Genomic DNA, 57,671 nt, shown 5'->3' with positions numbered 1-57,671 from the left:
TCGAGCAGCAGGTCGTCGCGGTGCGGACCGAACCCGGCGCTCGGCCGGTGGGCGTCTCGGCGCCGCTGCTCGCGCAGCGCCTCTCGCGCCTGCTCGGCATCCCCGGAGCCGCCCGGCGCGTACCGCGCGGCCAGCCTCAGGTCTGGCGCCGCGATGCGGGCGAAGGCGTGCGTGAGCTCCGGCGCGAGCGCCTGGACGGCGGCCTCGCGGGCGCGGGTGAGCGCCGCCCCGTGCAGGGCGCAGAGCTCCTCGAACGCGTCGAGCTCCGAGCTCGCCTGCGCCGCCGCGCCCGCGCCACGGTGGAGCAGCTCGTGCCGCGCGCGGAGCGCCTGCGCGTAGCGGGCCCGGTGATCGCCGCTCTGCGGGTCCATGAACAGCGCCAGCCGATCGAGCAGCGTGCGCCGCGCGCTCGCGGGCCCGGTCGACAGCGCGAGCTCCTCCGCGTGGAAGGCGACGACCGGCGATCGCGTCGCGAAGCTCGCGAGGCTCGGCGGCCGGTTCCCGTCGATCTTCACGACGCACCGCTTGTTCTCCACGGCGGCGGTCTGCTCGCGCGCGAGCGGCGTCAGCGCGCCCCGGCGCTCGAGGAACCGCGCCCGCGCGCTCGCGACCGAGGCGCCGTGGCGCACGAGCTCCGCGGCCCTGTGCGTGCGAAAGCTCCTGGACGTCGCGGCGAAGTAGATCGCCTCGAGCAGGCTCGTCTTGCCCTGCCCGTTGTTGCCGGCGATCACGTTGAGGCGCGGCGCCGGCTCGACGTCCACGCGTCCGAGGTTGCGGAACTCGCGGATCTGGAGCCGCTCGAGGAGCAGGCTCGGGGTACGTCCCAGGAGCTCGTCGGGCGCGCTCAAATCCGCATCGGCATGACGACGGCGACGTAGCTCTGCTGGTTCGACTCGCTGCCGGGCCGGAGCACGGCCGGATCGAGCTCGCCGGAGATGCCGAGGATGATCTCCTCGTCGTCGATGGCCGCGAGCACGTCGAGGAAGTACTTGGCGTTGAAGCCGATCGTGACCTCGGGCCCGCTGTAGTCGACCGACAGCTCGTCGAAGCCCGCGCCGGTGTCCGGGCTCTCGCTGGTGATGCGGAGCGTCCCCGGCGCGATCGACAGCTTCACGCCGCCGGTGCGGTCGTTCGCGGCGAGCGCGATGGCCTTGAGCGCCTCGGCGAACTGGACGCGGGGCGCGCGGACGGAGCGCTCGGTGACGGACGGGATGACCTGCTGGTAGGGCGGGAACTGCGCGTCGACGAGCTTCACCGAGAACTGCATCCCGGCGATGCTGAAGAACGCGTTCGGCCCGCTCTGGGTGATGGCGACCATCGGCGTCTCCTTCTCGGCGCGCGCCTCCTCGGCGAGCCGGCGGAGCTCCGTGATCGCCTTGAGCGGGATGAGCATCGTCGCGGTGGCGGAGCTGCCGGAGACGGTCGCCTCCATCTTGGACAGGCGGTGGCCGTCGGTGGTCACCATCCGGACGCGATCGCCGGCCCACTCGAACAGGGCGCTGTTGACGTGGGCGCGCGTCTCGTCGGTGGAGATCGAGAAGTGGGTCCGGGTGATCAGGAGCGCGAGCTGCTCGACGGGCAGCTCCAGCGAGGGCGCGTCGTGGGCCGGGGCGGGGAGCTGCGGGAACTCTGAGCCGGGGAGCCCGGGGAGCGTGTAGCGCCGGGGCGATCCGACCGCCTTGAGCGACGTGTGCGCGCCCTCGGTGGTGGTGATCTGGACCGGGCCGTCGGGCATCGCTTTCACGCGCTCGAGCAGGTCCCTGGCCGGGACGGCGACCGAGCCGCCGGTCTTGATGTCCGCCTGCGTCTGGCCAGTGACCCCGAGGTACAGGTCGGTCGCGGCGACGCGGACGGCGTTGCCGTCGGCGGCGAGCAGGACGTTGGCGAGCGCCGGCATGGCGCTCTTCTTGTCCGCCACGCCTTGGCAGCGCGCGACGAGGCGAAGCAGATCTTTCTTGGGGATCACAAGGTCCATGGCCGACTCCGGAGCGCACCCTTTAGCAGGGTTATCGCCCGGGTGTGGGCCGGAAATGACCGCTCCGATGACCTTGCGCGGCGCCTCTTCTTTCCATGAAATAGATAGATAAAGACAACGTCTTCGTCGTAGGCGCTGTGGAGGGCGGGGATAACTCGGAATGATCAACGATTCCCATGGGTTAGAAGCGGACGCCCTGGGGTAAATGGACCGTCCTCAGGGGTAGGAGGAAAGGGGACAGCCGGAGGGAGGCTCGTCTCCCCCGCTTTGTCCCCAGGGTTCTCGAAGGGGTTATCCCCAAGATCCCCCTCGAGGAATGCGGGAATGTAGAGCGAGCACAGCGATCGCGCCCTGGCCCCTCGTGCGCTGTGCGGTTCCGAGCGGCACCCGGATGGAGTATTGCAGAATGTACGGACTTGAGTTCGGTGCGGTGCATCCACTGCGGTAACCACCACGACGTGGCGGCGGTCGTGTGTCCGGCGACCGGGCTCGTCATCGAGCCGAGCGGAGCTCCATCGTGGCGTGGAGGAACGCGGGCTGGCGCCGCGGTTGTGGATTCCGTGCCCCGACCGGCCGTGCCGCTGCCCAGGTCGGCGTCCCCCTCCCGCAGGGACGTTCCCGCCGCGGCCCCCCGCCTGGCGACCCGCGGCGGCGCGCGCCCTGAGCTCGGGGTGTCGCGATCGCCGTCGCCCTCCGGCGCGGACTTGCGGATGGCCGCGTGGTCGAGGGGTGACGGCGCGGGCGCGACCTCGCTCGGCCGCTCGCTGCTCGGCCACGTGATCGGCGACAAGTACGGGGTCACCGCGATCATCGGGGAGGGCGGCATGGGCGCCGTCTACGAGGCCGAGCACCTCCAGATCGGGCGGCTGGTCGCTGTCAAGGTGATGCATGCGCGCGAGACGCAGCAGGGCGAGGCCATCTCGAGGCTGGAGCACGAGGCGCGCGTGGCGGGGCGCATCGGTCACCCGAACATCTGTGAGGTGTACGACATTGGGCGACTCCCTGACGGCAGCCCCTACCTCGTGATGGAGCGTCTGCACGGCGAGACGCTGGCGCAGCGGATCGAGCGCTGCGGCGTGGTGCCGCCGGGAGAGCTCATCGACATCATGCTTCAGGTCCTCTCGGCGCTGGTGACCGCGCACGAGCGGGGGATCGTTCACCGCGACCTGAAGCCGGAGAACATCTTCCTCTCGGAGCGCGCCGGGATGCTGCCCGTCGCCAAGCTGCTGGATTTCGGCATCTCCCAGGCCGCTGGCGTGGACGGGGCGGTGATGGATCTGACCCGCACCGGCATGGTGATGGGCACGCCGTACTACATGGCGCCCGAGCAGGCCCGGGGCGACGTGGAGCTTGACCACCGGCTCGACCTGTGGGCTGTCGGCGTGATCCTTTACGAGGCGCTGACCGGTCAACGTCCATTCGTCGCGCGCAACTACAATGCGCTGCTCGTCCAGATCCTCACCCTCTGGCACCGTCCGGTGGTGGAGCTCGACCCGTCGATCTCGCCTGCGTTGTCGAGTCTCGTGGATCGTGCCCTGGCGAAGGCGCGTGAAGAGCGGTTCCAGAGTGCCCGTGAGTTCCAGGAGGCGCTGCGGCGGTTCAGGAGCCAGGCGCCGGCGCCGCAGCGACGCCGGCCGGAGCGCCTCCCGGTGCAGAACATGGTCGAGGATCGGAACGACGACGCGACCATGATGTTTGCTCGGGTCGCGGGCGACAGGGGAGGGGGCGATCCTGGACCGATTCTCGTCGCGAGCGGTCGCGTGCCGCCGGAGCCGGCGAGGCACGGGCCTCGGACGTCGGAGCCAGCGAGGCAGGGATCTCGGACGTCGGCGGGCAAGGGGATCCAGCTACGCCACAGCGTGTGGTCGTCGCGGGCTCTCGAGGCGGCGACCGGCGGGGTCCCTGGGCGCCGGCGGAGCGAGCCGGCGCCGGAGCTGGTGGGCGGCCAGGCCCGAGACGATGAGACGGAGGACCGGCCGACGATCCCGTCGCTGCCTCCGCTCGCGCGGGGTGACGATCTGTCCGACGACACGGAGGCGACCCTCGTGGATCCGACGCCGTTCCCGGAGGACATGACCACGCTCATCCGGGGTGAAGGTTGGGCGCGAGACGGGGACCAGAGCTGAACCGGACGTGGAGCAGAGGAGCGAGGTGAGCGCTGTGGGGACGGTCGAGCGCGTTGTGGCGCGGGGCATCGTGAAGACGTACGGGACGACGGCGGCGCTGCGCGGGGTGAACGCGACGATCGAGGCGGGGCAGTTGACGCTCATCGAGGGCGCGAACGGGTCCGGCAAGTCGACCTTGCTCGGGATCCTCGGCACGGTGGTCCGTCCCACCTCGGGCACGATCGTCTACGAGCCGTTCGGCGAGGACGCCGGGCTGGCCCGCGGCAGCATCGGCTGGCTCTCGCACGAGTCGCTGGCGTATCCGGATCTCTCCGGTCGGCAGAATGTGGAGCTGGCGGCCCGTTTCCACGGTCTCGATGCTCACGAGGCGTGGCGCTACGCGGAGGAGCGCTTCGAGCTGGGGAGCTTCGCGACGAGGCCGCTCCGCACGTGCTCGCGCGGCCAGCGACAGCGCATCGCGCTGGCCCGAGCGCTGGTGCACGATCCGTCGCTGGTGCTGCTGGACGAGCCCACCACCGGCCTGGATCGCTCCGGGGTGGCGCGGCTCCTCACCGTGGTCGAGGCGGAGGTGGCACGCGGCGCGGCCGTGGTTGTCGTCTCGCATGAGCCGGAGGTATTCCGGGGTCGAGCCGCTGCCCGTCTGACGCTTGAGCGGGGGCGCGTCGTCCCGGCGGCTTCCTGAGCTCCGACCCGACCCGGGAGGCGCGGGCAGCTTCGGGGTGGATGAGGAGAGCAGGCTCTTCCTGCCGGTCGTCGCGTTCTCTCCTCGCACCGAGCTGCTGCCCGTCGGATGAATCGAGCGGGGCGCATCGTCCTCGAGGCGCACCGGAGCGAGCTGCGCCGCGGCGGCCGGACCGGTGTTCTGGGAGCGGCGCGTGGCACCACGGCGTCGTTCGGCGACCGATGGTGCTAGAGCGCCGATCAGCTTGAACCCCCAGGAATGAAGAGATTTGAACCACAGAGGCACAGAGGGCACAGAGGAACAACAAACGAAACTCTGCGCCCTCTGTGGTTCGTTTTCTCGAGGCTTCAACCCGTTCGGTGTCCTGGAAGGACAGACGGGTTGAAACCGCTCGAAAGAGCAGAAATTCGAACCGCCAAGGCGCCAAGGACGCCACGATCTGGTTCTCTTCTTGGCGCTCTCGGCGTCCTTGGCGGTTGATTTCGGGGCTGCCTCATCGTCGGTGTTTCAGTGCATTCGAAAGGCCGTTGAACGGGCCCGTGTACATCGTGCCGATCGTCGCTCCGCCGGGTGAGCTGCGGAGCCTGAGCGACTCGGCCCAGGCGGCGTTCACGACGCCGTTCGTCACCGCCTGCTCGGCGACATCGGTCGGCTGACGCGCGAGAAGTGCGGCCGCGGCGCCGCGGTAACGCCCTCTAAGGGAGGACCACCGGGAGGCCGAGGCGAAACGGGCGCCAGACCCGGGGGGCCACCGGGGGTCCGAGGCGAAAAGGGCACCAGATGGGGGGGGCACCGGGGGTCCGAGGCGAGAAGAGCAACCGTGAAGCGGTTTGGGGCAGCCGTGAGGCGGTTTGGGGCAGCCGTGAAGCGGTTCACCGCGACCGTGGAGCGGTTCACCGCGACCGTGGAGCGGTTCACCGCGACCGTGGAGCGGATCGGGGCATCACGGCCGGCTTGGCCCTCAGCGTAGCTTCGCGCACGCGGGGCACGCGATGCGGCCCTGCGCGCCCTGCGCGCCCGGCTCGCAGAGCAGGCGCATGGGCCGTCGCAGGCCGCCGGCTTCGCCATCGCCACGTCGCGCACGTCGGACGTGAGCCGGTCCAGGCTCGACGTGTCGCGGGGCCGTGGGCGCGTGGGCCATGGAACCGGGCGATTTCGCGCGGTTTCAGCCCGTTCGGTGCTCTAGCCTGGCGAGCAACATCAGGCGCGGGCAGGCCGGGACCAAGGAGTGGGCGGATGCGCAGCAGGCAATCTCGGGGAAGACGCCGCGCTGGGCGAGTCCAGCCATCACGAGGGCATCCAGGGCGAGGGCGCTGCGAGGTCTGCGCTCGTCAGTGGAGGTCAACGCCGGGGTCGCGCCCAGAGCGAGCCGCTGCTGCTGGTGCCGGTGCGGTCGCATTCTCGTCGACTCCTCGTTGAGTCCAGCGGGGAGGCCCGGATAGTTTCACGTGAAACAGGGAGCATCGGTTTCGAGCGCCTTCGGGTTGTCCTTCCGCTGCTTCGTGCTCGAACCCGCGCCAGCCGCTTGCGCGAGCGCACCCCGGACCAACCAATCGCGCATCCGCCGCGACGTCCCCGTGACTGCCGACAGCTCTTCGGTCGCACGCCGGGCGGGTGTCGTCCCGACGACGGACGGCATCGAGGAACGCGCCAGGTACCGCGCTTCGCCCCTCGCGAGACCTCCGAGCCAGACTCTCAGAGTGCGAGGCGCGCCAGGGCGAACTGCGCCGAGGCGAGCGACGCCGGCGCCGTCGGAGCGGCGCGCGGCATCACGACGGTGTTCGACGTGATGCCGAGCGATTCGAGCTCTTCAGCATTGGTGCCGGTCGATGCATCGGAGGCCGCGGGCGGATTCAGCAGCACCAGCGCGGGTGGCAGGCCGGGGGCGAGCGCGCGCAGCGCCAGAAGACAGGAGGCGACCTCGTGAAGGATGCCGAGCCGGTCGAGACCGACAAGCACGAGAGCATCCGGAGCGAGCGCGCGCACGAGACCGGCGTTCGCGAGGCCAGGTCCGAGCGGGGAGAGGAGCGCCCCGGCGCTCTCGACGATCACCACGGGAGCCGGTTGCCTGGCGACCCACGCGGTCGCGACGTCCAGCGAGATGGCGACCCCACACCGGCGCGCGGCCAGGTGAGGGGAGACGGGCTCGGCGAAGCGGTAGGGCGCAGCTTCCGGTTGAATCGAGCTGACGAGCGCGAGCTGGTCAGCGTCCGTCGTCGATGCGCCGTCCACGCCCGACTCGATGGGCTTCAGGCCGCAGACCCGGACGCCGCGCGCTGCCAGAGCCGCGACCAAGGCGACCGAGACGTGCGTCTTGCCCACGCCGGTTCCCGTGCCCACCACCGCGACCCGGAACTGCCCTGTTTCACGTGAAACAGCACGGCCCCTCACCGCATCGCCTCATGGAACCCTGCGAGGGCGCGCTCGACGTCCGTTTCGGAGAGGGACGCGCTCGACGTGATGCGGAGGCGCGATGTGCCCGCCGGAACGGTCGGCGGGCGGATCGCCTGGACCAGGATGCCCTGCCGCGCGAGCCGCTGCGACATCTCGACCGCAACGCCGGGCGACTCCAGGACCCAGGGGAGGATCGGACCCGAGGACCCTGGCAGCAGCCGGGCTCCCAGCTCTCGAAGACCAGAACGGAGCCGGTCGGTGACCATCGCCAGGCGCGCCCGACCTGCGTCGTCCGCAGCGGCGCGGCGCACGCGATCGACGGTGGCGAGCGCCACCATGGGGCTGATGCCGGTGGAGAACACGAAGCTCCTGGCGCGATTCCACAGGTAGGTCCGCAGCGTCGAGGACCCCGCCACGAACGCGCCGTGAAGACCAAGAGACTTCCCGAGGGTGCCCACGAGGACGTCCGGGCGAACACCCGCCTCGGCGCACAGGCCAGCGCCGCTCGGACCGCAGACGCCAAGGGCGTGCGCCTCGTCCACGATGAGGGCGGCGTCGTGACGGTCGCAGAGCGCCCGAAGGCCGCGGAGATCCGGCGTGTCCCCATCCATGCTGAAGAGCGACTCGGTCACGACCCACCGGCGGCGAGCGCCCCCGGCGCGGGCGAGGGCGGCCTCGACCGACGACAGATCGCCGTGGCGTACCACCTCGACCGCCGCCCTCGACAGACGGCAACCGTCGATGATCGACGCATGGTTCAGCGCGTCCGAAACGATGACATCCCCGGGCCTGGCCAGCGCGGCCAGGGTACCCACGTTGGCCGCGTACCCCGACGAGAACAGGAGCGCCGCCTCCGTCCCGAGCCAGGCAGCCAGCTCGCGCTCGGCGACCAGGTGGGCCTCATGCGTCCCGCTCACCAGCCGCGACGCCCCGGCGCCGCTCGCTGCGTCGTCCGCCGATGACCACGGGAGACCGGCATACCCGAGGTAATCGTTGGAGCACAGCACCAGCATTCCGGCGGGCGCCGCGGCGACGGGCGGGGTGCGCAGCAGCCCAGCGCGGTCCAGCTCGGAGAGCTCGTCCTGGAGGTGGCGAAGGGCGCTCATGCCCTCGGGGCCTGGGCTGGGGATACGAACAACGTCGTCCACGGGGGCAGGCATGACATCTCCAGTCGGCAGCGAGGCGGGTCACGGGGGCGTCGCCCGGCAGTGGCGACTCCAGCTCAGGGGCGGCGGCGACTCCAGCTCAGGGCGTGCTGTCGTTCGCTTCGCCGGAAGACGACGTCTCGGCGCCGGCGCCGAGCACCGCGTCCACCCGCTGGAGGATACGTCCAAACGCGTCCCGCGCCCGTCCGGCCATCGCAGACGCCCGGGTTCGCTCCTGCTCCAGATCGTGCGCGAGCGCGATGGCCGCCAGCAACATCGCTTGCGGCGTGACAGAGCGGCCGGCGGGCACGACGGTGGCGAGCTTCTGGTCGACGACAGCAGCGAGCCGCTGGAGTTCCTCATCGCTCGCGGAGGTCACCACGCGGTAGGTCTGACCACCTACCCGTAGCTGTACTGTGCGGCGCGCCATGGCCCCCGGACGCTACCATGAACCCCACCCGACGCGCAGGGCGGGCTGCACCGCACGAACGGAGCGACTCGCCGTGGCACCTCGACCGCAGGCCCGGAGAGCTCGTCTCCAGCGCATCAACGGCGGTTTGAAGCGCGCTCTCCAGCAGCGCCCTGTAGCATCGCACCACCATGGCCACGGCGGTTCGCCCAGCACTCTCGGTTGCCGCGCTCCTGGGGATCGTCCTTACGCACGGCACAGCCCGCGCCGAACCCCAGGCGAGCGTCGGTGTCACCCTGGGCGCCGCCGGCGCCGGCCTGGATCGGCACCTCTGGGACACCACCCTCTTCCACGCCGGCATGAGGGGAGACGTCCTGTTCGGCCGCGCCGCCAACGACGAGTTCGGCGTGGGGCCCTACGCCGAGGTGCTCACCCACGCCTTCGACGAGATCCAGCTCGGCGCCGGTATCTCCGCGCTCGCCCCGGTCCTCGAGCTGTTTCCGCTGGTCGTCTCGACAGGGCTGTACGGCCGATGGAGCGAGGATGCCGATGGCGCGGAGCCGGGCGTCGCCGCGGCGCTCTTCTGGGGCGGACGCAGCTACAACTTCCACTCCAGCTACTCGGTGAGCGCAGGGCTGCTCGCCCAGATGCGGATCGGGCTCGGCGCCTCGAAGGAGACCTCGGTCGTCCTCGCGGCCCAGCTCGACGTCGCGCTGCTGGGCCTCCCGTTCGTCTATGCGATCAACGCCATCAAGGGGCCGTCACCCGAAGCGGCCCCGGTGCGCCGAGCTGAACCGGCGCCGTGACCGGCGCCTCTGAATCGGCGCCGTGAAGGCGCCTCTGAACCGGCGCCGTGACGGCGCCTCGATCCGGCGTACTGCGAGGATCCCTCAGAGCCCGAAGCCCGCGATGTGCTCGGCGCAGGTCTGGCCCAGGTTGCGGCAGTCCTGGAGGCCACGGGTGCCACCGCAGGATTGCTCGAGCTCCTCGAGGTCCTCGCACTCCTCGATGGCGGCGCCGCTGCAGCAGACCGGAGGGATGGTGTCGACGCACCGGCTGCAGTTGAAGCAGACCCTGACCGGGTAGGACCACTCGGCGGTCTCGACCTCCTGGCCGCCCAGCGTCCTGCCCCGGATGACGACCGTCGCCAGCACCTCGACGTCGCGCCGGAGCTCCGCCGCCTGGACGCGCAGGTCGTCCATCGTGGCGCCGTCGATGAGAAGGACGTCGGTGCAGTTGTAGCCGGCATTGCTGGAGGTGCCGGGGTCGACCACGCCGTTGATCGGGACCACGTACCCCTCATTCACGGGGTTGCCCTCCATGTCGGAGATGCGGACCTCGGCCTCGTAGAGCTGGACGCGCGAGGTCTCCGTGCGGAGCACATCCGAGTCGCCCCGCTGCACGACCTGGTTGCCGACGAGGAGCTTCACGATGTGGCTGCCCGCATAGGCGGAGTCGATCGCATCCCCGTGCGAGGACGGCTCGCTTGGGCTGCAGCTCACGAGGCATTCCCCTGTCGCCGGCACGGCCAAGCGCTGGCGGATGAACAGGCTGCTCTCGTTGTCGGCGCAGGCGGACGCGAACAGGCCACCCGACGCCGCGAGCAGCGCGAGCGCACACAACCTCGTCAAGAGGCCGGGCGATGCGTTCACGGACCCTTCTCCTTCATCAGTCATGGCAAACGCCTCCACCGCGGAAATGAGCATCAGCGGCGAACATTGGAAACCGCTGGCGCGAGTCGCCCAGCCCGTCGTGGCCGCGCGAGCCGCCCACGACCCGGTGAAAAGAGTAGCGGGTCCGCCCGCCGGGCGGCAAATTCGCGGTGTCCGACCGGCGAGCGGCGCCACAGCGCCTCGCGGGAATCACGCGTGAGCTCCCAGATACGCTACGATGCCGGCGGCGAGATGAGCAAACCCGAGGAGAGCGGCGCCGCCCACGACTGGAGTCGCCTCGCGATCACCATCACCGCGCGCGACGAGGGCGTCCGCATCTCGGTCCAGGTGCGCCCGAGGTCGTCGCGCTCGGCCATCGTCGGGGTGCGCGAGGGCGCGCTCGACGTGGCGCTGGCCGCGCCGCCCGTCGACGGCGCCGCCAACGCGGAGCTCGTCAAGCTGCTCGCGCGCGCGCTCGACGTGCGCCAGAGCGATGTCCAGATCGCCCTCGGCGCGAGCGGCAGGAGCAAGGTCGTCGCCGTCCGCGGGCTCAAGGAGACCGAGGCGCGAGAGCGGCTCGCCGGGGCGAAGCGATGAAGGAAAACGTCGTCCGTTTCGAGAAGTGGGAAGGCCTTGGCAACGACTTCATCCTCGTCGAGGCGGTCCCGATGACCGCCGAGGCGGCGCGGCGCCTCTGCGATCGCCGGTTCGGCGTCGGCGCCGACGGCGTGCTGGTCATCGATCGCGAGCGGCCGCGCATGCAGGTCTGGAACGCCGACGGGAGCCGCCCCGAGATGTGCGGCAACGGCATTCGCTGCGTCGCGGCCTACCTCGTCTCCCGGGGGACCCCCCAGAAGGCGCTCTCCATCGCGACCGACGCCGGCGACAAGCGCTGCGAGGTCACGCGGGTCGGCGACCGCTTCGATGTGCTCGTCGGCATGGGACGCGCCCGCATGGGCGAGCCGCTCGTGGTCGCAGCGCTCGGCGCGGAGCACCGGTTCGCGACCGTGGACGTCGGCAACCCGCACGCGGTGACGTTCGATCCCGCCACGGAGGACACGATCGACGAGCTCGGGCCGATCGTCGCGACGACGCCTGCAGGGGGCATCAACGTCGAGTTCTGCCGCGTTCGACCGGCCGAGCAGGGCGAGGCGGCGTGCATCGATGTCACCGTCTGGGAGCGCGGGGTCGGCCGCACGCTGGCGTGCGGCACGGGCGCCTGCGCCGTGGCCGCGGCGGCCTGCGCGCAGGGTCGAGCGCCTTACGGAGCGCCCCTCCGCGTGGTGCTGCCGGGCGGCGCGCTGCGCATCACCGTCGCCGCCGGGTCGCTGGAGCTGCTCATGCAGGGCCCGGCGCGCCGGGCGTTCTCGGGCGAGGTGGTGATCGCGTGACCGCCTCGCTCGAGGGGGTCTGGAGTCCAAGCCGGGCGCCGGTGAACGATATCTCGCTCAAGGTGCTCGCCGTCATCGCCGACGGGCCGACGCACACGCTGTTCTCGCGGGTCATCACGTCGGACGAGCTGATGCTCGCCAGCGACCTCGCGGAGGGGATCGCGTTGGCCGAGGCCGCCGCGCCGGACGTCGCGTTCATCGACGTCGGGCTCGGGGACGGGGCCGGGCTCGCCATGGTCCACCACCTGAAGGCGCTCGCGCCCGACGCGACGGTGTTCGCTCTGGCGACGAAGGCCGAGCTCGAGGCGGGCGCGCACGCCGTCGCGCTCGGCGGCGCCGGGCTCTTCCTGCTGCCGCTCGGCGGCGACGAGGTGCTGAACGCGGTCGGCTCGGTGCGGCTGCGCTTCGCCGAGCGGGCGCTCCGGATCCAGCTCGAGCAGGAGTCGGCGCGGAGCGCCCGGGCGGCCGGGTGGATCGCCCGCGTCGCGGAGCTCGCCGACGCGCGCGACCGCAACGCCGCGGCTCAGCAGGTCGCCGAGGTGTTCGTCGAGGCGACCGGCGCGGCGGCGGCGGCCGTGTACCTGACCGTGGGGGAGCGATCCAGCGAGCTGACCCGCGCGGCCATGAACGGGCCGCTCGACCGCGCGCCCGCCTACGGGACGGAGGCCGACATCCTCGACTTCGCCCGGCGCGAGCAGCTCGTGGTCGTCCCGCTCGCCCTCCGCAAGATGACCGCAGGGCACCTCCTGCTGCAGAAGGAGCCTGGCCGCAGCTCCGCGTTCCCGTCGGTCAGGCGCCCCGACAGCAGCGCCTCGGCGTCGCGGCGCGCCCCGCTCCTCGATGGCCTCGTCAAGCTGCTCGCCACGCAGGCGACGACGGCGCTCGCCCTGCTCGGCGAGCGCGAGCGCTCCACCGGCGGCGCCGCGATGAAGGACCCGGCGACGAGCGCCTACTCGTTCGCCTACTACGTCGACGTCGCCGGCCGCGAGATCGACAAGGCGCGGCGGTACGGCCGCCGGTTCACCATCGCGACGATCGTGATCGAGCCCGACGCGGCCGCCGCCCCGGAGCGCCCCGGCGATCTCGCGTTCTGGAGGACCACGCCGCCGCCCCCGCCGACCACGCTCAACCCCGGTCAGGTCGCCGAGCACCTGCTCCGCGCCGTGCGCGACACCGACATCCTGGCCCGCGTCGACGAGAACGAGTTCCACCTGCTCATGCCCGAGACGGCCGGCCTGGAGGCTCACGCCTGCCACCGCCGGATGCTCTCCCGCGTGGCCGGCAGCGAGAAGCGCGCGGGGTACCTGCCGAAGGGGCTGCTCGTCGGCCTCGCCACCTTCCCGCACGACGGCCAGAGCCTCGCGCAGCTCCTCCGCATCGCCCGCCAGCGCGCCGACGCCACCAGGTCGTCGGTCGTCCACCGCATCTCCCAGGATCGGCGGAGCATCGGCGAGATCTTCAGCTTGCTCGTGCGCGAGGCCCCGTCCGCCGAGGGGCCGTTCGCGATCTCGGCGCCCCGCGCGCTCGACCTGTCGGTGTCCGACGCGGCGCTGCTCGCGACGTCGGTGGTCAGGAACGCGCTCCGCGGCGGCGCCGTGTTCATCCTTGTCGCGCACCACGACGGGCTCAGCCTGGGGGCGCAGGTGCGGACGCTCCTCGGCGCGCCGCGCGAGGACGTGGTGGTGCACGCCCTCGATCTCCGGTCGTCGCCGGGCTGCGACGACATGGAGGCGCTCTGCGTCCTGGCAGAGCACGGCGCGTATGCCCTGGTCGGTCGAAACCAGGGCGGGTTCGTGAAGGGTATTCACGCGGCTGATCCGCTGCTAGCGGACTTTCTCGCCGAGCGGCTCGGTCGCGCCGTCGGGCTGCGGGTCTTCGGCTGATCGGAGGCGTGGGTCCAGTGTCTCGCAGGGTGCTGCTGGTTGATTCGGACGTGGACGCGCTCGGCGCGCTCGCGTCGGCGCTGCGGGCGCGCGGCCTCACCGTGGCGAACGCGAACGGCGCCTTCGAGGCCGTGGAGCAGGCGTTCAAGCGGCGACCGGACGTCGTGCTCGCCGCCAGGGCGATCGACGAGGACAGCGCGCTCGCGGACGCGTTCGCCGCCGTCCCCGACCTCGCCGACACGCCGATCCTGTTCCTCGTCGACGGCGCGGAGGGCGATCTCGGCCCCGACGACGTGCTGCGCGGGGACGTCGATCACATCGTCTCGCGCATCACCGAGGCCTCGCCGCGGGGCTCCAAGCCGACGGTGCTCCAGGAGACCCGCGGCGACCTCGAGCAGGTGCCGCTCGTCGACCTGCTGCAGCTCCTCGCGATGAACCGGCGGAGCGGCGTCCTCGGGATCACCACGCCGGCCGGCGCAGGCGAGCTGCGGCTCTCGGCTGGGGAGGTGATCGACGCGGTCTACCGTCGCCTCGAAGGGGAGAAGGCGCTGTACCGGCTGCTCGGCGAGCGCGACGGGCAGTTCGCGTTCTCGCCCGGCGAGCCGACGAGCGTGCGCCGCATCATCGCGCCGACGTCGCGCCTCCTGATGGAGGCGCTCCGCCAGGTCGACGAGGTCCAGCGCCGGCGGAGCGAGCTCGCGCCGGCCGGCGAGGCCTTCCTGGTGACCGAGCCGTCCAGCGACGAGCTCGACCTGTCCCCGCTCCAGGGCCACGAGGCCTTCGGCCCGGCGGCCGGCGACGTCGCCGCGGCGGACGACGCCAGCGCCCCGACGTCGGTGCCCGACGTGACCGCCGCGCTGCTGCCCACCGGCGCGGCCAGGGGATCGATGCCGCCGCCGCCGACGCTCCGGGCGGCGGAGCCAGCCGCGAGCATGCTCGCGGTGACGCGCTACCCGACGACGCCGCCCCCGGCGTCCGTCGGGGAGCCGGCGGAGCGCGCGCTCGTGGCCGAGAAGATCACGGCGCTGCTCCAGATGCCGCACAGCCTCGATGAGCTGCTCGACGAGATCGGCGCGCCGGATCTCCTGATCCTGGAGGTCGTGATCGAGCTCACGGCGGCCGGGAAGGTCCGCCGCATCTCGCTCGCCGACCTGACGACGCCGTTCGCGCCGCCGGAGCACTTCCCGGTGCTCCGGTCGCTGGTGACGCGCCTGGCCCGGCCGGGCTTCACGCCGCCGCCGCACGTCGTGGTCGCCGGCAGCGCGCGCCGCATGACGACGCTCTCCCACGCGGTCCGCCGCATCGCGGACGCCGTCGTCCCGGCCGAGCCCCCGCCGCGCGCGCCGCTGCCGAGGCCGCTCGGGGTGATCCGGCTCGGCGACGGCGTCGAGCTCGCCCTTGTCGGCCTCCCCACGGACGAGGGCTTCGCCCCCACCTGGCCGCTCGCCCTGCACGGCGCGGCCGCTGTCGTCCGGCTCGGCGACGCCGGGAAGGAAGCGCTGGCGGCCCACTGCGAGGCGCTGGAGCTCCTGCTGATCGACGCGGAGGCGATGATGGGTCCGCTCGATCTCGCGTCGCCCGGACAGATCACGCTGCTGGTGCGCGCGGCGCTCGAGGCCGCCGCGGGCGTGTGACCCGCCGTCGCGGGCGCCAGGTTGGAGCGAATTTTCCGGGTTTCTCGCCCGAAAACCGGCGTTCTCGACCGCCGGTTGCAGCGTTGCAGCGGCAGCTTTCTGCTATCGTCGCCACGCCTCGCCTCGAGCAGTCCGGCGAGGAGAGGAGCGCGCGTCGTGCTGATCGGAGTCCCCAAGGAGATCAAGACACGTGAGTACCGCGTCGGCATGACGCCGGCGGGCGTCCGGGCCCTGGTCGGGCACGGGCACAAGGTCCTCGTGGAGTCCGGCGCCGGCGAAGGCAGCGGGATCTCCGACGAGGCCTACGGGCGCGCGGGCGCGCTCATCGTGCGGTCGGCCGCGGAAGCGTGGAGCGCCGACATGGTCGTGAAGGTGAAGGAGCCGCTCCCCTCCGAGTACGGCCACTTCCGCCAGGGGCTGCTCCTCTATACCTACCTGCACCTGGCCGCCGAGCCCGATCTCACCAAGGAGCTCGCCAGGCGCGGCGTGACCGGCATCGCGTACGAGACGATCCAGCACGAGGACGGCTCGCTGCCGCTGCTCCGGCCGATGAGCGAGGTGGCCGGCAGGATGGCGGTGCAGGTCGGGGCGTCGTGCCTCGAGAAGGAGCGCGGCGGCAAGGGCGTGCTCCTCGGTGGCGTGCCCGGGACGCGGCGCGGCCGCGTCGCGATCCTCGGCGGCGGCGTGGTCGGGCGGAACGCGGCGACCATCGCGGTCGGGATGGGCGCGCAGGTCACCGTGCTCGACGTCCGCGCCGAGACGATGAGCTACCTCGAGGACGTGTTCGGGGGCGCGATCGAGACGCTCTACTCCAACGCGGAGAACATCGAGACGATGTGCGAGCGCGCGGATCTCGTGATCGGCGCGGTGCTCGTGCCGGGCGCCAAGGCGCCGCTGCTCGTGACCGAGGAGCTGATCCGCCGCATGGAGAAGGGGACGGTCGTGGTCGACGTCGCCGTGGACCAGGGGGGCTGCATCGCGACGTGCCGGCCGACGACCCATGACCACCCGACCTACGAGGTGCACGGGGTCGTGCACTACTGCGTCGCCAACATGCCCGGCGCGGTCTCGCACACGAGCACGTGGGCGCTCACGAACACGACGATCGGCTACGCGGTGGCGATCGCCAACCAGGGCATCATCGCCGCGGCGAAGGCCGACCGGGCGGTGGCCCTCGGCATCAACACCCACGGCGGGAACGTGACCTACGGCCCCGTCGCGGCGGCCCACCGGCTGGAGTACGTGCCGGTAGAACGCGCGCTCGGCTGAGCCCGGAGCGCGACGACGTGGCAGCCGGAAAAAGGAAGAAGATCGCGATCATCGGCGGCGACGGGATCGGTCCGTCCGTCACCGCGGAGGCGAAGCTCCTGCTCGAGCTCTACCAGGCTCGAGCGGGGCTGCCGATCGATCTCTGGGAGCTCGACCTCGGCGCGGACCGGTACCTGCGCGACGGGACGACGTTCCCGAACCAGATCCAGGTGGCGATCCAGCGCGAGTGCTCGGCGGTGCTGCTCGGCGCGCTGGGCGATCCGCGGGTGCCGAACCTCGAGCACGCGCGCGACATCCTGTTCGGGATGCGCTTCGGCTACGACCTCTACGCGAACGTGAGGCCGGTCCGGGCGCTGTCGGACCGGCTCGTCCCGCTCAAGGGCCGGACGGCGAAGGACATCGACTTCGTGGTCTTCCGCGAGAACACCGAGGGCATCTACGTCGGGGTCGGCGGGCAGTTCAAGCGGGGCACGGCCGACGAGGTCGCGATCAACGAGGACATCAACACGAGGAAGGGCGTCGAGCGGATCATCCGGGCGGCGTTCGACTACGCGCGCGCGAACGGGCGGACGCGGGTCACGATGGCCGACAAGTCGAACGCGATGCGGCACGCGCACGAGCTGTGGCTGCGCGTCTTCCACGAGGTGCGGGCGCAGTACCCGGAGATCCAGTCGAACCACGTCTACGTGGACGCGCTGTGCCTGTACCTGATCCAGGATCCGTCGCAGTTCCAGGTGATCGTGACGAACAACCTGTTCGGCGACATCGTGACCGACCTCGGGGCGGCGCTGCAGGGCGGGCTCGGCATGGCCGCGAGCGCGAACGTGCACGCGTCGGAGCCGGGGCGGGTCGCGCTGTTCGAGCCGGTGCACGGGTCGGCGCCGCCGCTCACCGGCAAGGACGTGGCGAACCCGTTCGCGGCGATGCTCACGGCGGGGCTGCTGCTCGCCCACCTCGGGTGGCCCGAGGAAGAGCGGCGCATCGAGCGCTGGGTCTCGCAGGCGCTCGATCAGGGGATGTGCACGGTCGACGTCGGCGGCACGCTCGGGACGCGGGCCGCGGGGGCATGGGTCCGGGAGCAGATCGCCGCGGAGCTGGGGCCGGGGTCGGGGTGACCGACCGAGGTCGAGGCCGACCCGGGTTGGGGCGACCGACCGAGGTTGAGGTGACCGACCGAGGTTGAGGTGACCGACCGAGGTTGAGGTGACCCGGGGTGGGCGCCGTGGGCGAGGGACCGATCGCCGAGAAGTTCGGGTGTCCGATCCTCCTGTGATACGGGACCGCCAATGGGCGTAGGATCGAGGGCGGTGGAGCACGCGGGACCGCGTAGCAATGCAGCGGGCGAAGCTCGGCACGAGCGGCTGGGCGGGGCGCGGGCCGAGTTCGTGGCGAACCTGGGTCGCCACGTGGCCGAGCTCCGCGCGATGGTCCGGCGGATCGAGGCAGACGACGATGCGCCGCGGCTCGTCGCGGAGCTGAAGCGGCGCCTGCACTCCCTCGGCGCCGGGGCGCGCCTCCTGCGCTTCGTGCGGGTGTCCGAGCGGCTCGCCGAAGGGGAGTCGCAGCTCGTCGCCGCCAACGGGGCGCGGCTGACCAGCGAGGCAGCAGCGGCGCTGCGGAAGGTGCTCGAGGAGCTGCCCGCCCTCGCCTGGGGGCAGTCGGCGGTCGGCGAGCAGGCGCCGGCGCCGCGCGAGCAGGCGTCCGCGAGCCAGCCGAACGCCCGAAGCGCCGGAGCCCGGCAGGGCGCCGCGGAGGCAGGCGGCGCGAAGACCCAGGGCACGACCTGGATCGCAGGCGTGAGCAACGGGCGCGGGCTCGCGCCCGAGCCGCTCACGATCGACGAGGACGAGGAGGCGAGCCCGCGCTCGTCCGGCCTGCGCAGCGCCGAGCCGGCGGCGCCCGCCGAGGCGCCGGCGACCGCGGCGCTCGAGGCGCCGATCACGGCGCTCGTCGTGGGCGGCGCGCCGCTCGCCGAGGCGCTCGAGCCGGGCGACGCCGACGCGGGGCCGTCGTTCGAGGTGGAGCGGACCGACGAGGTGGACACGGCCATCGACCTCGCTCGCGCGTTCGCGCCGGACGTGGTCCTGCTCGACGCGGACCTGCCCGGAGCGCGCGCGCTCGCCGAGGCGCTCGCCGGCGATCCGCTGACGGAGCTGGTCCCGCTGGTCGCCGTCGGCCGCTTCGCGCGGCCGGAGGACGCGGCCCCCTACGTGGCGCTCGGCGCCGCGCGCGCGCTCGCGAAGCCTGTGTCGCCCGACGCGCTCCGCCGCGCCGCCGCAGAGGCCGCCGCGACCTGCGTGCGCTCGGGCGACACGCGCGCGGCGCGCGGGCCGCTCGGGCCGGTGAGCCTCGACGAGCTCGGGGCGCGCCTCGCAGAGGAGCTGCGCCGGGGCCTCTGCGACGCCGCAGAGCCGAGGAGCCGCGGGGCGCACGTGGATCTCGGCGATGGGGCCGAGGTGCTCGCGGCGCTCTGGGGCGCGGTCGCGCGGATCCGCGACCTCGTGACGATCCGTTCGCAGGGCGGCGTGCGGTTCTCGCCGAACGGGCCGGAGGGCGCGCTGCCGCTCGCGCCGTGGATGAGCGCGCCGAGCGCCGCCGAGGGCGAGCGCCCGCGGCAGCACAGCGAGGTCCGCGCGAAGGCGCCGGCGCGCGGCGCCGGGGCGTCCGCCGCGGCGCCCGGCGTCACGGCGCTCGGCGCGATGGACATCGTGGTCGCGGACGACGATCCGGCGGTGACGTGGTTCCTCGCCGGCGTGCTCCGGGCCGCGGGGGCGACCGTGCACGAGGCGCACGACGGCGCGCGGGCGCTCGACCTCGCGTACCAGACGACCCCCGACCTGGTCGTGAGCGACGTGCTCATGCCGCGCCTCGACGGCTTCGCGCTCTGCCGCGCGCTCAAGCGCGACGTGGCGCTGCGCGACGTGCCGGTCATCCTGCTGTCCTGGAAGGAGGACCTGCTCCAGCGGCTCCGCGACCTCGGCGCCCAGGCCGACGGCTACCTCCGCAAGGAGGCGAGCGCCGCGGCGTTCGTGCAGCGGGTGCACGAGGTCCTGCGGGGCCGGAGGCGCGTGGCCGAGCGCATCGCGACGGGCGGCGAGGTGCGCGGGCGCCTCGACGGCATGACCACGCGGACGCTGCTGTCGCTCTCCTGCGCGCACCGGCCCGACGCGCTCGTGTCGGTGCGCGACGCCGCGTTCCTGTACGAGGTGCTGATCAAGGACGGCCGCCCGGCGGGGGCGACGCGGACGGCGCAGGACGGGACGTTCCACCGCGGCCCCGCGGTGCTCGCGGCGCTGCTCGGCGTCGGCTCCGGCCGCTTCGCCGTGGCGCCGGCGCCGGAGAGCGAGCTCGCGGCGCCGCCGCGACCCGGGTTCGAGGGGACGCTCGCCGAGCAGCTCGTGCCCTCGATCGCCGCCGCCCGGGCTGCCCAGCGGCTGCTCCACGGGCCGCCGTTGATGCAGGTCGAGCGCGTCATCCTGGATCTGGAGGGGATGGGCGCCACCGCGGACGCGACGCCCGAGCCGGCGCGGTCGCTCCTGCGGGCGCTCGCGCGGGGGGTCTCGCCGCGGTCGGTCATCACCTCGGGCGAGTTCGCCGCGAGCCTGGTCGAGGACGTGCTGAACGACGTCGCGGCGCGCGGCGGCGTGCGGCGCGTGATCGGCCGCGACGGGGACGACCTGCTCGCGCCCGCCGTGACGTGCGAGGAGGAGACGCTCCGCGGCGTGCGGCGCGCACCGGAGCGGGCTGCTCCGGTGATCGCGCTGCCGCCGGAGCTCGGCGGGGATGCGGCGGTCGCGTCGTCGCGCGCGCCCTTCGAGCTCGCCGACGACCAGGTCACGGTGGTGCCCGGGTCGGTGGCGCCGATCTCGGCGATGCCGGCGCCCGGCTCGGCGGCGCCCGGTTCTGCGGCGCCCGGTTCTGCGGCGCCGATCTCCGTGATGTCCGCGCCCGGCTCTGCGGCGCCGATCTCCGCGATGTCCGCGCCCGGGTCGGCGGCGCCGATCTCCGCGATGTCCGCGCCCGGGTCGGCGGCGTCCATTCCCGTGGTGTCGGTCGACGGGGAGGACGAGACGCTCGCGCTCGCCAGCGCGCGCAAGACCGAGGCGAAGACGGTGGCCAGCGCCCGCGTCCCGCGGGAGTTCGCGGAGCTCCAGGGCGATGTGCTGAGCGCGCGGGCGACGTGGACCACGCCGGCCGAGGCCGCGGCCCTGGCGAGCGTGACGCCGGCGGTGCCAGGCGTCGCGCCGGCGCCGCGCCGGCCGGGAGCCACGCTGCCGGCGCTCGAGTACCCGAAGCCTGAGCGGCTGGTGACGCTGGGCTCGCTCCAGCCGCCGCCCGTCGTCGAGGCGCCGCCCGCGGCGCTCAAGGCGCCCGCTCCGCCCGCTGCGCGGGCCGCAGCGCCCGCGCCGGCGCCCGCCATCGACGAGTCGCCGACGCCACGCCGGGTGCGCCGTCCGTCCGCCTATGTGCCCACCCAGCTCCCGCCGGCCCGCGACAACCGCATGACCATGTGGGTCCTCTTCGCGGTGGCGGCGTTCGTCTTCGCGGTGGGCGCGCGGCTGTCGCGCGATCACGAGCTGCAGGGCGCCCAGCCCGTCGCCGCCCCGCCAGGCCCGCCCGCCGCCGAGCCCGCTGCAGCCGGCGCGCCCGGCGCCGCTGTCACGCCGGCCGTCGCCGTCGCGCCGGGCGCCGCCGCCGTACCGGCCGTCGACGCCGCGCCGACCGGGGTTGCCGCCGGGCCGGTCGGCGAGACCACGGCCAACCCCGTGGTCCCCGAGGACCTGCCGCTCACCGCCGAGCACAAGGTGCCCGAGGGGCACGGCATGCTCGAGGTGACCGCCGGATCGGGCGACACGCTCTTCGTGGACGGGCGGAAGGTGGGCACCGGCAGCGTCAAGCTGCCGCTCGCCCCGAAGGCCGGCGTCTACGAGATCCGGGCGAAGCTCCGCGACGAGGAGCGCGTGCGCTTCGCGCTCGTCAAGGCCGGCCGCCTCACCCGGCTCCGCATCGCGCCGCCGTGGCGCCGCTGACCCTCGCCCGACGCGCCGCGCAGACGGCCGGACTGCCCGCGCTCCCCTGCGCGCCCAGCCACGGGCAGGGAACGCCGCTCGTGATAGAGCACGCCCCGTGCGCGCCCGCGTGACCCGAACTCCCCACCCCTCTCCCGCGCTCGCGCTCCTCTCCGCCGCGGCCGCGCTCCTGTCCGGCTGCACCGGGTGCGAGTCGTCCACCCGCGACCTCCCGGCCGGCGCCGTCGTGGCGTCGGCGACCCCCGCGGCGGCGCCGCTGCCCCCGGCGCGCGACCTCGTGCACCTCGTCGACGAGCTGCCGATCTGCGACCTCGAGCACCGAGGCCTCCTGTTCGATACAGGCGCGGGCGCGCTCCTGGGCCGCTTCGCCTGGCAGGGGAGCGCGCCCACCGGCATCCACGCCGTCGAGCACGCCGGCTCCACCTGGGCGCGCATCTCGGAGCGGCAGATCAAGCTCACGTTCGTCCTGCCGTCCGCGAGCCCCATCTTCGTGTCCGCCCGCGCGGTCGGGCTCGCCTCCCGGTACGCCACCGTCTCCCTGGACGACCAGCTCCTCGGGACGCTCCGCTTCCAGCGCGACCAGATCCGCATCGCCTCGACCTCGATCACCTCGCTCCCCGCCGACCCCGGCCTGCACACGCTCACCGTGCGGTTCTCCGGACGGCTGCGCGAGGGGGAGTCGTTCGCCGACGTCGACTGGGTCCGCGTCGGCATCCCCGACGAGGACCCGTCCACCTACGGCCCCCCGACCCTGCGCGACGTCGTCGCGCCCGCCGCCGCGCTGTCGGGCGTCCCGCACCGGTCGATCGCGCTGCGCGCCCCCGGCGCCGTCCGCTGCGCCTTCCGTCCCTCCAGGGCGAGCCGCCTCCGCACCGCCGTCGGCGTGCTGGGCTCCGGCGAAGGGGACGCCGAGATCCGCGTCCTGCGCGACGGCCAGGAGCCCATGGTGCTCCACCGCGTCCACGTCGAGGGCGGCGACAAGGCAACCTGGACCGACGTCGAGCTGCCGCTCGCGCCGTTCGCGGGCTCGCTCATCTCCCTCGAGCTCCGGGCCGCCGCCGCGACCCGCGGCGCGCGCGTCCTCTTCGGCGACCCCGTCCTCGCCGGATCGCCGGAGCCGCCGCCGTCCGTGCCCCCGGCGCGCGCCGTGGTGATCGTCGCCCTGAACGGGGTCGAGCGGCCCGATCTGCCCCCGTGGAGCGCTCGCCCGGAGCCGGGCCTCGCGACGCTCTCCGACCTCGCCGCGTCCGCCACGACGTTCGACCACCACCGGGCGCCGAGCACGGTCGTGTCCTCCGTGATCGCGTCGCTGCTCACCGGCCTGCCGCCGTCGGCGCACACCGTCACCGACACCGGGGCCCGCCTCCCCGCCCGCACGACGACCATCGGCGCCATCGCGAGCGACAGCAGCGTCCGGACCGGGTTCTTCACCGGCGTCCCCACCACCTTCCGGGCGTTCGGCTTCGGGCCCGGCTGGTCCCGTGTCCTCGAGCACCCGCCGACGAGCGGCGAGCCCTCCACCACCCCGCTCGACGCCGCCGCCGCCTGGATCAGCGAGACCGTCCGCCAGGACTCCGCGAACCGCCTGCTCGCGTTCGTCCACGCGCGCGGCGGCCATCCGCCCTGGGAGGTCAGCCCGAAGGAGCTGAACGCCCTCAAGCCCGCCGACTACGCCGGCCCGATCGAGCCGCGCCGCGCCGGCCAGGTGCTGGCCAGGCTGCGGAACCGGCGCCGCGATGTCCTCAGCCCCGACGACCGGGACCGCATCCGCGACCTCTTCACCATCGCGCTCGCCAGCCAGGACCGCGCCCTCGGCAACCTCATCGGAACCCTCAAGGCCGCCGGCCTGTGGGACGAGACCCTCTTCATCGTGACCGGCGACCTCGCCAGCGGCCGCTCCGACGGCGCGCTCTACGCCGAGGGCCTGGACCTCCAGGAGCCGGTCCTGGCGCTCCCGCTTTATGTCCACTTTCCCGGTGACCTTTACGCCGGCCAGCGCGTCTCTACCCCGACCGAGATCATCGACATCGCGCGCACCGCGATCGCCTCCCTCGGCCTCTCGTTCGCCCGCAAACCGCTCGGGAAGGATCTGGCGGCCGTCGCCTCGGGCCTCGAGGGCGTCGAGCGCGAGCCCCAGATCGCCGCGCTCGGCGATCGTTACTCCACGCGTTGGGGCAACCTCGTGCTTTCAGGGCGGCTCGGCGTTCCCCCCTTTCTCTGCGACCTCGACGTGGACCCGACCTGCGCCTTCAACCGCCGCGACGTGATGCCGCTCGCCACCATGGCCCTCTTCCGGCGCACCGTCACGTTCGACCTGTCCGTGCGCGCGCCCGTGGCGCAGCGGGAGCCCGCCACGATCGACGCGGAGACGGCGGCCGTGCTCAACGTCTGGGGCGCGCAATGAGGGGTCGGGACGCGCAATGAGGCCCGCGCGACGCGCGCCCGCGGCCGACGCCCAGCGCTCGCGGAGCAGAGCCCGCTGACGGCGCCCGGCGGCGCGCCGGCGCGAGCGAGGGCGTCCGCGACATCGCGCAGGCCGCGCGAGAGCGCGATCCCGCGACGTCATGATGCCCCGCTGCGAGGCATCGTGCCCCGCTCCGCGCGCGTCGAGCGACGTACGCCCGCGCGCCGAGCGACGTAAGCCCCGCGTCGAGCGACGTACGCCCGCGCCCGCGCGTGCGCGTGACGCGCTCGCCCCGCGCGCGCCGGCGTGCGCGTGATGCGCGCGCTCCGCGCGCGCCGGGCGGCTGGCATGCTTCGCGCAAACGCCGAGACCCGCACAGGGCAGAGCGCCTCGACGGCGCTTCATCTTTCCGTGAGAGGAGTCCCCGCATGAAGGCGACCGACCTATTGAAGGAGCAGCACCAGGAAGTCGACGAGCTCTTCGAGCGCATGTCGCAGGCCAGCGGCAACGAGATCAACGCGCTGCGCGACGAGCTGGTGGCGAACCTCGTGGGCCACGCGGCCATCGAGGAGGAGATCTTCTACCCCGAGTCCCGGGCGGCGCTCGGCGCCTCCCCCCTGATCCCGACCTCGTACGAGGAGCACTCCCTCGTCCACATCATGTTGCAGAAATTGCTCAGCACCGACCCGGGTGACGAAAGCTTTCACGCCAGGCTGAAGGTGCTCAAGGAGCTGGTGCAGCACCACGTCCAGGAGGAGGAGCAGGAGCTCTTCCCCCAGCTCGAGAGCGCCATGGGCGCCGAGCGCCTCGAGGCGCTCGGCGACCGCCTGGAGTCGCGCTTCGTCCAGGTGCGCGAGAGCAACGTCGAGGCGCTCCTGAGCCAGAGCGTCGCGAAGAGCATGCCCGCCACCACCAGCCGCCGCGGCCGGGCGGCGAAGCCGGCGGCCCGCAAGGCCGCGGCGGCCAAGCGTCCGCCCGCGAAGCGCGCGTCGACGCAGCGCGCCGAGCCGGCGCGGGGCGCCCAGAAGGGCCGCCGCGGCGCCGCGGCCGCGTCCACGACCGGGCGGAAGAAGGCAGCCGAGACGGCGCCGGCGAAGACCGGGCGGGCCGCGCCCACGCGCAAGCCGAGCCGGCCGGCGAAGACGACCCGCACGGGCCGCAAGGGCGGTCGCTCGAGCAGCGCCTCCGCGCGTTGACGCCGGCGCCCGTCAGCGCACGTCAGCGGCGCGAGGTCCGTCCGGAGGGGACGGCGGGCCCCGCGCCATCCAGATCGAACAGCGGAAGCGTGCCGCCGGCCTTCGGGGCGGCGGCCTTCGGGGCAGGGGCCCTGGGGGCGGCGGCCTCCGCCGCGGCCTCCTCCAGCAGGGCAGGGTCGTCGTGGCCGACCGAGTTGACCCGCGGCGAGACGGGGCGCGCGGCGAGCGTGCCGGGACGCGCCGGCCGGAGCAGCGCCTCGGCCCGGTCCGCGTCCGCGCCGTCGGCGAAGCCGAGCCAGAGGTCCACGTCCCCGGGGTCCAGGAGGACCGGCATGCGGTCGTGGACCGGCGCGACGTCGGCGCTCGCCTCGGTGGTCAGGATCGTGAAGCGGAGGTCGACGTCTCCCGTGTCGGGGTCCTTCGCCGGCTGACACAGCCCCGCCATGCGGAGCAGGCCGCCGCCCGCGGGGTGGAACCACGTCGGACGCCGCGCGCCCTTCGGCCCGGTCCACTCGTAGAAGCCGTCCGCCGGCACGACGCAGCGGCGCGCCGCGAACGCCTCCCGGAACGTCGGCTTCGTCCGCGCGCCGTCGGCCCGCGCGTTCGCGAGGAGCGTCTGCCCCGCGCTCCCCCTGGCGAAGCGCCCCACGAAGCCCCAGGTCGCGGGCACGAGCGCGCGGCGGCCGTCCTGCGCGCGCAGCACGGGGTGGACGGTCGAAGGGGCGATGTTGTAGCGGGGCCGGTAGCGGGCGGCCGCATTCGGGTCGGCGTCGATCGCGCGGGCGGGGCCGGCGCCCGCGCCGCCCGCGCCGAGGGACGCCTCGAGCATCGCCACGAGGGCGGCAAAGTCCGGAACGGCGAGGGTAAAGCGCGCGCACATAACACTAGATTAGCGCCTTCGGCGCGCCTACAAGGGCGCTCCGGACGTTGGAGGAGGCCGCATGGTGGACAGCTTTGGCACGAAGAGCACGCTGACGATTCAAGCCGATACATACACCTACTACAAGCTCACCTCGCTGGCGCAGGGCGGCGCTTCGCTCGACAAGCTCCCGTTCTCGCTCCGCATCCTCCTGGAGAACCTCCTCCGCCACGAGGACGGCCGCGTCGTGCGCAAGGACCACGTGGAAGCCGTCCTCAACTGGGACCCGAAGGCTCGCCCGTCGCAGGAGATCGCCTTCCACCCCGCGCGCGTGCTGCTCCAGGACTTCACGGGCGTCCCGGCCGTCGTCGACCTCGCGGCCATGCGCGAGGCGCTCGCGAAGCTCGGCGGCGACTCGCTCAAGATCAACCCGCTCCAGCCCGTCGACCTCGTGATCGACCATTCGGTCCAGGTCGATCGGTTCGCGTCCTCGACGGCCTTGAAGGTGAACGCGGCGCTCGAGTTCGAGCGGAACGAGGAGCGCTACGCCTTCCTCCGCTGGGGAGCGCAGGCGTTCACGAACTTCCGCGTGGTGCCGCCCGACCAGGGCATCTGCCACCAGATCAACCTGGAGTACCTCGCGGGCGCCGTCATGCGGCAGGGCACGCTGGTCTACCCGGACACGCTCGTCGGGACCGACTCGCACACCACGATGATCAACGGGCTCGGGGTCGTCGGCTGGGGCGTCGGCGGCATCGAGGCCGAGGCGGCGATGCTCGGCCAGCCGCTCTCGATGCTCATCCCCGAGGTCGTGGGCTTCAAGCTCCACGGCACCCTGCCCGAGGGCGCCACCGCGACCGATCTCGTCCTCACGGTCACCCAGATGCTGCGGCAGAAGAAGGTGGTCGGGAAGTTCGTGGAGTTCTACGGCCCCGGCCTGAGCGCGCTCTCGCTCCCGGACCGCGCCACGATCGCCAACATGGCGCCCGAGTACGGCGCCACCATCGGCTTCTTCCCTGTCGACGACGAGACGATCGCCTACCTGCGCTTCACCGGCCGGCCCGCCCCGCTCGTCGCGCTCGTCGAGGCCTACTACAAGGAGCAGGGGCTGTTCCGCACGGACAACACCCCCGATCCCGTCTTCAGCGACACGCTCTCGCTCGACCTCGGCAACGTCGAGCCGTCGATCGCCGGGCCGAAGCGGCCGCAGGACCGCGTCCCCCTGCGCGACGCGAAGCGCGCCTTCCGCACGTCGCTCCAGGGCATGCTCGAGAAGGAGTTCACCGCCGCCGACCCGGCCGCGGTGAAGGCGTTCCTCGACGAGGAGACCGGCACCGCCGCGGCGCGCGTCCCCGCGCTCGAGAAGGTCATGCGCCCGGCGGACGTCGCCGAGGGCGACACGCGGTACACCCTGCGTCACGGCTCGGTCGTGATCGCCGCGATCACGTCCTGCACGAACACGTCGAACCCGGCGGTCATGCTCGGCGCGGGCCTCCTCGCGAAGAAGGCGGTCGAGCGCGGGCTCACGGTGAAGCCGTGGGTGAAGACGTCGCTCGCCCCCGGGTCCAAGGTCGTCTCCGACTACCTGCGCCAGGCCGGGCTCCTGCCGTACCTCGAGGCGCTCGGCTTCCACCTGGTCGGCTACGGATGCACGACGTGCATCGGCAACTCCGGGCCGCTGCCGGACGTGATCGGCGACACGGTCCGCCACAACGATCTCGTCGTGGCGAGCGTCCTGTCGGGCAACCGCAACTTCGAGGGCCGCATCAACCAGCACGTGCGGATGAACTTCCTCGCCTCGCCGCCGCTCGTCGTCGCCTACGCGCTGCGCGGGGACGTCGACGCCGACCTCTTCAAGGAGCCGATCGGCGCGGATCGCAACGGCGAGCCGGTGTACCTCAAGGACATCTGGCCCAGCTCGGCCGAGGTCAACGAGGCCATCCGGACGGCGGTGCGGCCCGAGCAGTTCCAGGTGCAGTACGAGAACGTCTTCGCCGGCGACGAGGAGTGGCAGAGCCTGTCGGTCCCCGGCGGCCAGACGTTCGTGTGGGACGAGGCCTCGACGTACGTGCGCAGGCCGCCGTTCTTCGAGGGGCTGTCGAAGGACCCGGCGCCGCTCAGCGACATCCGGAGCGCGCGCGTGCTCGCGCTGCTCGGGGACTCGGTGACGACCGACCACATCTCCCCGGCCGGCAACATCGCCAAGAACAGCCCCGCCGCGAAGTACCTGGTCGAGCACGGCGTCGCGCCCGCCGACTTCAACTCGTACGGCGCCCGCCGCGGCAACCACGAGGTGATGATGCGCGGGACGTTCGCGAACATCCGCCTGAAGAACCTCCTGCGCCCGGGCGAGGAGGGCGGCATCACGGTGCACCTGCCCGACGGCGAGAAGACGACGATCTACGACGCGGCCATGCGGTACAAGTCGGAGAGCGTGCCGCTGCTCGTGATCGCGGGCGCCGAGTACGGCACCGGGTCGTCGCGCGACTGGGCGGCCAAGGGGACGAAGCTGCTCGGCGTGCGCGCGGTCATCGCGAAGAGCTTCGAGCGCATCCACCGGTCGAACCTGGTCGGCATGGGCGTGCTCCCGCTCGAGTTCGCGCCGGGCGAGGACGCGTCCACGCTCGGGCTCACCGGCCGCGAGGTGTTCGAGATCGGCGGCATCTCGGACAACCTCACGCCGGGCAAGAAGCTGAACGTGGTCGCGACCGGCGAGGGCGGGAAGACGACGACGTTCACCGTCACCGCGCGCATCGATACGCCGAACGAGGTCGACTACTACCAGCACGGCGGCATCCTCCAGTTCGTGCTGCGCAGCCTGGGCGCCTCGGCCTAGCCCCGCTCGACACGCCGCTCCCCGCGCGCTGGAGTGCAGCCGGGCGGGGAGCGGACCCCGCCGTAATCAGGGCGCGCCGCGTCGCGGCTGCTGACGCCCGTGCGCGCTTCGGCTAAACCCTGGCGCATGCTCGATCCCCGCCACGTCGCAGATCACCTCGATGAGGTGCGCGCGGCGCTTGCTCGTCGCTCGCCCGCCGCCGCCGCTGCCCTCGGAGACGACTTCGCCTCCACGGTCAGCGCGCGGAGGTCGCGGATCCAGGAGCTCGAGGGGTGGCAGGCGCAGCGCAACGCGGCGAACGACGCGATGGCGCGCCTCGACAAGAAGTCGCCCGAGTTCGCGCAGAAGCGCGACGAGCTGAAGGCCCTGTCCGCGAGGATCAAGGAGGCCGAGCAGGTCGTCTCCGAGCTGGAGAAGCGCATGACCGAGCTGCTCTCCGGCATCCCGAACCTGCCGGATCCCTCGGCGCCCGACGGCGCGGGCGACCAGGACAACGTGGTCCTCAGGACGTGGGGCGACAAGCCGAGCTTCTCGTTCACCCCGAAGAACCACTGGGACATCGGCACCGCCCTCGGCATCCTCGACTTCGAGCGCGCGGCGAAGCTCTCGGGCGCGCGGTTCACCGTCCTGATGGGCGCCGCCGCCCGCCTCGAGCGGGCGCTCATCTCGTTCATGCTCGACCTGCACACGCGCGAGCAGGGCTACCTCGAGGTGCTGCCGCCGTTCCTCGTGAAGGACTCGGCGCTGTTCGGCACGGGCCAGCTCCCCAAGTTCGCCGAGGACCTGTTCAAGACGCAGAAGAGCGACCCCGACAGGGCCTACGACCTCTACCTCATCCCGACGGCCGAGGTCCCGGTGACGAACCTCCACGCCGACGAGATCCTCGACGGCGCGTCGCTGCCGATCGCGTACACGGCGTACACGCCGTGCTTCCGCAGCGAGGCGGGCAGCCACGGGCGCGACGTGCGGGGGCTCATCCGGCAGCACCAGTTCGACAAGGTCGAGCTCGTGCGGTTCTCGACGCCCGAGGACTCGCCGCGCCAGCACGAGCTGCTCACCGCGCACGCGGAGGAGGTCCTGAAGCGCCTCGGCCTGCACTACCGCGTCTCCGCGCTCTGCACCGGCGATCTCGGCTTCGGCGCGCAGAAGACCTACGACCTCGAGGTGTGGCTGCCGGGCCAGGGGGTCTACCGCGAGATCTCGAGCTGCTCGAACTTCGGCGACTTCCAGGCGCGGCGCGCGCAGATCCGCTACCGGCCGGAGCCGAAGGCGAAGCCGCGGCTGGTCCACACGATGAACGGGTCGGCGCTCGCGGTCGGGCGGACGGTCATCGCGATCCTCGAGCAGTACCAGCAGGCGGACGGGACGGTGGTCGTCCCCGAGCCGCTCCGGGCGTTCATGGGCTGCGAGGTCCTCCGCGGCAGGTAGCATCATGGCAGCGGACGAGGAGGCCAGGCGCGAGCTTCCGGAGGCGAGGGGCGCGCGCGACGCGGGAGGGGAGGGCGAGCGCCGGTCGCAGCTCCCCGAGCCGAGGAGCTCGCGCGAAGGAGGGGAGGGCGAGCGCCGGTCGCAGCTCCCCGAGCCGAGGAGCTCGCGCGAGGGAGGGCACGGTGAACGCCGGTCGCAGCTCCCAGGGCCGAGGAGCTCGCGCGAAGGAGGGGACGGCGAGCGCCGCTCGCACGCGCCGCCGGTCCACGCGCCGAGCCACGCGGAGACGTCGATGGCGCTCGCGCGCCGGCGGCTGCTCGAGCTCTGCAAGCGGCACAAGGACGAGCTGATCGACGACTGGATCGAGAACGTGCTGGCGCTGCCGCCGGAGCGGGGCCGGTACACCGATCGGCCCGTGGGCGAGGTGACGGAGAACGTCCGCTCCTGGCTCGCCGCGTTCACCAGGATCCTCGAGGACGGCAGCGCCGAGCTGCTCGACCAGTTCATCACGCACCTCGTCGAGCAGCGCTACGCGACCGGCTACTCGATCAGCGGCCCGCTGATCGCCGCCTCCGAGTTCCGCACCGCGGTCGCGGGCGTGCTCGACACGACGCACGACGAGGGCGTCACGGACGGCTCGTCGTCGATCGACGTGCTCCGCGCCGTCGACGCGCTGCTGCTCCAGTTCGAGCACCGCTTCGCCGAGGCGTACGCCCAGCGCTCGCTGTTCGCCTCCGAGGAGCGCTACCGCGAGATCGTCGAGCTCTCGTCGGACGTCCTCGCGACGATCGATCAGGAGGGCATGCTGACGCGGCTGAACGTGCGGTTCGAGGTGCTCTTCGGGCACTCGCGGCAGGCCTGGATCGGCCGGCCGATCACCGCCCTGGCCGTCGCGGCGGACGTGCCTGTCCTGCGCGCGCTCGTGATGAGCGCGTCCCGCGCCGAGGCGCCGCGGGAGGCCACCGTCCGCTGCGCGACGCGCGCCGGCCTGACCAAGGTCATGACGGTCCGGATCACGCGGCTCTACGGCGAGGACGCCTCGCTCGCGCTGATGCGCGACGTCACCGAGGAGGTCGCGCGCCGCGCGCAGATCCTCCACAGCGAGAAGCTCGCCTCGATCGGCCAGGTCGCCGCGAGCGTCGCGCACGAGCTCAACAACCCCATGGCGTGGGTGATGGCGAACCTCGAGCAGATCCGGAGCGGGGCGCACAAGCTCGTCTCCGCGGCGCGCCCCGTCGCCTCGGGCTCCTACGAGGACCTGCTCCGCGCCATCGACCTCATCGACCGGTCCTGCCACGAGGCGCTCGCGGGCGTCGAGCGGATGCGGGACATCGTGACGGACCTCAACCTCTTCTCGAGCAGCAGCGAGCGCAAGCCCGAGCGGGTCGACCTCGTCGACGTGATCGAGCTCGCGCTGCGCATGACGGGCCCGCAGCTCAGCCAGCTCTGCCGCATCGAGCGCCGGTACGGCGAGATGCCCCCGCTCGTCGGCTACCCGGGCAAGCTCTCGCAGGTGTTCGTGAACCTGTTCATCAACGCGGCGCAGGCGATGCCGAACCGCCCGCGCGACGAGAACATGGTGCGCGTGACGACGCGCTTCGACGACGGGGTGCACCACGTCGAGGTGGAGGACAACGCGCGCGGCATGACCCCCGAGGTCGTCGAGCGGATCTTCGACCCGTTCTTCACGACGAAGGAAGAGAGCGCCCGCCCGGGGATCGGGCTCTGGGTGTCGCGCAACATCGTCGAGGAGCAGCACGGCACGATGACGGTGTCGAGCCAGCCCGGCGTCGGCACCGTCTTCACGATCCGCCTGACGGGGCTCAACCCCGCGGATCTGCCCGCGCTGCGGCCGCCGCCCGAGCCGCCGCGCCCCTCGTCGCGCGGGACGATCCTCTTCGTCGACGACGAGCCGATGCTCCTCAACGCGTTCGCGCGCGCGTTCGAGGAGCGGCACGAGGTGCTCGTGGCGAAGAGCGGCCACGAGGCGCTCGACCTCCTGCGGGACCGCGGCGGCCAGATCGACGCGATCGTCTGCGACCTGCTGATGCCGCAGATGAGCGGGATGGCCCTGTACGACGAGATCGGCGAGCGGTTCCCGCAGCTCCAGCCGAAGATGGCCTTCATGTCCGGCGGCGCCTTCACGCCGACCGCGCGCGAGTTCGTCGAGCGGGTGGACAACCCGAAGATCGCCAAGCCGATCTCGCTCGACGACCTGGAGCGGGTCATCGCCGACCTCCTCAGCGGCGGGCAGAAGCGGGGCGCCAGGTGACGGACGCGGGGGCGGTCCGCGAGCGGGCGAACCACGCGCGCTACCGGCCGGGGCAGCGCGAGGGCTTCTACGAGAGCTTCTTCCAGCGCGCGAACCACCCGACGCGCCCGCTCGCCTTCTGGATCCGGTACACGCTCTTCAGCCCGGCCAGCCGGCCCGAGGCCGCCGAGGGCGAGCTCTGGGCCGTCTACTTCAACGGCGAGTCGGGGCGCCACGCGGTCGCCAGGCGCGAGGTCCCGTTCGCCGGGCGTTGCTCGTTCGCCCGCGACGCCTTCTCGGTCGACGTCGACGCCGCCCGCCTTCGCCCCGGCAAGCTCGCCGGCGCGGTCGGCGAGGGGGAGGACGCCATCGCCTGGGACCTCGCGTACGAGGGCGGCGGGGAGCCGCTCCTGCTGCTGCCGGGGGCGCTCTACGACGCCCCGCTGCCGAAGGCGAAGGCGCTGGTCGGCGCGCCGCTCTGCGCCTACAGTGGCGTCCTCCGCGTCTCCGGGCGCGACGTGGACGTGTCGGGCTGGGTGGGCAGCCAGAACCACAACTGGGGGACGAAGCACACGGACCTGTACGCCTGGGGGCAGGTCGCGGGCTTCGACAGCCACCCGGACAGCTTCCTGGAGGTCGCGACGGCGCGCCTGAAGGTCGGGCCGCTCTGGACGCCGAGCATGACGCCCCTGGTCCTGCGCCACCGGGGCGAGGAGATCGCGCTGAGCTCCCTGCTCCAGGCCGTCCGGGCCGAGGCCTCGTTCGATTACTTCACCTGGCGCTTCCGGACGGAGACCGCCGCGCTGAGCGTCGAAGGGCAGATCTCCGCGCAGCCGGGCGACTTCGTCGGCCTCGCCTACAGGAACCCGCCCGGCGGCGTGAAGCACTGCCTCAACACGAAGATCGCGGCCTGCACCCTCACGCTGCGGCGGAAGAGCCTGGGCCGCGAGGTCGGGGTCGAGACCCTGACGACGGCGCGGCGCGCGGCGTTCGAGATCCTCACGGACGACCGCGGCCACGGCGTGACGATCCGCGCCTGATCCGCGCCGGACGCAGCGGGCGAGATCGCCCGGAACGAGCAGTAAAGCGGCCTTCCTCGGTCTCTGGTACATGCGTTCCAGAGCGGCGGTCACCCGCACAGGAGACGGGCCCAGATCGGCGTTTTCGGCGCGCAAGCGCACTCCGGTGCGCTGAGCACCGAAAACGTCGAGATGGGCCCGTATCCGAAGCGGGCGACCGCCGCTCGAGAAAGGCGGACGTTGTGAGCCTCAAGCACCCCCGGACCATCCTCGTTGCCCTGGACAGCTCTCCCAGGGCGCCTCTCATCCTCGCGGAGGGCGTGGACCTCGCGCAGAAGCTCGGCGGCCGCCTCGTGCTCGTCCGCGGCATCGGCCTGCACCACAGCCTGCCGGCCGAGGCGCTGAACGAGTCCCCGACCCGCGTCCCCGAGATCCTGGAGCGGAGCGATCGCGAGGAGCTGGACCAGCTCGCGCGCGGCGTGCCGCCCGAGCTCCTCGCGAAGATCGTGGTCCACGTCGGCGTCGCGTGGGAGGTCATCTGCCGGACGGCCGATGAGGAGAACGCCGACCTCATCGTGATCGGGTCGCACGGGTACTCCGGCATCGACAAGGTGCTCGGGACGACCGCGGCGAAGGTCGTGAACCACACGAGCCGGTCGGTGCTCGTGGTGCGCGACAAGCCGTCGGACTGACGAGGATCGCCGCCGTCAGGGGAGCTTCGCGATGAGCTCGTCCGCGAGCTGCGGCTGGTCGATCTTGCCGAACCAGATCCGCCAGGTGGCCTTCATGAAGTCGAGGCCGCCGACCGTCGCGGTCCCGCCGCCAGGGACCGTGACCGTGGTCGTCTTCGCGCGCGCGTCGTACTCGATGGTGACCTCCGATCCCGCCTTCAGGTCACCCTCGAACCCCGCCACGAACCTCCCGATCTTCACCGTGTCGGTATAGTCGTTCATCGCGTAGGCGTCTCTCAGCGCCTTGACGATGCTCGCGCGGTCGACGTCGCGCAGCATCGTCCAGACGAACTTCTTCCCTGTATCCATGTCGATGACAGCCTGCCTGGACCTCGTTTGCGGGAGCTGGTCCATGTAATGGCTGATCCGGTAGACCTCGATCTTGACCACACCGACCGTCCTCACGCGGACTCCGGTGCCCGTGAGCGTGTAGTCCGGTAAAGCGAAGAGGCTCGCGACGGCCAGGAAGATCGCCGCGAACGCGGCGAGAAACGCTGGAGATTTGCTTCGAGCGAGTTTCATCGGATCGACCTCCTCCGGTATCGCCGGCTTCTGCGGCGCACCGCGCCCCGGCGCCGCGCGCCGGGGATCACCCGTCCACGGTCAGCCTTCGGCCTTCAGCCTGCAGCCTCCAGCGTTCAGCGTTCGCAAGACCTGGACCACGGACGGAGGGACGTGGGGAGTCGCCGTTCTTGCGAGAGCGCGAGTTGTGCCCTGGAGTCCGGCAGGGACGACCCACGGACGTGTGCTCGGAGGAGGCTCTGGACGTGAGGCGGCGGCGCGCCGCCGGGCGAGGGCTGGCGGCGGGGCGAGCGCGCCGTGAGATCTTTTTCCAGACCGGTCCGTAGAAGCCGCGCGCTGCGGGGGCCGAGAGAATGCGGCGGAGGACGCGAGGTCCTCCGGTGACCGCGTCATGGCTCGCGGCGGAAGGAGCTCCTCGATGCGGACGATGCTCGCTGGATTGCTGATGGGATGGGCGGCGCTGGGCTGCGCGGCCGGCGTGGCGGCGCCGCCGGGCACGGGCGACGCGGCCGCGCCGGGCGCGGGGGCGCTGGAAGAGCGCGCGGCGGTGGCCGCGGCACCGGCGGCGGCCGCGGCACCGGCGGTGGCCGCGGCACCGGCGGCGGCCGACGCCCCGGCGCCCGCGCCGGAGCCGGAGCCGGCGGCCGGCGCGACTCGGGGCGTCTGGATCGGCGCCGCGGGCGCGAGCGACTTCATGCTGCCGGGGACGCGCGAGACGCAGCTCGGCGTGTGGGTCGACGTCCCGGCGGCCCGGGCGTCGTCGAAGCGGGCGCGGGCGCCGGCCGCGGTCGCGCTCCTCGTGGACGCCTCCGGCTCGATGCAGGGCGCGAAGATGGAGCACGCCCGCGCGGCGGCGCAGGCGTTCGTCGACGGGCTGCCGGACGGCGACGCGGTGTCGCTCGCGTCGTTCGCCGACGCGGCGCAGGAGCGCGTGGCGCCCACCGTGCTCGGCCCCGCCACGCGGCCGGCGGTGGCGCGCGCCATCGCCGCGATCGCCCCCGAGGGCAGCACCAACCTCTTCGACGGCCTCCGGCTCGCGGAGAAGCACGCGGTCATGGCGCCGTCCACGCACGCGGTCCGGCGCGTGGTGCTCATCTCGGACGGCCAGGCGAACGTCGGGCCCTCCTCGCCGGACGTCCTCGGCGCGCTCGCCCAGCGCGGCGCTGCCCGCGGGATGCAGATCACCTCGCTCGGGGTCGGGGCCGACTACGACGAGCGCACGCTCAACGCGCTCGCCGTCGGCTCCAGCGGCCGGCTGTACCACCTCACCGAGGCGCGCCAGATGTCCTCCGTGCTCGAGCGCGAGCTCGCCCTGCTCCAGACGACGGCGGCGACGGGGGCGTTCGTCGAGATCGTCCCGGCGCCCGGCGTGGAGCTGATCGACGTGCCCAACGAGCGCGCCGACCGGTCCGGCGACGCGATCCGGGTGCTCCTCGGCACGATGTTCGGCGGGCAGCACCGCGAGATGCTCGTGCGGGCGCGCGTCACCGCGCCGGCCGCCGGCTCGCACCCGCTCGCGAGCGTGCGGCTCCACTTCCGCGACCCCGAGAACGGCAACGTCCCCCGCGTGCAGGAGGTGGTGGCTCGCTACGACGTGACGAGCGACCCGGCCCTGGTCGCCGCGCACCCGAACGAGAAGACCCAGACCCTCGCGGCCGTGATCGAGACGGGCATGGCGCAGCTCGACGCCGCCCAGGACGTGAACTCGGGCAACTTCGGCGCGGCCGAGGCGAAGCTCGCCGCGGCCGAGGAGCGGCTGCGGCAGCAGGCGGCGCGCGCCCGGTCGGCCCCGGAGAAGGAGCGCGCCGTCCACGCGGCCGCGGCCGTGGCGAGCGCCCGGAAGACGGCGCGCGCCGCCGCGGCGGCCCCGCCCGCGGCGCGGCGCATGGAGGCGCTCCAGATGAACAGCGCCTCTCCGGTCTGGTCGGGTCGCTGAGCTGGTCCGCGAAGCGCGGGCAGCGCATCTGCTCCGGCAAGCGCGGACAGCGCATCTGTTCCGGCAAGCGCCGACAGCGCATCTGCCAGTCCATGATGGACCGACGAGGCGTCCATCATGGACAGGTTGACCTGAGCATCCGCAGCTCGAGCAACCTGGCCATGGTTGATCAACCAATCAACGTGGACTGACGTGTTCAACGTTGATCAACGTCGGTGCCGCTCGGGTGTCCCTCGACAGGCAGCGGGTCCCGCGCGACATTGCTCAGGTCGCTCCGACATCTCGCCACGCCTGCCACGCCCGCCTCCCGACCCCCACCATGAGCCCGAACGCCTTCCCCGACCCGCGCGCCGGCGCCGTGCGCGAGCTCTGGCCGCTCGACCCGGCGGTCACCTTCCTGAACCACGGCTCGTACGGCGCCTGCCCGCGCGCGGTGCTCGAGGCGCAGCAGCGCTACCGCGACCAGGTGGAGCGCCAGCCGGTCCGCTTCTTCCTCCGCGAGCTCGAGCCGCTGCTCGACGCGGCCCGGGGGGAGCTCGCCTCCTTCGTGGGCGCCGACCCGGAGGACCTCGTGTTCGTGTCCAATGCGACCGCCGGGGTGAACACGGTGCTGCGGTCGCTCCCGCTCGGGGCGGACGACGAGATCTGCGTCACCGATCACGGGTACAACGCCTGTCGCAACGCGGCCGAGGCCGCCGCGGCCCGCGCGGGGGCGCGGGTCGTTGTCGCGGCGGTGCCGTTCCCCATCGAGGCGCCCGAGCAGGTGATCGAGGCGGTGCTCGCGGCCGTCGGGCCCCGGACGCGGCTCGTCCTCGTCGACCACGTGACCAGCCCGACAGGGCTCGTGTTCCCCGTCGCCGCGCTGGCCGCCGAGCTCGCGGGGCGCGGCGTCGACCTGCTCGTCGACGGGGCGCACGCGCCCGGCATGGTGCCGCTCGACCTCCGCGCCCTCGGGGCCGCCTATTACACCGGCAACTGCCACAAGTGGCTGTGCGCGCCGAAGGGCGCGGGGTTCCTCCACGTGCGGCGGGACAGGCAGGGCGCGATCCGCCCGCTCGTCATCAGCCACGGCGCCAACTCGCCGCGCGCCGACCGGTCGCGCTTCCTGCTCGAGTTCGACTGGACGGGCACGTCCGATCCCAGCGCAGCCCTCTGCGTCGCGGACGCGCTTCGCTTCCTCGGCGCGCTCCTGCCCGGCGGCTGGCCCGCGCTCCGGGCGCACAACCGGGCGACGGCGCTGGCCGCGCGCGACGTCCTGTGCGAGGCGCTCGGCTGCCGGCCGCCGGCCCCCGACGCGATGATCGGCGCGCTCGCGACGGTGCCGCTCCCCGACGCGCCGTCGTCGCCGCCGCGCCTCGATCCGCTCCAGGACGCGCTCCTCGAGCGCTGGGGCATCGAGGTGCCGGTGTTCGCGTGGCCCGCGTCGCCCCGGCGGTGGCTCCGGATCTCGGGCCAGATCTACAACGAGCGGTCGCACTACGAGCGGCTCGCGGCGGCGCTCGCGGCGCTGCTGTAGCGCCTTGGCGCCGCGCGCGGCGGGGCCTGCCGGGCTGCGCCTGTCGGGCTGACCGCCTCCGCGCGCCGCGTCGCTCGCGGGAGCCGATCGCGCCGCGCGGCCAGCGCCCGCGGGAGCAGGCGGCGCGACGAGCGGCCAGCCGCGCGGGAGCAGAGCGCGCGCGCCTCCCGAGCAGATAGGATGCGCGCCCCAAGGAGACCCGATGCCACGTCGAATCCTGGTCTTGTCCTCGCTTGCCTGCCTGGCCGCATCGACCCTCGCGGCGTCGCCGTCCGCCGCGCAGCCCGTGACGCCTCCCCCGGCGGCGAGCCCTGCTCCCGCCGCGTCCTCGCCGGCAGCAACGCCGCCCGCTCCGGCAGCGACGCCGCCGGCGTCGGGCGCGCCGCAGCCGCCGGCGACCGCGGCCCCCGTCCCGCCGGACGCGGGCGCGCCCGCGCCAGGAGCGCCGTCCGGGCCAGGAGGACCGCCGCCGGCAGGAGCGCCGCCCGCCGGGGCCGCGTCGCCCGCCGGGGCCGCGCCGCCCGCCGGGGCCGCGTCGCCCGCCGGGGCCGCGTCGCCTGCCGAGGGCGCACCGCCTGCTGACGCCGCCGCGCCGTCCGCCGAGGCCGCGCCGTCCGCCGGTCCCCCGCCCCCTGCTGCATCGCGGGGCGCGTCCGGCGCAGGCCGTGGGCTCCCTGCGTCCGATCCCTGGATAGCCCTCCCGGACGACGCGCTCGGGCCCCCGCCGCCGCCCGTGCCCGCGCCGGGCGAGGGGACGCTCAACCGGGCGAACATCCCGCTCGGCCGGCGCGGCGCGATCGGCGTGGAGACGTCGTCGTTCACCGGCGGCGACAGCGACGTCTCCGGGCTCGCTGTCTCCCTCTTCGCCCGCATGCCGTTCTCCGGGCACACCTTCCTCGACGTCCGCGTCCCCTTCGGGCTCGCGATCGACGAGGGCACCGACGCCGTGCTCGGCAACGTCACGCTCGGCGCCCACCACATCGTCCGCGCTGGCCAGAGGCTCTGGCTCACGGTGGGCGGCGCCGTCGGGCTGGCGACGCTCTCCGGACAGACCCACGACCACGCCAGCTACGAGCCGGTCGGCGCGAGCCGGGCCTACTGGGACCTCCACGAGTTCTTCCCGAGCATCCTGCCGATCCACGCGCGCCTCGGGGCCGAGGCCCATTTCGGCCCGGTGATCGCGCGCGCCCAGCTCGAGCCCGCGCTCTACATCCCGCTCGGCCGCAACGAGGAGTACGAGGTCGCGATCCAGCACGCCGCCGAGCTCCAGCTCGGCCACGGGATCGGCGGCGGTCTGCGCGTACAGGGCATGGCGCTGCCCACGTTCGACAACGTGGACGTCCGGCACGCCGTCGCGCGCAACGTCTACGTCCTCGCCCTCGAGCCGTTCCTCACGATGGAGCGCAGGCTCACGTTCATCCGGACGGGGCTGCTGCTGCCCTTCGACGAGGAGCTCGGCCCGCCGCTCGACCACACCTGGGGCTTCCGGTTCAGCGCGGGTATCCGCGTCGACTGAGCCCTCGGCGGCGAGATCGCCGGCGGCCGGGTCAGCGCTGGTGAGCCCGACGGCGCTCGCGTCTGCAGCGGGCGAGCCCGCTGCGACCGAGCCTGCCGCCGAGCCCGCTGCGGTCGGCCGCGGCGGCTGGCCCGAGCGGCGCTAGGCGCCCCGGGCGCGGCTCGCCTCGCCGATCGCGTGGGTGATGTGCCCTTCGAGCTCGCCAGCAGGCAGCTGCTCGGACTCCACGACGACGAGGCGTGCGCCCGCGTCCTCCGCGAGGAGCTCGAATGTCCGCGGCGCGCGGTCGTGCAGGTGGCTCGGCAAGACGATCGCCAGCGGGCGGAGGCGAACAGCCACCGCCCACGCCGAAGCCGCCTCGCAGGAGCGGACAAGGAAGCGTGCCCGCGCTGCAACCCTGCGGCAACGAGCCAGAAAACTGGGGCTGCAGTCGAGCGCCAGCACGATGGGAATCCGGATCAACTGACTGCTACTGCTACTAGGCGGCTCCGACATAGAAAGATGCTACTCCAGCGAAGCGCGATTGCGCGTCCTCTTATTCCGCATAACCGATACAGAGCTTTCCCGAAATAGAAAACAACAAGCTCGCCAGCTCATGTAAGCAGTCACGCGTTGGTTTGGTGTATTGGGCAACGTTCTGTGAACACAGGATGTTTGAAATCAACCCTGCGAGGAGGGGAACCAGCGCACTACAGCCCACGAAGGGCAGCGCGCAAATTCTCCGAGAAACAAGGCCTCCTCGGCGCACCAGGGGCGTGTAGAACCGTGACGGATCGCGCCTCGATGAAATGATTTGCCATGGACGGAGACGAGCCCGGCCCGGTGAGGCCAGCGTCTCGCGGCGATCCGGCGTCCGGCACGCGCGTACAGAGGCGCGCCGTGCGCGAGGGCCCGACGGTCGGGACGTAGGGTATGAGGCCGGCGTCGACGAGAGCGTCACACACGATGGCTCCATTTCACGCATGGACCCGGCGAGAACGCCGCGGCGGCGCGATGGCATCTCCAGCCCGTCGAGGCTGGCGTACCGCAAGGGAGTTGGCGCGCACACGGAAAGGAGATCGTGTGTCATCGCGACGGGCGGGGGCGCCGCGGTCACGCCGCCGCGTTCCGGAGCCGCCCTCCGGTCACAGCGGCCCTCCCGCGCCGAGCGCCGGGAGATCGCGACCGCCCGGGCCGCGCGCAGGAGATGCTGTTTCTCACCAACCACCCTGCGCACGGAGATCTCACCGGTGGTGGTGAGCGGGTCATGTGCCTCACAGATGCTCATGTGCGCGACCACCTCGTCCCCCACCCGGATGTTTCCGGCAGGTTGCGCGCCTCGGAGACCGCCGCGACGCCGGTGCCCGGCGGGCTCGCCGCCTCGTGCCGGGATCGGAGCCGTCTCCCAGACCGGCGGCTGCAGGGCAGGTGCACCGGGAGAGGCCGAGAGAGATGGCGGTGTCGAGCTGGCAGCCGCAATAAGGAGCCAACTATATCATGTGTTCGCCCGGTGAGAACAGGGCGAGCCGGGGGAAGATGCGAAAGGCTCCGGCCGCCGATGGGACGATCTCGCCGACAGGGCGACGTCCATCCTGTAGTGGGGCTGGAATTTTACAGTGCTGCCTGGACGAAGGGGGGTATCCCCCTCGGGCGCGGCATAGGCGACCTCTTCCTGCGATAGCGTGGTTCAAGTCCAGCGAGGCGGCGCGCGGCCGGCGGGTGCGCTGACCCCGAAGATCCTGCCCCTCCAGATTAAAGAGCTCTCACGTGACGTGTTGGTTAGGAAGGACACTAAACTTTCTCTTCAACTCACCGTCATCTCTCCTGGGACGGCGATGGTGCCCGCCAGCCAGGCGCCGCTGCGGCGGTGGCGCCGTGACGCGTCGTGGCCCGCGCGACGTCCGGGGAGGCCGTCACCGGGAGCCGAGCGCGCCGGGTGGGTAAGGCGGCTCGCCTCCGTCCGGGCGCGGCGGCTCGCGGACGGGCCGCTCGCCGGGAGGACGCTGGGGCGCTCGTGGTATATGCCGGCCCCATGGCGCAGGTGCACGGCGGCAGGCTCGTCTCGAAGGCCCTCGCGAGACACGGGGTGACGCACCTCTTCACCCTCTGCGGCGGGCACATCCAGGCGATCTACGACGGGTGCCTGGACGACGGCATCCGCGTCGTCGACGTGCGACACGAGCAGACAGCCGGACACGCCGCCGACGGGTACGCGCGGGTGACCGGAAGGCCGGGGGTGTGCGCCGTCACCGCGGGGCCTGGCGTCACCGACGTGGTGACCGCGGTCGCCAACGCGCAGCGCGCCGGGATCCCGATGGTGGTGATCGGCGGCGCCGGGCCGCGGGCCCTCGCCGACATGGGCTCGCTCCAGGACATGAACCACGTCGAGCTGATGCGCCCCATCTCGAAGTGGAGCGCCGCCGTCCCGTCGACCGACCGCATCCAGGAGTACGTGGACTCGGCCTTCCGCGTCGCCCAGGCGAACGTGCCGGGCCCGGTGTTCCTCGAGATGCCGCTCGACCTGCTGATGGGCTACGCGGGCGACGACGCGCCGGCCACCGCGCCCATGGCCCCGCCCCGGCCCGGGGGAGACCCGGCCGACATCGGGCGCGCGGCGGCGATGCTGCGGGAAGCGGAGCGGCCGATGTTCATCGTCGGCAGCCAGCTCCGCTGGTCGCCGCGGCGGGACGCGCTGCGCCGCTTCGCCGACGCGGTGAAGGCGCCCTTCTACCTGAACGGCATGGCCCGCGGCGCGCTGCCCCACGCGCACCCGGGGCTGATGAGCCGCTCGCGCCGCTTCGCGCTGGCGCAGGCCGACCTCTGCGTCGTGCTCGGGACGCCCTTCGACTTCCGCCTCGAGTACGGCCGCGCGATCAGCCCGGCCGCGAAGGTCGTCCAGATCGATCTCGACGGCGGTGAGCTCGGCAGAAACCGCCGCGTCGACCTCGGGATCCACGCGGACAGCGGCGTGGCGCTGGAGCAGCTCCTCGCGGAGGTGCCCGGCAAGGCGACCGACGCGTGGCTCGCGGCCGTGCGCGAGGCCGAGGAGCGGTCGCGCGCGAAGATGCTCGCCGAGATCGAGAGCGACGGCGATCCGCCGAACCCGCTGCGCGTCTGCGCGGAGATCGGCAAGCGGCTCGGCAAGGACGACATCGTGATCGGCGACGGCGGGGACTTCGTGGCCACGGCCGCGAACGTGCTGAAGCTCGAGTGGCCGCAGCTCTGGATGGACCCGGGCCCGCTCGGGACGCTCGGGGTCGGGCCCGGCTACGCGATGGCGGCCAAGCTCGCGCGGCCCGAGGCGAACGTGGTCCTCGTGTACGGCGACGGCTCGTTCGGCTTCCACGCGCTCGAGTTCGAGGCGATGGCGCGCCAGGGCATCCCGGTCGTGAGCGTGATCGGGAACGACGCGGCGTGGACGCAGATCCGGCGAGGGCAGGTGGAGCTCTACGGCGAGGGCCGCGCGCCCGCGACGTCGCTCGACTTCACCCGGTACGACCGCGTGGTCGAGGCGCTCGGCGGCTTCGGGGCCTGCGTGGAGCGGCTGGAGGAGCTCGGGCCCGCGCTGGACGAGGCGTTCCGGTGCGGCAGGCCCGCGTGCGTCAACGTGAAGATCGCGAAGAGCGACTTCCGCAAGGGGGCGATCAGCGTCTGATCCCGTGGAGCTCCGGTTCATCTCCCCCGACCTGCAGAGCCTCGACGAGCTCGACTCCGAGGTGCTCGCGTGCGCCCCCTTCAGCGACGCGCTGCCCGCCCACGGCGTGGCCGGCCTCTGCGACTGGCGCCTCGGCGGCCGGATCTCGGACCTCCGGCGGCAGGGCCTGATCACCTGCGAGCTCGGCGAGGTCGTCATGATCCCGTGCAAGCCGCGCATGGCGTTCGACAAGCTCGTCCTGTTCGGCGCCGGCCGGCGCGACGCGTTCGACGAGGCGGTCTTCCGCGATGTCGTGCGCCGGATGCTCGCGACCATGGGCGGGCTCTGCACGCGCGTCGCCGTGGTGGAGCTGCCGGGGCGGCACGACGGGCTCATCCCCGCCGAGCAGGCGGCCGACGCGCTCCTCGACTGCGCGGGCCGGGAGCGCGGCGACAACGTGTGGACCCTGGTGGAGCGCGCCGAGGGCAGGCAGCAGATCACGCAGCACATGATCGAGCAGCGCCGCAGGGTGCGGCGGGCGCTGTAGCCTCCGTCAGGCAGGCTGCTTCGGCAGGTCGACGGTGAAGGCCGCGCCCTCGCCCGGGCGGCTCTCGACCTGGATCGTCGCCCCGAGCGCGTCGGCGATCTGTCGCACGATCCACAGGCCCATGCCGAAGCCGCTGTAGTTCTCGCTGGAGACGGCGCGCTCGAAGCGCTCGAAGATGCGGGCCTGCTGGTCCGGGGCGATGCCGATGCCGCGATCGCGCACGGTGAGGCGGGCGCGGTCCGCGAGGTCGACGAGCTCGACGTCGATCGGCTTGCCGGCGCCGTACTTGATCGCGTTCGAGAGGAGGTTCGTGACGATCTGGTCGAGGCGGAGGCGATCCCACCGGCCGTGGAGCGACGCGGGGATCGACAGGTTGACCGGGCAGCCCGCGGCGGCGAGCTCCTCGCGGAAGCGCTCCAGCACCTCGTTCAGCGTGGCCGCGAGATCGACGTCCTCGAGCTCGAGCTGCAGGCGCCCCGCGGAGATGCGCGAGATGTCGAGCAGGTTCGTGATGAGCCGGGCGAGCCGCTCGACCTGGCGCTTGATCATCTCCAGCCGCGGCGTCGCGCGCTCGGGGGTGAGGCCGCCGCGCTTTCCGGCGCGCAGGAGGCCGTCGACCTGGAGCTGCATGGGCGTGAGCGGCGTGCGGAGCTCGTGCGAGGCGATCGTGAGGAAGTCGTCGCGCGCGCGCACCGCGAGCTGCGCCTCCCGGTAAAGACGGGCGTTGTCGACGGCCAGCGCCGCGCGCCGCGCGAGATCCTGCGCGAGGTCGAGATCGACGGCGTCGTAGCGCCGGTGCGTGGAGGCGAACGAGAGCGTGCCCAGCGTCCGGCCGCGCGCGGTGAGCGGGACCGTGAGGTGCGAGGCCAGGGAGAGCGAGCGCAGCGCCTCGTAGTGCGCCTGATCGAAGGAGATCGCGCGGACGAAGGAGTCGGTCACCCTCGGGATGAGCTCCGGCTGCGCCGTGCGGAGGACCTTGCCGATGCCGCGCGCGGCCGAGTCGGCCGTGATCTTGCCGAGGAGCTCGGTCGCCGCCGCCATGGAGGGGTCCGCGTGGGCGGTCACCTGCCGCTCGATCGCGCCGGACTCGTCCTGGAGGAGCAGCACGCAGATCGACGCGAAATCAGGGAGCGCGACGCGGACCACCCGGCGCAGCGTCTCCTCGAAGTCGAGCGACTCGCCGAGGATCTGCCCGGCCGAGACGAGGATGCGCTGCGCCTCGTGGACCCGGCGGCGCTCGGTGGCGTCCCGGGTGACCTTCGCGAAGCCGCGCAGGCGCCCGGCCTCGTCGAAGAGGACGCTGATGACCTCGTTGGCCCAGTAGCGCATGCCGTCCTTGCGGACGCGGTAGCCCTCCTGAACGGAGCGGCCGGTCTCCACCGTGGCGTCGAGCTCCGCGCCGGGCCTGCCGAGCTCGGTGTCCTCCGACGGGTAGAGGACCGAGCAGTGGCGGCCGATGATCTCGTCGGCGCGGTACCCGTTGATGCGCTCGGCGCCCGGGTTCCAGCTCGCGATGCGGCCCGCGGGGTCGAGCATGAAGATGGCGTAGTCCTGGACGCCCTCCACGAGCAGGCGGAACCGCTCCTCGCTCTGCTTGAGGCGCCGATCGGCGCGCGCCTCGGCCGCCTCCATCTCCCGGCGCAGGAGGAGCTCGCGCATCCTGCGGTTCTCGTCCTCGTAGTGCTTGCGGCGGAGCTGGGCGCGCACGCGGGCCTTGAGCACCGTGAACTCGCCCGACTTCGTCACGAAGTCGTCGGCGCCGGCCGAGAGGGCGTCGAGGATCGCCTTGTGGTCGTCGCGGCCGGTGAGCATCAGGAGCGGGATCGGACGCCACGCGGCGTTGGCCTTGATGCGGAGACACGTGGCCGGACCCGACAGACCCGGCATCACCATGTCGAGCACGATGCCGTCGACGCGCGCCGACGTGAGCCGCGCGAGCGCCTCTTCCCCGGAATGGGCGAGCACCGGGACGTAGCCCTCCTCGCGCATGGCCGCCGCGACCTGGTGCAGGTACGTGGGGCTGTCGTCCACGACCAGGATGCGCGGAGGCGCGGTGTCTGATGGACGGTTCACGGGAGCCCCCCGTGCGGGCTCCGGTGAGCGAGGACTGCCGCCCTGAGGGGGCGCGTGGGCCTGGCCAGATCGGTACAGCACTCGCCGATAACCCTCCGTGGCGCCCCCGCGCTCATTGGCCACCCGTGCAGGTTGGCATGCGTTCTCCCCCGGCCGACGCGAAAAGCCTACCTGGCCCGCTGCACTTTGCGTACAGCATCCTTTATCGAACAGACGCCGCCCGCCCGCAACGTTGCGCTCCCCACCGTCCACCGGAATCCCGGCAGGTGCGCGCCGGGTGCGGTCCGTTGGCCCGAACCGCCCCGAACGGGAGTCAGGAGGATCCCAGATGCCAGATCAGGGAAATGATGATTGACAGCGAGCATGTGGGCACTGTCCACGCTCGATTCGAGCGCTGGGCTGGAGCGCTGTCGCGGACGGGCGGCGCGCCTGCCTCGGCGACGAGGACGTGAGTGCGCGCAGCGCGGAGCTCACTGCCTGTCTGGAGAGCTGCTGAGCGTCGATAGAGCGGCGAACCGGAAGACCGGCGGCAGCCGGGAGAGCGCGGAAGGCGCGAGTCGATCACCCCTCGTCGATGAGCTCGATCATGGTGGCCCGCGCCGGCCCGCCCGCGGGGATCCAGCGGCAGAGCTCGTCGACGCCGACATCGTCGACCACCCGGCGGAGCTCCGCGCGCGCGGCGGCGAGGTCGCCCCGCGCGGCGAGCGCGTGCGCCCGGGTGATGCGGTAGCGCTGGCGCACCTCGGGCGGCTCGTCGCGCTCGCCGTCGCGGCGGCCGACCAGGGAGAGCGCCCCCTCGGGGTCGCCCGCGCGCACGAGCACCGCGGCGCGCGCCCCCCGCACGAGCGGCCGCACCGACGGCGGCGCGCGACCCTCGTCCAGGTCGTCGAGGAGCCGCCGGGCCGCGTCGATGTCGCCGGCGCAGAGCTGCCACTGGGCGAGGCTGCTCAGGAGGAGCAGCCGCACCTGCGGAGGTATCCAGTCCCGCGGGACGTCGCGCAGCGAGGCGGCCGCCGCCTTGTAGTTCCCCTCCCACGCGAGCGACTGGCCGACGACGTGCGCGGCGTAGGCGTAGATGACGCGGGGATCGCCGAGGTGGGTCGGCGGGGCAGCGGCGGGATCCGCGGCGGGGCGCGCGGGCGGCGGTCCGGCTCGCGGGGCCTGGGGGGGCCGCGGGGGCGCGGGGACGCGGGGCGCGCGCGGGATCACCCGGCGGGCTCCTCGGGCGGCCCGGCGGCGCGCGCGACCTGGTCGGGGCGGACCGCGGCCGGATCGAAGCGCTGGGCGGCGGCGAGCATCTTGTTGAGCGTGGGCTCGAACGGCGCGTCCGGAGATCGCTGGAAGCGGAGCGGGTTGATGCGGGCGACGACGAACGCCTTCAGGTAGGGGCTCTCGAAGCCGCGCGCCCGGAGGCCGTCGACGGCCTGCGCGACCGCGTCGTCGAGCGCGAGCAGGAGGTCGGCGCGCGCGCTGCGGGTCTCGAGCGCCTCCGGGAGCGGCTCGTCGAGGAAGCGGTCGATGTGCCGGAGGACCGACTGGTAGGCGCCGCCCGAGAAGCGCGGGCGCCGCTCGTAGCAGAGGCCGAGCGTGAGCAGGCTCGGCTCCTCGAACTCGAGGCGGAACTCCTTCGCGAGCACGCTGCCGCCGTCGCTCCGGATCGCGTCGCCGAGGGCGGCGACCTCCCGCGGGGGCGCGCCGGCGGCGAGCTCGACGGCGTCGAGGCCGCGCGTGCCGGCGGCCGGCGCGGCCTTCTTCCGCCGCGCCCGGGGGGCAGGCGCGGCCTTCGGCTCCTTCGGCGCCCGTGCTCTGGCTGTGCGCTTCGCGGCCATCGATCTTGCTTGGCGACCCCTGAGCATGCTCCGGGGATCGACCCTCCTCAGCGACCCCTGAGCATGCTCCGAGGATCCACGCCCGTCCCCCCTCTCATCGTGTCGGCGATCGCCTGGTAAAAGCGATCGAGCCGCTGGTCCGCCGCGTGGAATACGGTCCCTTCCGGATACCTGCCGTCCGCGTTCGCGACGCCCGCCGGGACGCCGGTGATGATCTCGATGCCCTCTTCCACCGAGCTCACCTCGAAGACGTGGAAGCGGCCGGCCTCGATCGCGGTGACCACATCGCCCCGCAGCATGAGCGCGTCGCGGTTGGCGCTCGGGATCAGCACCCCCTGCTCGCCCGTCAGACCCTTGGCGGCGCACAGGTCGAAGAAGGCCTCGATCTTCTCGTTGATGCCGCCCACGGGCTGGATGCTCCCCTGCTGATCGATGCTGCCCGTCGCGGCGAGCTCCTGCCGGATCGGGACGCCGGAGAGCGCCGACAGGAGGGCGTAGAGCTCGCTGGAGGAGGCGCTGTCGCCCTCGATGGGCTCGTAGGTCTGCTCGAAGACGAGCGAGGCGCCGAACGAGAGCGGGCGGCGCTGGGCGAAGCGGGCGGCGAGGAAGCCCGTGAGGACGAGCACGCCCTTGCTGTGGAGCGGGCCGGACATCTCGACCTCGCGCGCGATGTTCACCGGGCCCTCGAGGCCCGGGTAGACGACCGCCGTCACCCGGCAGGGGCGGCCGAACGTCTGGGGGCCGTCGGACAGCACCGAGATCGCGTTGACCTGCCCGACGTGGCGGCCGGTCACGTCGATGCGGATCGTCCCGTCGGAGAGCATCTCGTGGACGTGGTCGCGGAAATGGCTGCCGCGGCGGCGCGCCGACTCGAGCGCCTCGTTGACCTCGGCGCCGTCGACGACCTTGCGGCCGCGGCGCTGAGCGCGGTAGCCGGCCTCGGTCGCGACCTCGGCGATGAGCCCGACCTGGGCGCTCACCTTGGTCTGGCTCTCGGCGAGGCGCCCGCCGTGGAAGAGGAGCGCGGTCACGCCGTCGGCCGTGATCGGCGGCAGGCCGCGATCGTGCGCGAAGCCGGCGAGGAACGCGGGGTACGTGAGGAACGCCTGATCGAGCGAGATCGTCGTCTCGAAGCGCGCCTGCACCTTGAAGAGCTGCGAGAACTCCGGATCGGCGTCGTGCAGGTCCTGGTAGAGCTGCGGGTTCGTGACGAGGACGACCTTCACGTCGATCGGGATCGGCGGGAAGAGCAGCTCCTCGGCGGTGCCGCGGAAGTACGACGGGTTGTGCTCGGGCACGATGAACTTGCCAGCGAGCAGGCAGGCCTTGAGCTGCTCGTAGAGCGCCTCGTTCTTGAGGAGCGCGCCCGCGGGCAGGATGAGGAAGCCGCCGGCCGCCTCGTGGAGCGCGCCCGCGACGGCGAAGCCGGGCTCCGGGGGGAAGCCGGAGTCGGGCGGCGCGTGCGTGCGGCCGAACAGGGCGCTCAGCGTGGGGTAGGGGACCTCGACGACGGGGGCGCCGGAGTCGGGCGTGTGCTCGGTGAGCAGCGTCGGGACGACGACGCCGCGCGGGAGCGTGGCGCCGCCCTCCTCGCCGCGCGCCTCGTCGACGAGCAGGCGGAACTCCTTCGAGACGACCGTCTCGACGTCCGCGAGGAAGGCGCTGATGTCGTCGCGCCCCTCGAAGCGCGCGAGGACGGGCTGGAAGCAACCCTTCACGCCGTCGCTGAGGAGCTGCTTCACGACGCTGCGCAGCTCGACGTCGGCCTCGTCCTGCACCGTGGCGAGCCGCATCTCGAACTCCTCGATGGACCCGGCGACGGCGAGCAGGGCCTCGCCGTCCGGCGCGCTCGAGGAGTCCTCGAGCGAGGTGATCTGCACCTCGTCCTCGCCGCGGACGAGGTCGAGGCCGAGCTCGCGCGCGGCGGCCTTGAGCTGCTCCTCGAGCCGCCGCTCCTCGGCGTTGACGCGGCGCTGGATCTTGCCGCGCGCCTGCTTGAAGCGCTCGCCCTCGGTGGCGCCCCGCAGCGCGTCGACGAGCTTCTCGTGGAGCTCCTCCATCGCCTCGACGAAGGGGCGTCCCTCGCCCGGGGGGAGCGAGAGGACCGTGGGCTCGCTCGGGCGGTGGGGGTTCGGCAGGAGGAGGATGTCGTCGGGCGTGGGGCGGCTCGCGGCGATGCGCTTCGCGACGGCGCGCGCGCAGAACGTGCGGCCCGTGCCCGGCGCGCCGACGACGACGACGTGAAAGCGGGGCTGGCGGATGTCGAGGCCGAAGGCGAGCGCGGCGAGGGCGCGCTCCTGCGAGCCGATGCCCGCGGACAGCGGGGCGACCTCGTCCGTCGTGGAGAAGCGGAAGCTCTCGGGCTGGACGATCTTGCGGCACTCGCTGGCGGGCAGCTTCCGGGCGACCATATGGCGGCGCACGATAGCGCCTTTCGCCGCCCGTTGGAGTGGAGCCCGCCGGGCGCCGCGCCGCGGCGCCGATCCGCGCTGGCGAGCGCGGTCTACCGCCGCAGGACCATGACCGGGCACGGGGCGCCGCGGAGCACGTCCCGGAAGACGCCGCCGTGCCGGTCGGCGAGCTGGCCGTGCCAGACCAGCACCACGAGATCGCTCGCCAGCTCGCCGGCGAGGCGCAGGATCTCCGCCGCCGGCGCGCCCCTGCCGAGGAAGAACCGCGTGGAGACGTCGTGGGGGCAGTGGCCGATCGCGCCCAGGAACCGGCCCAGGAACTCCTCGGTGAACGCCGGCCACTCGTGCTGGGGCTGGTCGACGTAGAGGGGCGCCACCATCGCGCCCGGCTCGGAGGGCGTCGGCGTCGAGACGGGCGGCGCGTCCTCCGCGTCGTCGCGCGGCGAGGCGCCGCCGACCATCACGATGTCGAGCTCGGCGCCGAGGGTGCGGGCGAGCTCCCCGGCGGGGGTGATCGCCGCGGCCGTGCTGGGGGTGCCGTCGAGCGGCAGCAGGATGCGCTGGAGCCGGGTCGCCGGCCGGTGCGCGGGGCCGATCACGACGACGCCGCACGCGGCGACCTCGAGGGCGCGCGCGGCGAGGCAGCCGACGCCGAGGCGGTTGTCCGTGAGCTCCTCCGGCTCGGACGCCACGACGACGAAGGCGGCGTCGCGGCGCTCCGTCGCGGAGGCGAGCGCGCCGGGGAGATCGTCGCTCGCGTCGACGTGCAGCACCACGCCGTGCAGCGCCTCCGGGTCGACCCCGAGGTGGGCGGGCACGTCGATCGGCTCGATCGGCTCGGAGGACACGACGAGCCCGTGCAGCGGCGCCCGCAGCGCGCCGGCGATGAGCCGCCCGAGCTCGACGGCGCCGAGGTGGACGCGTCGCCCGTGGAGGGCGACGAGCACGTTCCTGTTCCGCACGCCGCTCATCGGCGACGGCTCGTCCTCGCGCGCCGGGTGCGGCGGCTCGAGCTCGGAGACCGATCCGGACAGCGCTCCGCATCCGCCGGGAGACCCGTTGCGCGCGGCGCTCACCATGTCGTCACCTCCTCCCAGGGGTGGAACCGGCCGCCGGCCCGTCGCGCCACGTAGCGGCGGCCCGGCTCGGCCAGCACAGCGCAGGCGGGCGCGCCCGCGTCGAGCGCGCAGATCGTCAGGGGCGCGCTGCCCTCGAGCGCGACCTCCACCGCGCCGTCTTCCACGTGGATCTCGAGCGCGCGGCCCCGCCAGGAGATCGGGATCTCGAGGTGCCGCCACCCTGGCAAGAGGTGCGGCTCGATCCCGATCGCCTCGTCGTCGGCCGGGGGCAGCGGCGCGCGCCCCGGCCCGTCCGGACGCTCGCTGCGCGGCACGCGCGTGATGCCGGCGACGCCGAACGCGACGGCCTGCCAGAGGCTGCCCATCGCGGCGATGTGCACGCCGCCCGCGGCGTTGCCCATCGTGTTGCCGAGGTCGATGTCGGCGGTCTGGTCGAAGTAGCGCTCGGCGAGGGCGTGGAGGTCGAGCCGGGCGGCGACGAGCGCGTGGGCGCCCGGGCTCAGCGAGCTGCCGTGCGCGGTGCGCGGCTCGTAGTAGAGGAAGTTGTCGCGCCGGGCGCGCGCGGGCACCGCGCTCCAGAGGAGCGCGACGAGCTGCACGACGTCGGCCTGCTTCACGACCTGGCAGCCCTGCGTCCGCTCGCGCCCGAGCAGCACGTCGATCGGCGCGCTGCGCACGGCGTGGTCGGCGATCGAGAACGGCGCGAGGCGGAAGTAGCCCGCGAACTGCTCGATGAGGCCCGTCTCCGGGTCGATCCCGAGGGCGATGCGGTCCGCGACGTCGCACCAGCGGTCGGCCTCCTCGGGGCGGAGGTCGAGCCGCGCGAGCACGTCGCCCCGCGCGTCGCCGCGCCGGACCGTCGCCGCGGCGGCGCGGAGGTTGTACCGCGCCATCCAGTTCGTGAAGGCGTTGTCGTCCACGCCCTCGTGGTACTCGTCCGGCCCGATGACCCGCCGGATGTGGGCGCGGCCGTCCGGCCCGAGCTCGGCGCGGCTCGCCCAGAAGCGCGCCGTCTCGATCAGGATCTCGGCGCCCTCGCCGCGCGCGAAGTCGAGGTCGCCGGTCGCGCGGCCGTAGGCGTGCGCCGCGTAGGCGACGTCGGCGCTGATGTGGTGCTCCTGCTCGCCGGAGAGCACCCGGGTCACCTCGCCGAACGGCGTGATCACGAGCGGCGGCGTCGTCTCGTCGCCCGTGTCCGCCGACTCCCACGCGTAGAGCGCGCCCTCGTAGCCGAGCGCCCGCGCCTTGCGGCGCGCGCCCGGCAGCGTGCGGTGCCGGTACAGGAGGAGCGCGCGCGCGGCCTCGGGGTAGCAGTGCGCGTAGAACGGGACGAGGAAGATGTCGGTGTCCCAGAAGACGTGGCCGCGGTACGCCTCGCCGCTGAGCCCGCGCGCGCCGACGGAGCAGCGCGGATCATCGGGGTTCGCGGAGCCGATGAGGTGGTACAGGGCGAACCGGAGCGCCCGCTCGATCTTCGGGGCGCCGTCGATCTCGACGTCCGCGCGGCGCCAGCGCTCCGCCCACGCCCTTGCGTGCTCACCGAGCAGGTCGTCCATGGTGCGGGCCGAGAGCTCCGCCTGGAGCGCCTCCCCCGCCTGGCGCGGCGCGGGGGTGTCGCGCGAGGTGTGCAGCGTCGTCGTGCGGAAGAGGCGGCGCCGCTCGGCGACGCGGACGCTCACCTCGCAGCGCTCGGCGATCGAGCGCGCGTCGGACGTGCGCGCGCACCGCGCGCCCTCCGCGGCCTCGGGCGGGGGCGCGCCCTCCGCGGCCTGCTCCGGGAGCACCCGCAGGTGCGACGTCATCGCGGTGACGAGCCCGCCGTGCGTGCGCCCGACGAGGATCAGGCTCCGCGCGCTCGCGTCCGCCGCGAAGCGCTTCCAGTGCGCCGCGCCGCTCGCGCTCTTCACGTCGCCGCTCAGGATCGCGTCGACGCGGATCGTCCCGGTGAAGTTCAGCGGGGCGACGCTGACCGCCTCCATCAGGACGTGGCGGTCCGCGAGCGAGGCGGCGTGGAGCGTGTGCAGGCGCGCGAGGTGTCCTCCCTCGCCGCACCGCAGGCAGTCGCGCAGCAGCACGCCGCGCCGCATGTCGAGCTCGCGCCGGTGGTGGAGCACGCCGCGCGTCTCCGCGGAGAACGGCTCGCCCTCGATGACGACGCTCAGCCGGCCCCAGTCGGGGGCGATCACGAGCTCCGGGACGCGGCTCACGTCGGCCGAGGGCTCGAACGCGCCCGCGATGAACGTCGCCGGCCGCGACACGCTCGATCCCTCCGCGAGCGACGCGCGCGACCCGAGGTAGCCGTTGGCGATCGCGAGCAGCGACTCGATCTCGTGCTCGCGCGCGACGTCGAACCCCGGCTCGTCGATGACCCACGCGGCGTCGCGCGGCGCCGCGTGGGGGCCGAGCTCCAGGTCGAGCTCGCGCTGGAGCGCGAGGATGTCGCAGAGCCGCTGGGCGCTGGCGGTCGCGTGGATCGCGCCCGCGAGCTCCGGCGCGTCGCGGAGCCCGCCCGCGTACGCCGCCGGCGCGCCGCCGCCCGGGTCGGGCGAGATCGCGAGCCGATCGCGCGGCTCGATGCGGAGCGGCGCGACGACGCGCGCGAGCAGCTCCGCGAGCGCGGAGCGGCCGTCCGGCGCCGCGCGGGCGACGAGCGGGACCGCGTCGCCGCGGCGATCGAAGCCGTGGAGCTCCGCCGCCCCGAGCGCGCCGACGAAGAGCCGCCTGCGCTCCTCGGCTCGCCCGCGGCGCCCGAGCCGCCGCGCGAGGTCGGGCACGGCCTCGGCGGCGGCGAGGACGGCGACGCGCGCCCCCATCGCGAGCAGCGCGTCGATCAGCGGCGCGGCGCGGTCGCCCGCCTGCGCGACGAGCCCCCCGTCGATCGCGAGGAAGCGGAAGCGGCGGTGCAGCTCGGCGGGCAGCCTGATCGCCGCCGGCGCGCTCGCGGCGGCGGGGCTGCTCGACCCGCCTCGCATCAGGAAAGGCGCGCTGTCTGGCATCGGCGCGCTGTCTGGGAGCGACGACATCCTCGACTTCCCCCCCGGACGGCCTACGCGAGGACCGTGCCGCCGCGCCTGTGCAGGCCGGGATCAGCGCGGGCGGCGGCGCGCTCGCGCTGCACGGCGCGGATCAGCGCACGGCGCGGATCAGCCGGTCGAGCACCACGAGGAGCCTGTCGACGTCGAACGGCTTCGCGAGCACGCCGGCCACGGGACCTCGGATGCTGGGCTCGCTCACGCCGGAGAGCAGGAGGACGGGCACGTCGACGCCCGCGGCGGCGAGCGCCGTCAGGAACTCCTCGCCGGTCATCTCGGGCATCACGTAGTCGAGCAGCACCGCCCGGGGCCTGGCCCCGCGGGCGAGGCGGTCGAGCGCCTCCTGCGGGCGCGTGAATCCCTGGACGCGGTACCCTTCATCGGAGAGCAGGTCGATCAGCGAGTCGACCAGCGCCGGATCGTCATCGACGACGAAGATGTCCGCGCCCCCGAGCGGGGAAGCGCCGGTCAGGCTCGGGGAAAAGCCCGGCGAGCTCATCCAACTTCCCTCGATCGCGGGCCTTTTCGGCGCATGAAGCGCGCGAAGGATACCAGATGGCCGCCGTGGCGGCATCGGTGGAGGTTCGCGCGGAGGCGGAGCGAAGCGTCATACCTTCCACGCCGCAGTTCTCCACCGAGCCCCGAAACTCGCTCAGGACGGAGTTTTCCTTATCAATTGGGCTTGCCGCCGCGCCGCTGCTTGCAGATCGTTGAGCACCTGATACCCCTGTAAGGTTCCTCCCAGGACGACCTGAGCAGCTTGACTTGTACTGCTCATGGGTATCGAATTGTGGTCCGAAGGACATCCCAATCCCCCTGTGGTCATCATGGCGGAAACCCCTGCTAGCAAGCTGCACATCTACCTCATCGACGATCATCCGGTCGTTCGCGAAGGCTTCGCTCGAGCGCTCTCGGATGAGCCCGACATGGTCGTCGTGGGCCAGGCTGGGACGGCGGCCGATGCCTTGCGCGAGACCGCGAGCTGCAAGCCCGACGTCGTGCTCGTCGATCTCAACATCCCTGACCGGGACGGCATCGAGCTCCTCGGAGCCCTGAGAGCGCAGCTACCGCAGGCGAAGCTCCTCGTGCTGAGCGGCTATGACGACGAGTTCCGCGTCGCCGAGGCGCTGCGCGCGGGCGCGCAGGGCTACCTCGTGAAGACGTCGAAGCTCGAGGAGGTCATCGAGGGCATCCGTCGCATCGCGACGGGCGGCGCGCCGCTGTCCTCGAGCATCGCGGGCGCGGTCGTGCGCGCGATGCGCAAGCCGGCGAGCGAGGGCTCTGGCGGCCTCGACGCGCTGACGCCGCGCGAGCGTCAGGTCCTGCGGCTGCTCGCGGCCGGCGTGTCGACGCGCGAGACGGCCGCGCGGCTCACGATCAGCCCGAAGACGGTGGAGACCCACCGCGTGCGTATCTACGCGAAGCTCGGGTGCAAGAGCGCGGTCGAGCTGACCCGCATCGCGGTGCGAACCGGGCTGATCGAGGCGTAATCCGGCCTCGATCGCGCGCGAGGCGCTGCCCTCTCATTTTCCGGGAGCGGGGCGCCTCGACTTCTTTTTCTTCGGCTGCGATCGCTCCGGCGTCGTCTCCGGCGACGGACCCGCGCTCGATCGTCCCTTCGCCTCTGCGAGCAGGCGATCGACGCGCACGCCGTCGATGGTGAGCCCATCGATCGTGCAGCCGACGATCTCGACGTCACGCAGGTCCGATCCCTCGATGCGGGCCCCGCGCAGGCTCACGTCGGACCAGCGGGTCGATGCGGCGTCGGCGTCGTCGATGCGGGCGCGGGCGAGCGACGTGTCGTCGATCGACGCGCCGGCTAGGGTCGCGTTGTGGAGGCGGGCGCCGCGCAGGTCGACGTCATCGAGCTCGGCCTCGGTGAGCGCGACGTTCTGAAGGAGGGCGCCGCGCAGGTCGACGTCGTCGAAGCCGGCCTCGGCGAGCGTGACGTTGTGGAGGCGGGCGCCGCGCAGGTCGACGTCATCGAAGTCGGCCCGGGCGAGGGCGACGTTGTGGAAGCGGGCGCCGCGCAGGTCGGCGTCATCGAAGTCGGCCCCGGCGAGCGTCGCGCCGTGGAAGCGCTCGGGCTTCGCCGGCCGGGTGACCTGGTCCTCCGCGGTGTCGGCGCGCGACGGCGTGATCGGGGGCTTCTTGGCCATGGGTCCATGCTAGCGCTAGGCGCAGGTCGCGCGCTCGCGCGGCCCGGAGAGCCATGAACGCACACGACGGCTTCGTGCCCCACCACGCCCTCGTCTCCGCGCCCTCGACGCCGCCCGCCCGCTGGATGCTCGTGCTGCACGGCATCTTCGGCTCGGGCGCCAACTGGCGCACCTTCGTCCGGCGCCTCGTCGAGGCGCAGACCGCCAGCGCTGCGGCGCGGCCGTGGGGCTTCATCCTGGTCGACCTGCGGGCCCACGGCATGTCGCAGGGCCCGCCCGCGCCGCACACGATCGCGGCGGCGGCCGACGACCTGCTCCGGCTCGGCGACCGCCTCGGCCTCGACGTTCGCGGCGTGATGGGCCACTCGTTCGGCGGCAAGGTGGCGCTCGCGTACCTCGAGCGCCGTCCCGAGGGGCTCGAGCGCGGCTTCATCCTCGACGCCGATCCGAGCGCCAGCTCCGCCGGCGAGAGCGGCTCGGAGAGCCCCGGCGTCCTCGATCTGCTCCGCGCGATCCCGCAGCCGATCGCGTCGCGCGAGGCGTTCCTGGAAGCGGTGCAGGCCGCCGGCTTCAGCCGCGGCATCGCGGAGTGGCTGGCGATGAACGTCCGCCGCGAGGGCGAAGGCTTCCGCATCCGCCTCGACCTGGACGTCCTGAACGCGCTGCTCACCGACTACTTCGCCCGCGATCTCTGGCACGTCCTGGAGGACCCGCCGGCGCCGGCCGGCGCCGAGGAGCGACGCATCCACGTCGTGCTCGGCGGCCGGTCGGCGTCGATCTCGCCGGCGTCGCGCGCCCGCTTCGAGGCGCTCGCGGCGCGCGCGCCCTGGGTCTCGGTGCACGTGCTGCCGACCGCCGGGCACTGGCTGCACGTCGATGACCCGGAGGGCCTCTTCGAGGTGATCCGGTCCGCCCTGTAGGGGAATCTCCGGCAGAGGGCGCGCGGCCGCGATCAGGCTTTTCGCCCTGGGCTCCCTCCACTATCGGTGAGCGGACCTATGCGCATCGCGTCCTGGAACGTGAACTCCATCCGCACGCGGCTCGAGCAGCTCACGAGCTGGCTGGTCCGCGCCGCGCCCGATGTCGTCTGCCTGCAGGAGACCAAGGTCGAGGACGGGAGCTTC

At 73.2% G+C, this 57,671-nt stretch carries 43 protein-coding genes (2 of these 43 running past the window's edge); 26 read left to right on the top strand and 17 right to left on the bottom strand.

Annotation, left to right across the window (positions count from 1 at the left end; genetic code table 11):
- Positions 1-848, bottom strand: partial view of a DNA replication/repair protein RecF gene (recF, locus tag WME76_RS38825; protein ID WP_437957193.1) — the 5' portion only. The gene continues 301 nt to the left of window position 1, outside the view; 848 of the gene's 1,149 nt are visible here — the first part of the coding sequence; the start codon lies at positions 846-848; its stop codon lies beyond the left edge, outside the window.
- On the bottom strand, positions 845-1,975 hold the full coding sequence (dnaN, locus tag WME76_RS38820) for a DNA polymerase III subunit beta (protein ID WP_437957192.1): 1,131 nt from the start codon (positions 1,973-1,975) through the stop codon (positions 845-847). The genes recF and dnaN overlap by 4 nt, the downstream gene beginning before the upstream one ends.
- 710 nt (positions 1,976-2,685) lie before the next feature.
- Here dnaN and WME76_RS38815 point away from each other — a divergent pair.
- The 3 genes from WME76_RS38815 to WME76_RS38805 all read left to right on the top strand — a co-directional run bounded on the left by WME76_RS38815 (position 2,686) and on the right by WME76_RS38805 (position 5,439).
- On the top strand, positions 2,686-4,101 hold the full coding sequence (locus WME76_RS38815) for a serine/threonine-protein kinase (RefSeq protein ID WP_437957191.1): 1,416 nt from the start codon (positions 2,686-2,688) through the stop codon (positions 4,099-4,101).
- A 25-nt stretch (positions 4,102-4,126) separates the two neighbouring features.
- On the top strand, positions 4,127-4,783 hold the full coding sequence (locus tag WME76_RS38810) for an ATP-binding cassette domain-containing protein (protein ID WP_437957190.1): 657 nt from the start codon (positions 4,127-4,129) through the stop codon (positions 4,781-4,783).
- A gap of 527 nt (positions 4,784-5,310) precedes the next feature.
- A complete protein-coding gene (locus WME76_RS38805; protein ID WP_437957189.1) occupies positions 5,311-5,439 on the top strand; it encodes a hypothetical protein in 129 nt (42 codons plus the stop codon).
- A gap of 1,039 nt (positions 5,440-6,478) precedes the next feature.
- Here the strand turns inward: WME76_RS38805 and bioD are convergent.
- The 3 genes from bioD to zapA form a co-directional block, all read right to left on the bottom strand.
- The gene (bioD, locus tag WME76_RS38800) at positions 6,479-7,123 is read right to left on the bottom strand and encodes an ATP-dependent dethiobiotin synthetase BioD (RefSeq protein ID WP_437957188.1); all 645 of its coding nucleotides are present in this window, start codon (positions 7,121-7,123) and stop codon (positions 6,479-6,481) included.
- A gap of 47 nt (positions 7,124-7,170) precedes the next feature.
- Entirely contained in the window at positions 7,171-8,283 is a 1,113-nt protein-coding gene (locus WME76_RS38795; RefSeq protein WP_437957187.1) for an aminotransferase class I/II-fold pyridoxal phosphate-dependent enzyme, read from the bottom strand.
- Positions 8,284-8,422: 139 nt separating this feature from the next.
- Positions 8,423-8,752 (bottom strand): cell division protein ZapA, encoded by a 330-nt coding sequence (gene zapA / locus WME76_RS38790; protein ID WP_437957186.1) that lies wholly within the window; start codon positions 8,750-8,752, stop codon positions 8,423-8,425.
- Positions 8,753-8,922: 170 nt separating this feature from the next.
- On the opposite strand from zapA, the gene WME76_RS38785 reads away from it, so the two are divergent.
- A complete protein-coding gene (locus WME76_RS38785; protein WP_437957185.1) occupies positions 8,923-9,537 on the top strand; it encodes a hypothetical protein in 615 nt (204 codons plus the stop codon).
- A gap of 84 nt (positions 9,538-9,621) precedes the next feature.
- Here the strand turns inward: WME76_RS38785 and WME76_RS38780 are convergent, their stop codons facing one another.
- Entirely contained in the window at positions 9,622-10,383 is a 762-nt protein-coding gene (locus tag WME76_RS38780; RefSeq protein ID WP_437957184.1) for a hypothetical protein, read from the bottom strand.
- A gap of 252 nt (positions 10,384-10,635) precedes the next feature.
- On the opposite strand from WME76_RS38780, the gene WME76_RS38775 reads away from it, so the two are divergent.
- From WME76_RS38775 to WME76_RS38735, 9 genes are all read left to right on the top strand, one after another.
- Positions 10,636-10,980 carry a DUF167 domain-containing protein gene (locus WME76_RS38775; RefSeq protein ID WP_437957183.1) on the top strand — a complete coding sequence of 115 codons (345 nt, stop codon included), beginning with the start codon at positions 10,636-10,638 and terminating at the stop codon, positions 10,978-10,980.
- On the top strand, positions 10,977-11,774 hold the full coding sequence (dapF, locus tag WME76_RS38770; RefSeq protein WP_437957182.1) for a diaminopimelate epimerase: 798 nt from the start codon (positions 10,977-10,979) through the stop codon (positions 11,772-11,774). The genes WME76_RS38775 and dapF overlap by 4 nt, the downstream gene beginning before the upstream one ends.
- On the top strand, positions 11,771-13,657 hold the full coding sequence (locus tag WME76_RS38765; protein ID WP_437957181.1) for a diguanylate cyclase domain-containing protein: 1,887 nt from the start codon (positions 11,771-11,773) through the stop codon (positions 13,655-13,657). The genes dapF and WME76_RS38765 overlap by 4 nt, the downstream gene beginning before the upstream one ends.
- A gap of 29 nt (positions 13,658-13,686) precedes the next feature.
- Positions 13,687-15,291, top strand: a complete 1,605-nt coding sequence (locus tag WME76_RS38760; protein WP_437957180.1) for a DUF4388 domain-containing protein — start codon at positions 13,687-13,689, stop codon at positions 15,289-15,291.
- A 156-nt stretch (positions 15,292-15,447) separates the two neighbouring features.
- Positions 15,448-16,560 (top strand): alanine dehydrogenase, encoded by a 1,113-nt coding sequence (ald, locus tag WME76_RS38755; protein WP_437957179.1) that lies wholly within the window; start codon positions 15,448-15,450, stop codon positions 16,558-16,560.
- Positions 16,561-16,577: 17 nt separating this feature from the next.
- Positions 16,578-17,675 (top strand): isocitrate/isopropylmalate dehydrogenase family protein, encoded by a 1,098-nt coding sequence (locus WME76_RS38750; RefSeq protein WP_437957178.1) that lies wholly within the window; start codon positions 16,578-16,580, stop codon positions 17,673-17,675.
- A gap of 192 nt (positions 17,676-17,867) precedes the next feature.
- Complete coding sequence (locus tag WME76_RS38745) at positions 17,868-21,590, top strand: response regulator (RefSeq protein ID WP_437957177.1); 3,723 nt, start codon at positions 17,868-17,870, stop codon at positions 21,588-21,590.
- A gap of 109 nt (positions 21,591-21,699) precedes the next feature.
- Complete coding sequence (locus WME76_RS38740) at positions 21,700-23,994, top strand: sulfatase-like hydrolase/transferase (protein WP_437957176.1); 2,295 nt, start codon at positions 21,700-21,702, stop codon at positions 23,992-23,994.
- A gap of 428 nt (positions 23,995-24,422) precedes the next feature.
- Positions 24,423-25,190 carry a hemerythrin domain-containing protein gene (locus WME76_RS38735; RefSeq protein WP_437957175.1) on the top strand — a complete coding sequence of 256 codons (768 nt, stop codon included), beginning with the start codon at positions 24,423-24,425 and terminating at the stop codon, positions 25,188-25,190.
- A 22-nt stretch (positions 25,191-25,212) separates the two neighbouring features.
- Here the strand turns inward: WME76_RS38735 and WME76_RS38730 are convergent, their stop codons facing one another.
- Entirely contained in the window at positions 25,213-26,070 is an 858-nt protein-coding gene (locus WME76_RS38730; RefSeq protein WP_437957174.1) for an SOS response-associated peptidase, read from the bottom strand.
- A 61-nt stretch (positions 26,071-26,131) separates the two neighbouring features.
- On the opposite strand from WME76_RS38730, the gene acnA reads away from it, so the two are divergent.
- From acnA to WME76_RS38705, 5 genes are all read left to right on the top strand, one after another.
- Positions 26,132-28,885, top strand: a complete 2,754-nt coding sequence (gene acnA / locus WME76_RS38725) for an aconitate hydratase AcnA (protein ID WP_437957173.1) — start codon at positions 26,132-26,134, stop codon at positions 28,883-28,885.
- 126 nt (positions 28,886-29,011) lie between these two features.
- Positions 29,012-30,313 carry a serine--tRNA ligase gene (serS, locus tag WME76_RS38720; RefSeq protein ID WP_437957172.1) on the top strand — a complete coding sequence of 434 codons (1,302 nt, stop codon included), beginning with the start codon at positions 29,012-29,014 and terminating at the stop codon, positions 30,311-30,313.
- 4 nt (positions 30,314-30,317) lie between these two features.
- Entirely contained in the window at positions 30,318-32,585 is a 2,268-nt protein-coding gene (locus tag WME76_RS38715) for a hybrid sensor histidine kinase/response regulator (protein ID WP_437957171.1), read from the top strand.
- Positions 32,582-33,604 carry a hypothetical protein gene (locus WME76_RS38710; protein ID WP_437957170.1) on the top strand — a complete coding sequence of 341 codons (1,023 nt, stop codon included), beginning with the start codon at positions 32,582-32,584 and terminating at the stop codon, positions 33,602-33,604. Before WME76_RS38715 ends, WME76_RS38710 begins: the two co-directional genes overlap by 4 nt.
- Positions 33,605-33,825: 221 nt before the next feature.
- Complete coding sequence (locus tag WME76_RS38705; RefSeq protein WP_437957169.1) at positions 33,826-34,275, top strand: universal stress protein; 450 nt, start codon at positions 33,826-33,828, stop codon at positions 34,273-34,275.
- 15 nt (positions 34,276-34,290) lie between these two features.
- On the opposite strand, the gene WME76_RS38700 is transcribed toward WME76_RS38705, so the two are convergent.
- Positions 34,291-34,836 (bottom strand): chalcone isomerase family protein, encoded by a 546-nt coding sequence (locus WME76_RS38700; RefSeq protein WP_437957168.1) that lies wholly within the window; start codon positions 34,834-34,836, stop codon positions 34,291-34,293.
- A 418-nt stretch (positions 34,837-35,254) separates the two neighbouring features.
- Between WME76_RS38700 and WME76_RS38695 the strand changes: the two genes are divergently transcribed.
- The 3 genes from WME76_RS38695 (at position 35,255) to WME76_RS38685 (ending at position 39,804) form a co-directional block, all read left to right on the top strand.
- On the top strand, positions 35,255-36,772 hold the full coding sequence (locus WME76_RS38695; protein ID WP_437957167.1) for a vWA domain-containing protein: 1,518 nt from the start codon (positions 35,255-35,257) through the stop codon (positions 36,770-36,772).
- A 319-nt stretch (positions 36,773-37,091) separates the two neighbouring features.
- The gene (locus WME76_RS38690; RefSeq protein WP_437957166.1) at positions 37,092-38,288 is read left to right on the top strand and encodes an aminotransferase class V-fold PLP-dependent enzyme; all 1,197 of its coding nucleotides are present in this window, start codon (positions 37,092-37,094) and stop codon (positions 38,286-38,288) included.
- A gap of 223 nt (positions 38,289-38,511) precedes the next feature.
- Positions 38,512-39,804, top strand: coding sequence for a hypothetical protein (locus WME76_RS38685; protein WP_437957165.1), 1,293 nt, complete (start codon positions 38,512-38,514; stop codon positions 39,802-39,804).
- 141 nt (positions 39,805-39,945) lie between these two features.
- Here the strand turns inward: WME76_RS38685 and WME76_RS38680 are convergent, their stop codons facing one another.
- The gene (locus tag WME76_RS38680; protein ID WP_233562150.1) at positions 39,946-40,143 is read right to left on the bottom strand and encodes a hypothetical protein; all 198 of its coding nucleotides are present in this window, start codon (positions 40,141-40,143) and stop codon (positions 39,946-39,948) included.
- 1,672 nt (positions 40,144-41,815) lie between these two features.
- Between WME76_RS38680 and WME76_RS38675 the strand changes: the two genes are divergently transcribed.
- Together WME76_RS38675 and WME76_RS38670 are read left to right on the top strand one after the other, a co-directional pair.
- The gene (locus WME76_RS38675; RefSeq protein WP_437957164.1) at positions 41,816-43,438 is read left to right on the top strand and encodes a thiamine pyrophosphate-binding protein; all 1,623 of its coding nucleotides are present in this window, start codon (positions 41,816-41,818) and stop codon (positions 43,436-43,438) included.
- Between the two features lie 4 nt (positions 43,439-43,442).
- Entirely contained in the window at positions 43,443-43,964 is a 522-nt protein-coding gene (locus WME76_RS38670) for a M17 family peptidase N-terminal domain-containing protein (protein ID WP_061619204.1), read from the top strand.
- Between the two features lie 6 nt (positions 43,965-43,970).
- Here the strand turns inward: WME76_RS38670 and WME76_RS38665 are convergent, their stop codons facing one another.
- The 7 genes from WME76_RS38665 to WME76_RS38635 all read right to left on the bottom strand — a co-directional run bounded on the left by WME76_RS38665 (position 43,971) and on the right by WME76_RS38635 (position 54,887).
- Complete coding sequence (locus WME76_RS38665; protein ID WP_437957163.1) at positions 43,971-46,037, bottom strand: ATP-binding protein; 2,067 nt, start codon at positions 46,035-46,037, stop codon at positions 43,971-43,973.
- A gap of 561 nt (positions 46,038-46,598) precedes the next feature.
- Positions 46,599-47,246 carry a hypothetical protein gene (locus tag WME76_RS38660; RefSeq protein WP_437957162.1) on the bottom strand — a complete coding sequence of 216 codons (648 nt, stop codon included), beginning with the start codon at positions 47,244-47,246 and terminating at the stop codon, positions 46,599-46,601.
- Positions 47,243-47,866: a hypothetical protein gene (locus tag WME76_RS38655; RefSeq protein WP_437957161.1), complete on the bottom strand. Its 624-nt coding sequence runs from the start codon at positions 47,864-47,866 to the stop codon at positions 47,243-47,245. The genes WME76_RS38660 and WME76_RS38655 overlap by 4 nt, the downstream gene beginning before the upstream one ends.
- 47 nt (positions 47,867-47,913) lie before the next feature.
- Positions 47,914-50,289 carry an AAA family ATPase gene (locus WME76_RS38650; protein WP_437957160.1) on the bottom strand — a complete coding sequence of 792 codons (2,376 nt, stop codon included), beginning with the start codon at positions 50,287-50,289 and terminating at the stop codon, positions 47,914-47,916.
- A gap of 80 nt (positions 50,290-50,369) precedes the next feature.
- Positions 50,370-51,356 carry a universal stress protein gene (locus WME76_RS38645; RefSeq protein WP_437957159.1) on the bottom strand — a complete coding sequence of 329 codons (987 nt, stop codon included), beginning with the start codon at positions 51,354-51,356 and terminating at the stop codon, positions 50,370-50,372.
- Positions 51,350-54,379 (bottom strand): glycoside hydrolase family 65 protein, encoded by a 3,030-nt coding sequence (locus WME76_RS38640; RefSeq protein ID WP_437957158.1) that lies wholly within the window; start codon positions 54,377-54,379, stop codon positions 51,350-51,352. Before WME76_RS38640 ends, WME76_RS38645 begins: the two co-directional genes overlap by 7 nt.
- Positions 54,380-54,482: 103 nt before the next feature.
- A complete protein-coding gene (locus WME76_RS38635; RefSeq protein ID WP_437957157.1) occupies positions 54,483-54,887 on the bottom strand; it encodes a response regulator in 405 nt (134 codons plus the stop codon).
- Positions 54,888-55,215: 328 nt separating this feature from the next.
- Here WME76_RS38635 and WME76_RS38630 point away from each other — a divergent pair, with 328 nt between their 5' ends.
- Positions 55,216-55,878: a response regulator gene (locus WME76_RS38630; RefSeq protein WP_044970202.1), complete on the top strand. Its 663-nt coding sequence runs from the start codon at positions 55,216-55,218 to the stop codon at positions 55,876-55,878.
- 33 nt (positions 55,879-55,911) lie between these two features.
- Here WME76_RS38630 and WME76_RS38625 read toward each other — a convergent pair whose 3' ends face one another.
- Complete coding sequence (locus WME76_RS38625; protein ID WP_437957156.1) at positions 55,912-56,547, bottom strand: pentapeptide repeat-containing protein; 636 nt, start codon at positions 56,545-56,547, stop codon at positions 55,912-55,914.
- 53 nt (positions 56,548-56,600) lie between these two features.
- On the opposite strand from WME76_RS38625, the gene WME76_RS38620 reads away from it, so the two are divergent.
- Together WME76_RS38620 and xth are read left to right on the top strand one after the other, a co-directional pair.
- Positions 56,601-57,467 (top strand): alpha/beta fold hydrolase, encoded by an 867-nt coding sequence (locus tag WME76_RS38620; RefSeq protein WP_437957155.1) that lies wholly within the window; start codon positions 56,601-56,603, stop codon positions 57,465-57,467.
- 78 nt (positions 57,468-57,545) lie between these two features.
- Positions 57,546-57,671, top strand: partial view of an exodeoxyribonuclease III gene (gene xth, locus WME76_RS38615; protein WP_437957154.1) — the start only. Its footprint extends 684 nt past the window's final position; the window shows 126 of its 810 coding nt (coding positions 1-126); it begins with the start codon at positions 57,546-57,548; the stop codon falls past the right edge of the window.

Origin of the sequence: Sorangium sp. So ce119 (genome assembly GCF_051524405.1) — a bacterium.
Lineage (GTDB): Bacteria > Myxococcota_A > Polyangia > Polyangiales > Polyangiaceae > Sorangium > Sorangium cellulosum_G.
The sequence above is the reverse complement of the archived record's forward strand: the minus strand, read 5'-3'. Positions and strand labels throughout refer to the sequence as shown.

Bases quoted from the DNA above. Each gene is read 5' to 3' on its own strand.
- dnaN (WP_437957192.1), bottom strand. From the start codon at position 1,975: ATGGACCTTGTGATCCCCAAGAAAGATCTGCTTCGCCTCGTCGCGCGC.
- WME76_RS38815 (WP_437957191.1), top strand. From the start codon at position 2,686: ATGGCCGCGTGGTCGAGGGGTGACGGCGCGGGCGCGACCTCGCTCGGC.
- WME76_RS38795 (WP_437957187.1), bottom strand. From the start codon at position 8,283: ATGAGCGCCCTTCGCCACCTCCAGGACGAGCTCTCCGAGCTGGACCGC.
- zapA (WP_437957186.1), bottom strand. From the start codon at position 8,752: ATGGCGCGCCGCACAGTACAGCTACGGGTAGGTGGTCAGACCTACCGC.
- WME76_RS38785 (WP_437957185.1), top strand. From the start codon at position 8,923: ATGGCCACGGCGGTTCGCCCAGCACTCTCGGTTGCCGCGCTCCTGGGG.
- WME76_RS38775 (WP_437957183.1), top strand. From the start codon at position 10,636: ATGAGCAAACCCGAGGAGAGCGGCGCCGCCCACGACTGGAGTCGCCTC.
- dapF (WP_437957182.1), top strand. From the start codon at position 10,977: ATGAAGGAAAACGTCGTCCGTTTCGAGAAGTGGGAAGGCCTTGGCAAC.
- WME76_RS38735 (WP_437957175.1), top strand. From the start codon at position 24,423: ATGAAGGCGACCGACCTATTGAAGGAGCAGCACCAGGAAGTCGACGAG.
- WME76_RS38730 (WP_437957174.1), bottom strand. From the start codon at position 26,070: ATGTGCGCGCGCTTTACCCTCGCCGTTCCGGACTTTGCCGCCCTCGTG.
- acnA (WP_437957173.1), top strand. From the start codon at position 26,132: ATGGTGGACAGCTTTGGCACGAAGAGCACGCTGACGATTCAAGCCGAT.
- serS (WP_437957172.1), top strand. From the start codon at position 29,012: ATGCTCGATCCCCGCCACGTCGCAGATCACCTCGATGAGGTGCGCGCG.
- WME76_RS38715 (WP_437957171.1), top strand. From the start codon at position 30,318: ATGGCAGCGGACGAGGAGGCCAGGCGCGAGCTTCCGGAGGCGAGGGGC.
- WME76_RS38700 (WP_437957168.1), bottom strand. From the start codon at position 34,836: ATGAAACTCGCTCGAAGCAAATCTCCAGCGTTTCTCGCCGCGTTCGCG.
- WME76_RS38695 (WP_437957167.1), top strand. From the start codon at position 35,255: ATGCGGACGATGCTCGCTGGATTGCTGATGGGATGGGCGGCGCTGGGC.
- WME76_RS38690 (WP_437957166.1), top strand. From the start codon at position 37,092: ATGAGCCCGAACGCCTTCCCCGACCCGCGCGCCGGCGCCGTGCGCGAG.
- WME76_RS38675 (WP_437957164.1), top strand. From the start codon at position 41,816: ATGGCGCAGGTGCACGGCGGCAGGCTCGTCTCGAAGGCCCTCGCGAGA.
- WME76_RS38655 (WP_437957161.1), bottom strand. From the start codon at position 47,866: ATGGCCGCGAAGCGCACAGCCAGAGCACGGGCGCCGAAGGAGCCGAAG.
- WME76_RS38645 (WP_437957159.1), bottom strand. From the start codon at position 51,356: ATGGTGAGCGCCGCGCGCAACGGGTCTCCCGGCGGATGCGGAGCGCTG.
- WME76_RS38640 (WP_437957158.1), bottom strand. From the start codon at position 54,379: ATGTCGTCGCTCCCAGACAGCGCGCCGATGCCAGACAGCGCGCCTTTC.
- WME76_RS38635 (WP_437957157.1), bottom strand. From the start codon at position 54,887: ATGAGCTCGCCGGGCTTTTCCCCGAGCCTGACCGGCGCTTCCCCGCTC.
- WME76_RS38630 (WP_044970202.1), top strand. From the start codon at position 55,216: ATGGCGGAAACCCCTGCTAGCAAGCTGCACATCTACCTCATCGACGAT.
- WME76_RS38625 (WP_437957156.1), bottom strand. From the start codon at position 56,547: ATGGCCAAGAAGCCCCCGATCACGCCGTCGCGCGCCGACACCGCGGAG.
- WME76_RS38620 (WP_437957155.1), top strand. From the start codon at position 56,601: ATGAACGCACACGACGGCTTCGTGCCCCACCACGCCCTCGTCTCCGCG.